At 62.0% G+C, this 57,671-nt stretch carries 46 protein-coding genes and 3 pseudogenes (1 of these 49 cut by a window edge); 30 read left to right on the top strand and 19 right to left on the bottom strand.

What is annotated here, in order from left to right; genetic code table 11:
• Nucleotides 1-218, top strand: partial view of a hypothetical protein gene (locus tag M2400_RS04355; RefSeq protein ID WP_177120433.1) — the 3' portion only. 172 nt of this gene lie to the left of the window's left edge; only the last 218 of its 390 coding nucleotides appear in the window; its start codon lies beyond the left edge, outside the window; it ends in the stop codon at nt 216-218.
• 94 nt (nt 219-312) lie between these two features.
• Here the strand turns inward: M2400_RS04355 and putP are convergent, their stop codons facing one another.
• Together putP and M2400_RS04365 are read right to left on the bottom strand one after the other, a co-directional pair.
• On the bottom strand, nt 313-1,797 hold the full coding sequence (putP, locus tag M2400_RS04360; RefSeq protein WP_010169263.1) for a sodium/proline symporter PutP: 1,485 nt from the start codon (nt 1,795-1,797) through the stop codon (nt 313-315).
• A gap of 122 nt (nt 1,798-1,919) precedes the next feature.
• Complete coding sequence (locus M2400_RS04365) at nt 1,920-2,225, bottom strand: hypothetical protein (protein ID WP_177120432.1); 306 nt, start codon at nt 2,223-2,225, stop codon at nt 1,920-1,922.
• 29 nt (nt 2,226-2,254) lie between these two features.
• Here M2400_RS04365 and putA point away from each other — a divergent pair, with 29 nt between their 5' ends.
• Together putA and M2400_RS04375 are read left to right on the top strand one after the other, a co-directional pair.
• Nucleotides 2,255-6,208: a trifunctional transcriptional regulator/proline dehydrogenase/L-glutamate gamma-semialdehyde dehydrogenase gene (gene putA, locus M2400_RS04370; RefSeq protein WP_259195261.1), complete on the top strand. Its 3,954-nt coding sequence runs from the start codon at nt 2,255-2,257 to the stop codon at nt 6,206-6,208.
• A 255-nt stretch (nt 6,209-6,463) separates the two neighbouring features.
• Nucleotides 6,464-8,266, top strand: a complete 1,803-nt coding sequence (locus tag M2400_RS04375; RefSeq protein WP_177128766.1) for an acyl-CoA dehydrogenase — start codon at nt 6,464-6,466, stop codon at nt 8,264-8,266.
• Here M2400_RS04375 and M2400_RS04380 read toward each other — a convergent pair.
• Nucleotides 8,263-8,556 (bottom strand): cell division protein ZapA, encoded by a 294-nt coding sequence (locus M2400_RS04380; RefSeq protein WP_003209415.1) that lies wholly within the window; start codon nt 8,554-8,556, stop codon nt 8,263-8,265. The two genes, M2400_RS04375 and M2400_RS04380, sit on opposite strands and share 4 nt — an antisense overlap.
• The gene (locus M2400_RS04385; protein WP_003209413.1) at nt 8,553-8,783 is read right to left on the bottom strand and encodes a hypothetical protein; all 231 of its coding nucleotides are present in this window, start codon (nt 8,781-8,783) and stop codon (nt 8,553-8,555) included. Before M2400_RS04385 ends, M2400_RS04380 begins: the two co-directional genes overlap by 4 nt.
• A 343-nt stretch (nt 8,784-9,126) precedes the next feature.
• Here M2400_RS04385 and M2400_RS33460 point away from each other — a divergent pair.
• From M2400_RS33460 to trxC, 6 genes and pseudogenes are all read left to right on the top strand, one after another.
• A pseudogene (locus tag M2400_RS33460) lies at nt 9,127-9,780 on the top strand (MCP four helix bundle domain-containing protein); the annotation flags it as partial.
• Nucleotides 9,781-10,086: 306 nt separating this feature from the next.
• Nucleotides 10,087-10,686 (top strand): annotated as a pseudogene (locus tag M2400_RS33465) (methyl-accepting chemotaxis protein); the annotation flags it as partial.
• A 232-nt stretch (nt 10,687-10,918) separates the two neighbouring features.
• Nucleotides 10,919-12,661: a potassium/proton antiporter gene (locus tag M2400_RS04395; protein ID WP_177041170.1), complete on the top strand. Its 1,743-nt coding sequence runs from the start codon at nt 10,919-10,921 to the stop codon at nt 12,659-12,661.
• Between the two features lie 70 nt (nt 12,662-12,731).
• Complete coding sequence (mscK, locus tag M2400_RS04400; protein WP_177041168.1) at nt 12,732-16,082, top strand: mechanosensitive channel MscK; 3,351 nt, start codon at nt 12,732-12,734, stop codon at nt 16,080-16,082.
• Nucleotides 16,083-16,132: 50 nt separating this feature from the next.
• Nucleotides 16,133-17,596: a protein adenylyltransferase SelO gene (selO, locus tag M2400_RS04405; protein WP_259195259.1), complete on the top strand. Its 1,464-nt coding sequence runs from the start codon at nt 16,133-16,135 to the stop codon at nt 17,594-17,596.
• A 200-nt stretch (nt 17,597-17,796) separates the two neighbouring features.
• Nucleotides 17,797-18,231: a thioredoxin TrxC gene (gene trxC / locus M2400_RS04410; RefSeq protein ID WP_259195258.1), complete on the top strand. Its 435-nt coding sequence runs from the start codon at nt 17,797-17,799 to the stop codon at nt 18,229-18,231.
• Here the strand turns inward: trxC and M2400_RS04415 are convergent.
• Complete coding sequence (locus M2400_RS04415; RefSeq protein ID WP_259195257.1) at nt 18,219-18,434, bottom strand: DUF6124 family protein; 216 nt, start codon at nt 18,432-18,434, stop codon at nt 18,219-18,221. The two genes, trxC and M2400_RS04415, sit on opposite strands and share 13 nt — an antisense overlap.
• Before the next feature lie 168 nt (nt 18,435-18,602).
• Nucleotides 18,603-19,373 carry a ParA family protein gene (locus M2400_RS04420; protein WP_003209397.1) on the bottom strand — a complete coding sequence of 257 codons (771 nt, stop codon included), beginning with the start codon at nt 19,371-19,373 and terminating at the stop codon, nt 18,603-18,605.
• A gap of 347 nt (nt 19,374-19,720) precedes the next feature.
• On the opposite strand from M2400_RS04420, the gene M2400_RS04425 reads away from it, so the two are divergent.
• The 19 genes from M2400_RS04425 to M2400_RS04515 all read left to right on the top strand — a co-directional run bounded on the left by M2400_RS04425 (nt 19,721) and on the right by M2400_RS04515 (nt 36,004).
• The gene (locus M2400_RS04425) at nt 19,721-20,443 is read left to right on the top strand and encodes a beta-ketoacyl synthase chain length factor (RefSeq protein ID WP_177041160.1); all 723 of its coding nucleotides are present in this window, start codon (nt 19,721-19,723) and stop codon (nt 20,441-20,443) included.
• A complete protein-coding gene (locus tag M2400_RS04430) occupies nt 20,419-21,231 on the top strand; it encodes a 1-acyl-sn-glycerol-3-phosphate acyltransferase (RefSeq protein ID WP_201125979.1) in 813 nt (270 codons plus the stop codon). Before M2400_RS04425 ends, M2400_RS04430 begins: the two co-directional genes overlap by 25 nt.
• Complete coding sequence (locus M2400_RS04435) at nt 21,209-21,478, top strand: phosphopantetheine-binding protein (protein WP_008439197.1); 270 nt, start codon at nt 21,209-21,211, stop codon at nt 21,476-21,478. The genes M2400_RS04430 and M2400_RS04435 overlap by 23 nt, the downstream gene beginning before the upstream one ends.
• A 9-nt stretch (nt 21,479-21,487) precedes the next feature.
• On the top strand, nt 21,488-21,742 hold the full coding sequence (locus M2400_RS04440) for an acyl carrier protein (RefSeq protein ID WP_003209389.1): 255 nt from the start codon (nt 21,488-21,490) through the stop codon (nt 21,740-21,742).
• The gene (locus tag M2400_RS04445; RefSeq protein ID WP_177114259.1) at nt 21,739-22,284 is read left to right on the top strand and encodes a hypothetical protein; all 546 of its coding nucleotides are present in this window, start codon (nt 21,739-21,741) and stop codon (nt 22,282-22,284) included. Before M2400_RS04440 ends, M2400_RS04445 begins: the two co-directional genes overlap by 4 nt.
• The gene (locus tag M2400_RS04450) at nt 22,281-23,951 is read left to right on the top strand and encodes an acyl-CoA synthetase family protein (protein WP_259195256.1); all 1,671 of its coding nucleotides are present in this window, start codon (nt 22,281-22,283) and stop codon (nt 23,949-23,951) included. Before M2400_RS04445 ends, M2400_RS04450 begins: the two co-directional genes overlap by 4 nt.
• Before the next feature lie 185 nt (nt 23,952-24,136).
• Nucleotides 24,137-24,871 (top strand): glycosyltransferase family 2 protein, encoded by a 735-nt coding sequence (locus M2400_RS04455; RefSeq protein WP_177041152.1) that lies wholly within the window; start codon nt 24,137-24,139, stop codon nt 24,869-24,871.
• Entirely contained in the window at nt 24,868-25,803 is a 936-nt protein-coding gene (locus M2400_RS04460) for a glycosyl transferase (protein WP_259195255.1), read from the top strand. The genes M2400_RS04455 and M2400_RS04460 overlap by 4 nt, the downstream gene beginning before the upstream one ends.
• Nucleotides 25,787-27,328 carry a histidine ammonia-lyase gene (gene hutH / locus M2400_RS04465; protein ID WP_177076064.1) on the top strand — a complete coding sequence of 514 codons (1,542 nt, stop codon included), beginning with the start codon at nt 25,787-25,789 and terminating at the stop codon, nt 27,326-27,328. Before M2400_RS04460 ends, hutH begins: the two co-directional genes overlap by 17 nt.
• On the top strand, nt 27,321-27,746 hold the full coding sequence (locus tag M2400_RS04470) for a thioesterase family protein (RefSeq protein ID WP_177041146.1): 426 nt from the start codon (nt 27,321-27,323) through the stop codon (nt 27,744-27,746). Before hutH ends, M2400_RS04470 begins: the two co-directional genes overlap by 8 nt.
• A 32-nt stretch (nt 27,747-27,778) precedes the next feature.
• Entirely contained in the window at nt 27,779-28,441 is a 663-nt protein-coding gene (locus tag M2400_RS04475) for an outer membrane lipoprotein carrier protein LolA (protein ID WP_177041522.1), read from the top strand.
• Nucleotides 28,431-30,749: an MMPL family transporter gene (locus M2400_RS04480; protein ID WP_177041144.1), complete on the top strand. Its 2,319-nt coding sequence runs from the start codon at nt 28,431-28,433 to the stop codon at nt 30,747-30,749. The genes M2400_RS04475 and M2400_RS04480 overlap by 11 nt, the downstream gene beginning before the upstream one ends.
• The gene (locus tag M2400_RS04485) at nt 30,746-31,480 is read left to right on the top strand and encodes a class I SAM-dependent methyltransferase (RefSeq protein ID WP_169386550.1); all 735 of its coding nucleotides are present in this window, start codon (nt 30,746-30,748) and stop codon (nt 31,478-31,480) included. Before M2400_RS04480 ends, M2400_RS04485 begins: the two co-directional genes overlap by 4 nt.
• A complete protein-coding gene (locus M2400_RS04490; RefSeq protein ID WP_259195254.1) occupies nt 31,477-31,962 on the top strand; it encodes a hypothetical protein in 486 nt (161 codons plus the stop codon). Before M2400_RS04485 ends, M2400_RS04490 begins: the two co-directional genes overlap by 4 nt.
• Complete coding sequence (locus tag M2400_RS04495; protein ID WP_259195253.1) at nt 31,959-33,125, top strand: beta-ketoacyl-[acyl-carrier-protein] synthase family protein; 1,167 nt, start codon at nt 31,959-31,961, stop codon at nt 33,123-33,125. The genes M2400_RS04490 and M2400_RS04495 overlap by 4 nt, the downstream gene beginning before the upstream one ends.
• Nucleotides 33,122-33,583, top strand: a complete 462-nt coding sequence (locus M2400_RS04500) for a hotdog family protein (protein ID WP_177041139.1) — start codon at nt 33,122-33,124, stop codon at nt 33,581-33,583. Before M2400_RS04495 ends, M2400_RS04500 begins: the two co-directional genes overlap by 4 nt.
• Nucleotides 33,580-34,308 (top strand): 3-oxoacyl-ACP reductase FabG, encoded by a 729-nt coding sequence (gene fabG, locus M2400_RS04505; protein ID WP_076015466.1) that lies wholly within the window; start codon nt 33,580-33,582, stop codon nt 34,306-34,308. The genes M2400_RS04500 and fabG overlap by 4 nt, the downstream gene beginning before the upstream one ends.
• Complete coding sequence (locus M2400_RS04510) at nt 34,308-35,534, top strand: beta-ketoacyl-ACP synthase (protein WP_177076054.1); 1,227 nt, start codon at nt 34,308-34,310, stop codon at nt 35,532-35,534. Before fabG ends, M2400_RS04510 begins: the two co-directional genes overlap by 1 nt.
• Before the next feature lie 26 nt (nt 35,535-35,560).
• A complete protein-coding gene (locus M2400_RS04515; protein ID WP_259195252.1) occupies nt 35,561-36,004 on the top strand; it encodes a hypothetical protein in 444 nt (147 codons plus the stop codon).
• 348 nt (nt 36,005-36,352) lie between these two features.
• Here M2400_RS04515 and M2400_RS04520 read toward each other — a convergent pair whose 3' ends face one another.
• Nucleotides 36,353-37,243: a LysR family transcriptional regulator gene (locus M2400_RS04520; protein ID WP_177041132.1), complete on the bottom strand. Its 891-nt coding sequence runs from the start codon at nt 37,241-37,243 to the stop codon at nt 36,353-36,355.
• Nucleotides 37,244-37,367: 124 nt separating this feature from the next.
• On the opposite strand from M2400_RS04520, the gene M2400_RS04525 reads away from it, so the two are divergent.
• Nucleotides 37,368-38,642: an MFS transporter gene (locus M2400_RS04525; RefSeq protein WP_259195251.1), complete on the top strand. Its 1,275-nt coding sequence runs from the start codon at nt 37,368-37,370 to the stop codon at nt 38,640-38,642.
• A gap of 28 nt (nt 38,643-38,670) precedes the next feature.
• Here the strand turns inward: M2400_RS04525 and M2400_RS04530 are convergent, their stop codons facing one another.
• The 12 genes and pseudogenes from M2400_RS04530 to pilM all read right to left on the bottom strand — a co-directional run bounded on the left by M2400_RS04530 (nt 38,671) and on the right by pilM (nt 54,848).
• A complete protein-coding gene (locus M2400_RS04530) occupies nt 38,671-39,942 on the bottom strand; it encodes a type II toxin-antitoxin system HipA family toxin (protein ID WP_177114273.1) in 1,272 nt (423 codons plus the stop codon).
• Nucleotides 39,935-40,186 carry a helix-turn-helix transcriptional regulator gene (locus M2400_RS04535; protein ID WP_177076046.1) on the bottom strand — a complete coding sequence of 84 codons (252 nt, stop codon included), beginning with the start codon at nt 40,184-40,186 and terminating at the stop codon, nt 39,935-39,937. The genes M2400_RS04530 and M2400_RS04535 overlap by 8 nt, the downstream gene beginning before the upstream one ends.
• A gap of 151 nt (nt 40,187-40,337) precedes the next feature.
• Nucleotides 40,338-41,405 carry a uroporphyrinogen decarboxylase gene (hemE, locus tag M2400_RS04540; RefSeq protein ID WP_259195249.1) on the bottom strand — a complete coding sequence of 356 codons (1,068 nt, stop codon included), beginning with the start codon at nt 41,403-41,405 and terminating at the stop codon, nt 40,338-40,340.
• 238 nt (nt 41,406-41,643) lie between these two features.
• Nucleotides 41,644-43,062, bottom strand: a complete 1,419-nt coding sequence (locus tag M2400_RS04545) for an FAD-dependent oxidoreductase (RefSeq protein WP_259195248.1) — start codon at nt 43,060-43,062, stop codon at nt 41,644-41,646.
• A gap of 32 nt (nt 43,063-43,094) precedes the next feature.
• On the bottom strand, nt 43,095-47,540 hold the full coding sequence (gltB, locus tag M2400_RS04550) for a glutamate synthase large subunit (RefSeq protein ID WP_177076042.1): 4,446 nt from the start codon (nt 47,538-47,540) through the stop codon (nt 43,095-43,097).
• Nucleotides 47,541-47,888: 348 nt separating this feature from the next.
• The gene (locus tag M2400_RS04555) at nt 47,889-49,442 is read right to left on the bottom strand and encodes an SPOR domain-containing protein (protein ID WP_177041119.1); all 1,554 of its coding nucleotides are present in this window, start codon (nt 49,440-49,442) and stop codon (nt 47,889-47,891) included.
• Nucleotides 49,443-49,452: 10 nt separating this feature from the next.
• On the bottom strand, nt 49,453-50,553 hold the full coding sequence (gene aroB / locus M2400_RS04560) for a 3-dehydroquinate synthase (RefSeq protein WP_003209346.1): 1,101 nt from the start codon (nt 50,551-50,553) through the stop codon (nt 49,453-49,455).
• Nucleotides 50,554-50,700: 147 nt separating this feature from the next.
• A complete protein-coding gene (gene aroK, locus M2400_RS04565) occupies nt 50,701-51,219 on the bottom strand; it encodes a shikimate kinase AroK (RefSeq protein WP_003209345.1) in 519 nt (172 codons plus the stop codon).
• A 4-nt stretch (nt 51,220-51,223) separates the two neighbouring features.
• Nucleotides 51,224-52,474, bottom strand: a pseudogene (locus M2400_RS04570) (type IV pilus secretin PilQ); the annotation flags it as partial.
• A 156-nt stretch (nt 52,475-52,630) separates the two neighbouring features.
• Nucleotides 52,631-53,647, bottom strand: a complete 1,017-nt coding sequence (locus M2400_RS04575) for a pilus assembly protein PilP (RefSeq protein ID WP_259195247.1) — start codon at nt 53,645-53,647, stop codon at nt 52,631-52,633.
• Complete coding sequence (locus tag M2400_RS04580; RefSeq protein ID WP_177041116.1) at nt 53,644-54,195, bottom strand: PilN domain-containing protein; 552 nt, start codon at nt 54,193-54,195, stop codon at nt 53,644-53,646. The genes M2400_RS04575 and M2400_RS04580 overlap by 4 nt, the downstream gene beginning before the upstream one ends.
• Nucleotides 54,195-54,848, bottom strand: coding sequence for a type IV pilus biogenesis protein PilM (gene pilM / locus M2400_RS04585; RefSeq protein WP_177041114.1), 654 nt, complete (start codon nt 54,846-54,848; stop codon nt 54,195-54,197). Before pilM ends, M2400_RS04580 begins: the two co-directional genes overlap by 1 nt.
• Nucleotides 54,849-55,068: 220 nt before the next feature.
• On the opposite strand from pilM, the gene M2400_RS04590 reads away from it, so the two are divergent.
• Nucleotides 55,069-57,525 carry a penicillin-binding protein 1A gene (locus M2400_RS04590; RefSeq protein ID WP_371317248.1) on the top strand — a complete coding sequence of 819 codons (2,457 nt, stop codon included), beginning with the start codon at nt 55,069-55,071 and terminating at the stop codon, nt 57,523-57,525.
• Nucleotides 57,526-57,671: the final 146 nt, after the last annotated feature.

The following is a 57,671-nucleotide window of genomic DNA, read 5'->3' on the forward strand; positions in this document are numbered from 1 at the left end:
GGGGAAGCTCGCCGCGAGGCAGAATGCTAAGACTAGGTGCAGTCTATGCGGCACTCGTGTTTACCAAACGAAATGCAAGACGCGGCATCATCGATTTACAGCAGGTACAAGACTTTCCGAAAGGCATGAAATACCTACTGCACTGCACTGCTATTTTCGGACTGATGTGGATAACAGCTGCGGCAATCTTCTACTTTTGCTATTACCTTACGCTGTAAAAAACTGCGGCCTTTAAGCCTTTCAAAAAAAACGGCCCGTCATCCAAAAGATGCGGGCCGTTTTCAGTTCAGCGGGCCTTCAAGCCCCCGCCGATTACTTGTTGAGGTTGTAATCCGCCTCGGCCGCATCAAACCGCTGAACCATGCCAGCCGTCGGCGCGCCCAGCTTGCTCACGAAGTAAATTGCCAGGCTCGCGAAGATAAAGCCCGGGATGATTTCGTACAGGCCCAACAGGCTGAAGTGCTTCCACACGATCACCGTGATCGCGCCCACCAGGATGCCGGCCAGCGCGCCATTGCGCGTCATGCCTTTCCACAGGACGGAGATCAGCACTACAGGACCGAACGCAGCACCAAAACCGGCCCAGGCGTAGCTCACCAGGCCCAACACGCGGTTTTCCGGGTTGGCGGCCATGGCGATGGCGATCAGCGCCACCAGCAGCACCATGGCACGACCGACCCATACCAGTTCAACCTGAGAGGCGTTTTTGCGCAGGAAGGTTTTGTAGAAGTCTTCGGTCAGGGCGCTGGAGCACACCAGCAACTGGCAGCTCAGAGTGCTCATTACCGCCGCCAGGATGGCCGACAGCAGCACACCGGCAATCCACGGGTTGAACAGCAGCTTGGCCAGTTCGATGAACACACGCTCGTGGTTCTCGGTCACGGGGCCGGCGACTTCCGGGTGCGCCGAGAAGTAGGCGATACCGAAGAAGCCCACCGCCACGGTGCCACCCAGGCACAGGATCATCCAGGTCATGGAGATACGACGCGCATTGGCAATCGACTTCACCGAATCCGCCGCCATGAAACGCGCGAGGATGTGCGGCTGGCCGAAGTAACCCAGGCCCCAGCCCATCAGCGAAATGATGCCGATGAAGGTGGTGTTTTTCAGCATGTTGAAGTTGTCAGGGTTCTGCGCTTCGATCGCCAGGAAGGTGGTATCGACGCCACCGGTGGCCAGCAGCACGATGATCGGAGTCAGCAGCAGGGCGAAGATCATCAGCGTGGCTTGTACGGTGTCTGTCCAGCTCACCGCCAGGAAACCACCGACAAAGGTGTAGGCAATCGTCGCGGCAGCACCGGCCCACAGCGCGGTCTCGTAGGACATGCCGAAGGTGCTTTCAAACAGGCGGGCGCCGGCCACGATGCCGGAAGCGCAGTAAATGGTGAAGAACACCAGGATCACCACTGCAGAGATGATCCGCAGCAGGCCGCTTTTATCTTCGAAACGGCTGGAGAAGTAATCCGGCAGCGTCAGGGCGTCGCCGTTGTGCTCGGTCTGCACCCGCAGGCGACCGGCTACAAACAGCCAGTTCAGGTAGGCACCAACGATCAGGCCGATGGCGATCCAGCTTTCCGACAGGCCAGACATGTAGATCGCGCCGGGCAAGCCCATCAGCAACCAGCCGCTCATGTCCGAGGCGCCGGCCGAGAGCGCGGTGACCACGCTGCCGAGGCTGCGACCGCCCAGAATGTAGTCGGAAAGGTTATTGGTGGAGCGATAGGCCATGAAGCCGATCAGCACCATGGCAGCGATATAGATCACAAATGTGATCAAGGTAGGATTACTTACGCTCATTGAGTTACGCCCTGGCTTTGTTTTTATGTAGCGGCGGTCTGTCAGGACGGCCACCCACTCGCAAGTGGATAGACGAAGCCTGGCGCCGCGCATTTATGACTGACGTTTCCCCAGGAAAGCCATCAGCCGATGAACCGTCCGTAAGAGGTTGCACCTTGGGCGCGAATGCTATTCAACAAAGTAAATAAGGTGCAACCAGTTTCTTGAGAATAAGTTGCACCTTGATGTTTTTTTAAGAAAACACCGTGTTTTTGCTCCTTTTCGGAGCAAGCACAGCCAAAGTCAGAACCAATTGCACCAAGGCGCAGCCGATTCGGCTGCGGCGATAAATTTTCCCGATCAGCATCAAAAAAATCATGGATAAAAAGGGTTGCACCCGGTTGCACCTCTCTCGGCGCAAAGCTAATCTTGCCGCCAGCTGATGCCACGCGGTAGTGGCACCCATGAGGATAAAAAGATGGCTACGACCACCCTTGGGGTCAAACTTGACGACCCGACCCGCGAGCGCCTGAAGGCGGCCGCGACCTCCATTGATCGCACGCCGCACTGGCTGATCAAGCAGGCGATTTTCAATTACCTGGAGAAACTCGAGGGTGGTGCAACCCTGGCCGAGCTCAACGGCTTGGCCAGCAAGGACGCAGAAGAAGCCGGTGAGGTCCAGACCGACCACGCCCACCAGTGCTTCCTGGAGTTCGCCGAGAGCATCCTGCCGCAATCCGTGCTGCGTGCCTCGATCACCGCCGCTTACCGTCGCCCGGAGCCGGAAGTGGTACCGATGCTGATCGAGCAGGCTCGCCTGCCAGCGGCAATGGCCGAAGCCACCAACAAGCTCGCCTCCTCGATCGCCGAAAAACTGCGCAATCAGAAAAGCGCCGGCGGCCGTGCAGGCATCGTCCAGGGCTTGCTGCAAGAATTCTCCCTGTCGTCCCAGGAAGGCGTCGCGCTGATGTGCCTCGCCGAAGCACTGCTGCGCATCCCGGACAAGGGTACCCGCGACGCGCTGATCCGCGACAAGATCAGCACCGGCAACTGGCACCCACACTTGGGCAACAGCCCGTCGCTGTTCGTCAACGCCGCCACCTGGGGCCTGCTGCTGACCGGCAAACTGGTCGCCACCCATAACGAAGCCGGCCTGACCTCGTCCCTGAGCCGCATCATCGGCAAGAGCGGCGAGCCGATGATCCGCAAGGGCGTCGACATGGCCATGCGCCTGATGGGCGAGCAGTTCGTCACCGGCGAAACCATCGCCGAAGCCCTGGCCAATGCGAGCAAGTTCGAAGCCAAGGGCTTCCGCTATTCCTACGACATGCTCGGTGAAGCCGCACTCACCGAACACGACGCGCAGAAATACCTGGCCTCGTACGAACAAGCCATCCACTCGATCGGCAAAGCGTCCCACGGCCGTGGGATTTATGAAGGCCCGGGCATCTCCATCAAGCTTTCGGCCCTGCACCCGCGTTACAGCCGTGCGCAGTACGAGCGCGTGATGGACGAGCTGTACCCGCGCCTGCTGTCCCTGACGCTGCTGGCCAAGCAATACGACATCGGTTTAAACATCGACGCCGAAGAAGCCGACCGCCTGGAGCTGTCCCTCGACCTGCTGGAACGCCTGTGCTTCGAGCCGCAACTGACCGGCTGGAACGGCATCGGCTTCGTGATCCAGGCTTACCAGAAGCGTTGCCCGTATGTGATCGACTACGTGATCGACCTGGCGCGCCGCAGCCGCCATCGCCTGATGATCCGCCTGGTGAAAGGCGCGTACTGGGACAGCGAAATCAAGCGCGCCCAGGTCGAAGGCCTGGAAGGCTACCCGGTGTACACCCGCAAGGTGTACACCGACGTTTCCTACATTGCCTGCGCACGCAAGCTGCTCTCGGTACCGGAAGTTATTTACCCGCAGTTCGCCACCCACAACGCCCATACGCTGTCGGCGATCTACCACATCGCCGGTCAGAACTATTACCCCGGCCAGTACGAGTTCCAATGCCTACACGGCATGGGTGAACCACTCTACGAGCAGGTTGTAGGCAAGGTCTCCGAAGGCAAGTTGAACCGTCCGTGCCGCGTGTACGCACCGGTCGGTACCCACGAAACATTGCTGGCCTACCTGGTGCGTCGCCTGCTGGAAAACGGCGCCAACACTTCGTTCGTCAACCGTATCGCCGACCAATCCATCTCGATCCAGGAGCTGGTGGCGGATCCAGTGGCCAGCATCGAGCAGATGGCGACGCTGGAAGGCGGCTTCGGCCTGCCGCACCCGCGTATCCCGCTGCCCCGCGACCTGTATGGTGCCGAGCGCGCCAACTCCGCCGGTATCGACCTGGCCAACGAACACCGTTTGGCGTCGCTGTCCTGCGCCCTGCTGGCTACCGCCCACAACAGCTGGAAAGCCGCGCCGATGCTCGGTTGCGCTTCCAGCAATGAAGCCGCAGTGCCGGTGCTGAACCCGTCCGACCTGCGTGACGTGGTCGGCCACGTACAGGAAGCCACCGTCGAAGACGTCGACAACGCTATCCAGTGCGCCTTGAACGCAGGGCCAATCTGGCAGGCCACCCCGCCCGCCGAACGCGCCGCGATCCTGGAACGTGCCGCTGATTTGATGGAAGGCGAGATCCAGCCACTGATGGGCCTGCTGGCCCGCGAAGCCGGCAAGACCTTCGCCAACGCCATCGCCGAAGTGCGTGAAGCCGTGGACTTCCTGCGTTACTACGCAGTGCAGGCCCGCAACGACTTCACCAACGACGCCCACCGCCCATTGGGCCCGGTGGTGTGCATCAGTCCGTGGAACTTCCCGCTGGCGATCTTCAGTGGCCAGGTTGCCGCTGCACTGGCCGCCGGTAACCCGGTACTGGCCAAGCCGGCTGAGCAAACCCCATTGGTGGCCGCACAAGCCGTGCGCCTGCTGCTGGAAGCCGGGATTCCGGAAGGCGTGCTGCAACTGCTGCCGGGCCAGGGCGAAACCGTCGGTGCCCGCCTGGTGGGTGACGATCGCGTCAAGGGCGTGATGTTCACCGGTTCCACCGAAGTGGCGCGCCTGCTGCAACGCAACGTCGCCGGTCGCCTGGATGCACAAGGTCGTCCGATCCCGCTGATCGCCGAAACCGGTGGCCAGAACGCGATGATCGTCGACTCCTCGGCGCTGACCGAACAAGTGGTCATCGACGTGGTGTCGTCGGCCTTCGACAGCGCCGGCCAACGCTGCTCGGCCCTGCGCGTACTGTGCTTGCAGGAAGATTCCGCTGATCGCGTGATCGAAATGCTGAAAGGGGCAATGGCTGAGTGCCGCCTCGGTAACCCGGAACGCCTGTCGGTGGATATCGGCCCGGTGATCGACGCCGAAGCCAAGGCTGGCATCGAGAAACACATCCAGGCCATGCGCGACAAAGGCCGCAACGTTTACCAGGTGGCCATTGCCGACAGCGAAGAGGTCAAGCGCGGCACATTCGTGATGCCAACCCTGATCGAACTGGAAAGCTTCGACGAGTTGCAGCGGGAGATCTTCGGCCCGGTGCTGCACGTGGTGCGCTACAAGCGTAAAGAGATCGACCAGCTTATCGGCCAGATCAATGCCTCCGGCTATGGCCTGACCCTGGGCGTGCACACCCGTATCGACGAGACCATCGCCAAGGTGATCGACAACGTCCATGCCGGTAACGTCTACGTGAACCGCAACATCGTGGGTGCCGTGGTCGGCGTGCAGCCGTTCGGCGGCGAAGGCCTGTCGGGTACCGGCCCTAAAGCTGGCGGCCCGCTGTACCTGTACCGCCTGCTGTCGACACGTCCTACGGATGCCATCGAGCAATCCTTCGTTCGCGGTGATGCTCTGGCCGCACCGGATGTACGCCTGCGGGATGCCATGAGCAAGCCGCTGACCGCCCTGCAAACCTGGGCCGACAGCAACAAGCTCAGCGACTTGAGCGCCCTGTGCGTACAGTTCGCCGCGCAATCCCAAAGCGGTATCACCCGCCAACTGGCCGGCCCGACCGGCGAGCGCAACAGCTACGCCATCCTGCCCCGCGAGCACGTGTTGTGCCTGGCGGAAGTGGAAGGCGACCTGCTGACGCAACTGGCCGCCGTGCTGGCAGTCGGCAGCTCGGCGGTATGGCCGGAAACTGAATTGACCAAGGCCGTGTTCGCACGCCTGCCGAAGGATATTCAGGCGAAGATCACGCGAGTGGCTGACTGGACCAAGGATGAAACCGTGTTTGATGCCGTACTGCATCACGGCGATTCCGACCAACTGCGTGGGGTTTGCCAGCAAGTGGCCAAGCGTGGCGGGGCGATTGTCGGGGTTCACGGCTTGTCTTCGGGCGAAACCGGGATTGCCCTGGAGCGCCTGGTGATCGAGCGCGCGCTGAGCGTCAACACTGCGGCGGCGGGCGGTAACGCCAGCCTGATGACCATCGGCTAACTGACAAAACGCGGTCGAAATGTGGGAGCTGGCTTATGTGGGAGCTGGCTTGCCTGCGATGGCATCACCTCGGTGTATCTGACACATCGAGGTGCCTGCATCGCGGGCAAGCCCGGCTCCCACAAAAGCTCCCACACTGACCGTGTTTGCAACTCACCGCTGTTGTTTTGCCCCTCCATCACCCAGATCAATCTTGCTATCCAGCCTCTATTTGCGCACTTAGACTCAGGCCTATTCCCACACAGGTAAGCCGCCATGTCCGAGACGCTGCTCAGTTCCCGCAATCTGGCTTTCGAGCTGTACGAAGTCCTCGATGCCGAGGGCCTGACCCAGCGCGAGCGGTTTGCCGAACACAACCGCGAAACCTTCGACGCCGCCATCGGCACCGCCCGCAGCATTGCCGAGAAATTCTTCGCGCCGCACAACCGCAAGGGTGACGAGAACGAACCGCGCTACGAGAACGGTCAGGCGATTCTGATTCCTGAGGTGAAACCGGCCGTGGATGCCTTCCTCGAAGCCGGCTTTCTCAATGCCGCCCGCAGCTTCGAAGCCGGTGGCATGCAGCTGCCGACCCTGCTCTCCCAGGCCTGTTTCGCACACTTCCAGTCGGCCAACGCCGCCTCCACGTCCTATCCGTTCCTGACCATGGGCGCCGCCAACCTGATCGAGAGCTTCGGCACCGAGGAGCAGAAGCAACGCTTCCTGCAACCGATGATCGAAGGCCGCTTCTTCGGCACCATGGCCCTGACCGAGCCCCATGCCGGTTCATCACTGTCGGATATTCGCACCCGCGCAGAGCCGGCAGCTGACGGCAGCTATCGCCTCAAGGGCAACAAGATCTTCATCTCCGGCGGCGATCACCCGCTGTCGGAAAATATCGTGCACATGGTGCTGGCCAAGCTGCCGGACGCGCCCGCCGGAGTGAAGGGCATTTCGCTGTTTATCGTGCCCAAATTCCTGGTCAACGACGACGGCAGCCTGGGCAAACGCAACGATGTGCTGCTGGCCGGGCTGTTTCACAAGATGGGCTGGCGCGGTACCACGTCGACTGCGCTGAACTTCGGCGATAACGGCGAGTGTGTCGGCTATCTGGTGGGCAAGCCGCACCAGGGCCTGAGCTGTATGTTCCAGATGATGAACGAGGCGCGGATCGGCGTCGGCATGGGCGCCGTGATGCTCGGTTACGCTGGCTACCTGTATTCCCTGGAGTACGCCCGCGAACGCCCCCAAGGCCGCCTGCCCGACAGCAAGGATCCCAACACCGCGCCGGTGTCGATCATCCAGCACGCCGATATCAAGCGCATGCTGTTGACGCAAAAAGCCTACGTGGAAGGCGCCTTCGACCTCGGTCTGTATGCCGCGCGACTGTTCGATGACACCACGACGCTCACCACCGAAACCGAGCGCAAACAGGCCCACGAACTGCTGGATCTGCTGACGCCGATCGTCAAATCCTGGCCGTCGGAGTTTTGCCTGAAGGCCAACGAGCTGGCGATCCAGATACTCGGCGGCCACGGCTACACCCGCGAATACCCGGTGGAACAGTACTACCGCGACAACCGCCTGAACCCGATCCATGAGGGCACCCACGGCATTCAGTCGCTGGATCTATTGGGACGCAAGCTGGCGCAGAACGGCGGCGCGGGCTTGAAGCAACTGATTCGCCTGATCGCCGAGACCGGCGCGCGGGCACAGGAATACCCGTCGCTGACCGCCTTGCGGGAACCGCTGGAACAGTTGGTGGCACGCCTGCAAAGTGTCACCCTCGGCCTGCTGACGGATCTCGCCCAGGGCAAGGTCAACAGCAGCCTGGCGAATTCGGCGCTGTACCTGAAAGTGTTCGGGCATACGGTGATTGGCTGGCGCTGGCTGGAACAGGCGATTCGCGCCGAGGAAGGGCTGGCCAAAGGCAATGCTGCCGATGTCGCCTTCTATAAGGGCAAGCTCCAGGCCGCCCGGTACTTCCTGACGTGGGAAATACCGGGCTGCCATCATGAACTGGCGATTCTCGAGGCACGTGATGACACGTGCCTGGGGATGCAGGATGAGTGGTTCTAAGGCGTTCCGATCGCCTTGGAAATCACCTCGACCGTGGCGCTGACTTGCTCTTGGTAACGGTCGAGTTCCTGCTGGTGGTGCTTTTGCATTTCGATCTGCTCGGCGCACAGGTTCAGCGCCGCCAGCACCAATAGCTTGTCACCGATCAGCGTCGGGTACTTTTTCTTGGTGGTGGCCAGGGATGCCTTGAGCATCGTCACGGCGCTCATCAGGGTGTTGTCTTCCCCCTCCGGCGCCTTGATCGAGTAATCCTCACCGAGAATCGAAACGACCTTTATCCCTTCATTCATGCGCTGACAGGACCTGCGCTCACACGCTCAACCAACGCCTGGATACGGGCAGCGGTGGCGCCCTGCTTTTCTTCCTGTTCCATCAGGTTCAGCTGCAAGCTGTCGTTTTCATCCTTGGCGCGAGCCAGTTCGGCCTTGAGGGATTCGTTGGTGCCCAGCAGATCCTGGTTCTGCTGTACCAGGTCGCTGACCAGTTGTTCCAGTTGGCTGAGGGATGCTTCTAACATTTTGATTTCTCGGGCTTTTTCAAAGGGCGGTGACGATAAAGAAAATTCACCTCGGATGCCAGGGTTATCCCCGGCGCGGGGCCTTGATTTTACAGGGCAGGCCACGCTTTCGAGCCTTAGTGACTGCATTTATGGCATCTGGTTCCTGAATCCCGTCGGCCCGTCCAAATCTGCGACAAAAGCGCGCACCCCCTCAAGACTTTAGTCGTATGACCGATAGGTCATGGACACCCCGCCCAAACCCCGCATGGATCGCGCTTCTCCCCAGGATCACAGCATGTCTCTTCGTAATATGAATATCGCGCCGCGAGCCTTCCTCGGCTTCGCGTTGATTGGCGCGCTGATGTTGTTTCTCGGCGTGTTCGCGTTGAACCAGATGAGCAAGATTCGCGCGGCGACGCAAGACATCACCCTGAGCAGCGTGCCGAGCATTCGTGCCCTGGATGAGTTCACCCAGCTGACCCTGCGTCTGCGGGTGCTGTCCTATCGCTTGCTGACCAACCGCGAGCCCGACGTCCAGCAAAAGACCCTTGAGTCGTTTGACGTGCGCAACCAGCAGATCCGCACCGCGCAGGGCATCTACGAAAAACTCATCGATAGCAGCGAAGAACGTGCTGCCTACGATGAATACGTGCGCCTGCTGGCCCAGTACCATCAGATCGAAGAGCGCATGAAGAGCCTGTCCCGGGCCAATCAGGTGGAAGAACTGCGCACGCTGCTGAACACCGAGCTGCTGAGCAACTCGGATCAGGTCAACGCCGTATTGAACCGCCTGCTGGACATCAACAACAAGATGGCCCTGGCCACCAACCAGCAAGCCGCCGACCAGTACGACATGGCCTTTGAGCTGGTGGTGATCCTGCTGATCCTGGCCACTGCGCTGACCATGCTGTTCGCCTGGCTGCTGACCCGCAGCATCACCCAGCCGATCGCCCAGGCCCTGGACGCCGCCGAGGAAATCGCCGAAGGCAACCTCACCCGCCCGATCAAGGTGGAAGGCAACGACGAAGCCGGCCGGCTGCTGCTGGCGATGGCCAAGATGCAGGACAAGCTGAAGGACACCTTGCAGCGCATTTCCGGCTCGGCCACCCAACTGGCCTCCGCCGCGGAAGAGCTGAACGCCGTGACCGACGAAAGCGCCCGCGGCCTGACCCAGCAAAACAACGAAATCGAACAGGCCGCCACGGCGGTGAACGAGATGACCAGCGCGGTTGAAGAAGTGGCCCGCAACGCGGTCAGCACCTCCGAAGCCTCGAAAAACGCCACTTCGTCTGCGGGCGATGGCCGTGATCTGGTGCAGGAAACCGTCAGCGCCATCGAGCGCATGAGCAGCGATGTGCAAGCCACTGCCACCCTGATCGGCAACCTGGCGGAAGAGTCCCGGGACATCGGCAAGGTGCTGGACGTGATTCGCGGCCTGGCCGACCAGACCAACCTGCTGGCCCTGAACGCGGCGATTGAAGCGGCGCGCGCCGGTGAAGCCGGGCGTGGTTTTGCGGTGGTGGCGGATGAAGTGCGGGCCCTGGCCCATCGCACCCAGCAGTCCACCAGCGAAATCGAGCGGATGATCGGCAGCATTCAGGCCGGTACCGAGCATGCGGTGGATTCGATGCGCAACAGCACCGAGCGTGCGGAATCGACGTTGAACATCGCCAAGGGCGCGGGGATGTCGCTGGATACCATCAATACCGCCATCGTTGAAATCAACGAGCGCAACCTGGTGATCGCCAGCGCTGCTGAAGAACAGGCGCAGGTGGCGCGGGAAGTGGATCGCAACCTGGTGAATATCCGCGATTTGTCGGTGCAATCGGCGACCGGGGCCAGCCAGACGAGTGCGGCGAGCAGTGAGCTGTCGCGGTTGGCGGTGGATTTGAACGGGATGGTGGGGCGGTTCCGGCTTTAACTGACACCGGTGATCCCTTGTGGGAGCTGGCTTGCCTGCGATAGCAATCTGACAGTCACGATCTCCAGTGACTGACACACCGCGATCGCAGGCAAGCCAGCTCCCACATTTGACCTGCGTACATCCCCAACACCTTTTTTGACAGCACAGCAATTCAACAGGTTAGAATCGCTGGCACGCAGACTGCATGGTCAGTTTGCGCCTCGTCTTTCCTGCTCATGGAGTACTGCCTTTGAATGCGACGACCATCAACAGCCTGTTCTTGATCGGCGCGTTGCTGGTAGGTGCGAGCATTCTGGTGAGTTCTCTTTCGTCCCGCCTGGGGATCCCGATCCTGGTGATCATCCTGGCCGTGGGCATGATCGCCGGCGTCGACGGCGGCGGCATCATCTTCGATAACTACCCTACCGCCTACCTCGTGGGCAACCTCGCCCTGGCCGTGATCCTGCTCGATGGCGGCCTGCGAACACGGGTAGCCAGTTTCCGCGTGGCGCTCTGGCCCGCGTTGTCCCTGGCGACGGTCGGGGTGCTGATCACCACCGGTCTCACCGGCATGGCAGCCGCCTGGCTGTTCAACCTCAACATCATTCAAGGCCTGCTGATCGGCGCCATCGTCGGCTCCACGGACGCCGCCGCCGTGTTCTCGCTGCTGGGCGGCAAAGGCCTGAACGAACGGGTCACCGCCAGCCTGGAAATCGAATCCGGCAGTAACGACCCGATGGCGGTGTTCCTCACCGTCACCCTGATCGACATGCTCGCCAGCGGCCAGACCGGCCTGCACTGGAGCCTGCTGACGCACCTGATCCGCGAATTCGGGATCGGCGGCATCATCGGCCTGGGCGGTGGCTGGTTGATGCTGCAGATGGTCAACCGGATCAACCTGGCCAACGGCCTGTACCCGATCCTGGTGATTTCCGGCGGCCTGTTCGTGTTTGCCCTGACCAACGCCTTGCACGGCAGCGGCTTCCTCGCCGTGTACCTGTGCGGCCTGGTGATCGGCAACCGCCCGGTGCGCAGCCGTCATGGCATCTTGCATATGCTCGACGGCATGGCCTGGCTGGCACAGATCGGCATGTTCCTGGTGCTGGGCCTGCTGGTCACGCCCCATGACCTGCTGCCCATTGCGCTGCCGGCCCTGGGCCTGGCGCTGTGGATGATTCTCTTCGCACGGCCGCTGTCGGTGATCGTCGGCCTGCTGCCGTTCAAGGCCTTCCATGGTCGAGAGAAAGCCTTTATCGCCTGGGTCGGCCTGCGCGGCGCGGTACCGATCATCCTGGCGGTGTTCCCGCTGATGGCCGGCCTGCCCCACGCCCAGCTGTACTTCAACCTGGCGTTCTTTATCGTGCTGGTGTCGTTGCTGGTACAAGGCACGAGCCTGCCGTGGGTCGCCAAATTGTTGAAAGTGACGGTACCGCCCGAGCCTGCGCCGATTTCCCGGGCGGCCCTGGAAGTGCACGTCACCAGCGAGTGGGAGCTGTTCGTCTATCGCCTGGGTGCCGAAAAATGGTGCATCGGTGCGGCCCTTCGCGAACTGAAAATGCCCGAAGGCACGCGGATCGCTGCGCTGTTTCGCGGCCAACAACTGCTCCATCCGTCGGGTAGTACGGTGCTGGAAGTCGACGATCTGCTCTGCGTGATCGGCCATGAACACAACCTGCCGGCCCTCGGCAAACTGTTCAGCCAGGCACCGCAACGGGGCCTCGACCTGCGCTTCTTCGGCGACTTCGTACTGGAAGGCGACGCCCAGCTGGGCGCGGTGTCGGCGCTGTACGGGCTCAAGCTCGAGGGCATCGACCCCGACATGCCGCTGAGCCGCTTCATCACCCAGAAAGTCGGCGGTGCGCCCGTGGTCGGCGACCAGGTGGAATGGAACAACACCATCTGGACCGTCGCGGTCATGGACGGGAACAAGATCGGCAAAGTCGGCGTCAGATTCCCCGAAGGAAGTCGCCCGGGTCCCGGACTCTTCCTCTAAACTGCGGGGCGACGGCGCGCCAGTCGATGTCAGGACGCCCCCTATTTATCACCTTGCTTGACCGGTCTCTATGACAATCCTGCGCACCTTTTTAGCCACTGCCCTGCTAGGCCTGACCCTCTGCGTCGGCACCGTACACGCGGCCGACCCGCCCAGCATCGACTCCGTCCAGCAAACCCTGGACAAGCTGCCGGACCGCAAGCTGCCCGACGCCGACATGAAGGCGCTGCAATCCATCCTGCAGCAGACCCTCACCTTCCTCGGCAACCAGCAGGACTACCAGCAGCGCCTGGTGGACCTCAAGCGCCAGCTCGAAGACGCGCCGCGCCAGACCGTCGACAACCAGCGCGAACTGGTCCGGCTCAAGGCCACCAAGGTAATTCCGGTCGCCCAGCGCTACGCCACCTTGCCGGTGCCGCAACTTGAGCAACTGCTGGTGCAGCGCACCACCCAGCAAGGCGACCTGCAAAAGGAACTGGCCGACGCCAACAGCCTGACCATCGCGGCGCAGACCCGCCCCGAGCGCGCCCAAACCGAAATCAGCAGCAGCCAGACGCGCATCCAGCAGATCAGCGCGACCCTCAAGGCCGGCAAAGACAATGGCAAGACCCTCAGCGGTGACCAGCGCAACCAGCTGAACGCCGAGTTGGCCGCCCTCAACGCGCTGATTCCCTTGCGTCGCCAGGAACTGGCCGGCAACAGCCAGCTGCAAGACCTGGGCAACAGCCAGCACGACCTGGTACTGGAAAAAACCGCCCGCCTGGAGCAGGAAATCCAGGACCTGCAAACCCTGATCAACCAGAAGCGCCTGGCCCAATCCCAGGAAACCGTGACCCAGCAATCCATCGAAGCCCAAAAGGCCGGTGGCAGCAGCCTGCTGGCCACGGAAAGCGCGGCCAACCTGAAACTGTCCGACTACCTGCTCAAAAGCACCGACCGGCTCAACGAACTGACCCAGAAAAACCTGCAGACCAAGCAGCAACTGGACAGCGTGACCCAAAGCGACTCGGCCCTGGACGAGCAGATCAACGTACTCAAGGGCAGCCTGTTGCTGTCCAAGATCCTCTACAAACAGAAGCAGGCCTTGCCGCGCCTGACCGTAGACCGCGACCTGGCGGACGACATCGCCAACATTCGCCTGTACCAGTTCGAGGTCAACCAACAGCGCGAACTGATCAGCACCCCGAGTACCTACGTCGACAGCCTGCTGGCCAACCAGCCGGCCGACCAGGTGACGCCACAACTGCGGCGCACCCTGCTGGAACTGGCGATCACCCGCAGCGACCTGCTGGAGCGCCTGAGCCGGGAACTGAGCGCACTGCTCAACGAATCCATCACCCTGCAACTGAACCAGAAGCAACTGCTGAGCACCGCCACCACCCTGCGGGCGACCCTCGACGAGCAGATGTTCTGGATTCCCAGTAACAAGCCGCTGGACACCGAATGGCTGGAAACCGTACCGGCGCACCTGAGCAAACAGGTGACCACCCTGCCGTGGGCTTCAAGCGTCAGCGAACTGTATGACGGCCTGACCCAACGCCCTCTGCTGTTCCTGCCCCTGCTGCTGTTGATCGGTGCCCTGCTGTGGCGCCGCAGCGCCCTGTATGCCCGGCTGAAAAAAATCCACATGGACATCGGCCACTTCAAGCGCGACAGCCAGTGGCATACGCCGGTGGCTATCCTGGTGAATATCGCGCTGGCGATGCCGGTGGCGCTGGGCCTGGCGCTGTGCGGCTATGCGCTGCAGATCGATGCCCGCGGGCAAAACGCCAACCTCGGCGCGGCCCTGCTACAGATCGCCCAAGCGTGGCTGGTGTTCTACACCGCCTACCGAATCCTTGCGCCCGGCGGTGTGGCAGAGCTGCATTTCCGTTGGGAAAAACCCCAGGTCGAATTCCTCCAGGGCTGGGTGCGCAAGCTCGGGCTGGTGGTACTGGCATTGGTGGCCGTAGTTGCCATCGCCGAGCACCAGCCGGCAGCACTGGCAGACGACGTGCTGGGTATTGGCGTGGTACTGACCTGCTACGCCTTGATGGCCTGGTTGCTCGGGCGCCTGCTGCTCAATAGCCCGACCCACGAAAAAGCCTCGCTGTTCCGCAAAGCCGTCGGCCTGGTGTTTACCGCGCTGCCGGTCGCGCTGTTTATTGCCGTGTGTTTTGGCTACTACTACACCGCCCTGAAACTCAGCGACCGGCTGATCAACACCCTGTACCTGCTGATGTTCTGGCTGGTGATCGAAGCCACCTTCGTGCGAGGCCTGGGGGTTGCCGCACGGCGCCTGGCCTACGCGCGGGCCTTGGCCAAACGCCAGGCGGCCAAGGAAGCGGGCGATGGCGAAGCGGTGATCGAAGAGCCGACCCTGGACATCGAACAGGTCAATGAACAGTCGATGCGCCTGATTCGCCTGGCCTTGCTCGGCGGCTTTATCGCTGCGCTGTACTGGGTGTGGTCTGACTTGATCTCGGTATTTTCCTACCTGGACAACGTCACCCTCTACGAATACACCAGCGGCACCGGCGCCAATATCAGCATGGTGCCCATCAGCATCGGCGACTTGCTCGGCGCCTTGATCATCGTCGGCATCACCTTCGCCCTGGCACGCAACCTGCCCGGCCTGCTGGAAGTGTTGGTGCTGTCCAAGCTCGACCTGGCCCAGGGCAGCGCCTACGCCACCACCACGTTGCTGTCCTACGTAATTGCCGGCGTGGGCTTTGTCTCCACCCTGTCGACCCTCGGCGTGAGCTGGGACAAATTGCAATGGCTGGTGGCCGCGCTGTCGGTGGGGTTGGGCTTTGGTATGCAGGAGATCTTCGCCAACTTCATCTCCGGCATCATGATCCTGTTCGAGCGCCCGGTGCGGATCGGCGACACCATCACCATCGGCAACCTGTCGGGCACGGTGAGCAAGATCCGCATCCGCGCCACCACCATCACCGACTTCGACCGCAAAGACATCATTGTCCCGAACAAAACGTTCATCACTGGGCAACTGATCAACTGGTCGCTGACCGACACAATCACCCGGGTCACCCTGAAACTGGGCGTGGACTACGGCTCGGACCTGGACCTGGTGAAGGAATTACTGCTCAAGGCCGCCGCCGAAAACCCGCGCGTGTTGAAGGACCCGGCGCCCCACGTGTACTTCCTCAACTTCGGTGAAAGCACCCTCGACCACGAGCTGCGCATGCATGTGCGGGATCTTGGCGACCGCAACCCGGTGATCGATGAGGTCAACCGCTTCATCAACCGCGAGTTCAAGAACCACCACATCAACATCTCGTTCCGGCAGATGGAGGTTTACCTGAAAAACCTGCATGGCCAGGAATACAAGCTGGTGCCGGTAGAGGAAGAAAACCGGACCATCCTGCCGCCCGCCCAGGACCAGGACCTGCCCGAGCCGCCGCCCGCCAAACTCGACTAAACGCGTTATCCCCAGCAGAATGGTCGGACATTCTGCTCAGGAGATGGCCGTTGAAAGCCCTCGACGAACTGACCTTCGACAACCGCTTCGCCCGCCTGGGCGACGGTTTCTCAACCCACGTACTGCCCGAGCCCATCGACGCACCGCGTCTGGTGGTGGCGAGCAACGCGGCCATGACGCTGCTGGACCTCGACCCTGCCGTGGCCGAAACGCCGGTATTCGCCGAGCTGTTTGGCGGGCACAAGCTGTGGGCCGAGGCCGAGCCGCGGGCGATGATCTATTCCGGGCATCAGTTTGGTTCCTACAACCCGCAACTGGGCGACGGCCGCGGGCTGTTGCTGGGCGAGGTATATAACCAGGCAGGCGAGCATTGGGACCTGCACCTCAAGGGTGCCGGGCAAACCCCGTACTCGCGCATGGGCGATGGGCGCGCGGTGCTGCGCTCGTCGATTCGGGAGTTTCTGGCGTCGGAAGCGTTGCATGCGCTGGGTATTCCCAGCAGTCGGGCGCTGTGCGTGATCGGCTCTGACACCCCGGTGTGGCGCGAGAAACAGGAGCGGGCCGCCATGGTGCTGCGCCTGGCCCACAGCCATGTGCGCTTTGGGCATTTCGAATATTTCTACTACACCAAGAAACCCGAGCTGCAGAAGGAGCTGGCGGAGCACGTGTTGTCGTTGCACTTCCCGGAGTGCATGGAACAGCCCGAGCCGTACCTGGCGATGTTCCGCGAAATCGTCGAGCGCAATGCCGAGCTGATCGCCAAATGGCAGGCCTATGGGTTCTGCCACGGCGTGATGAACACCGACAACATGTCGATCCTCGGCATCACCTTCGACTTTGGGCCGTTTGCATTCCTCGATGATTTTGACGCGCAGTTCATCTGCAACCATTCGGATCATGAAGGGCGTTATTCCTTCAGTAATCAGGTGCCGATCGGGCAGTGGAATTTGAGCGCGTTGGCGCAGGCGTTGACGCCGTTTATCAGCGTTGAGGCGTTGCGGGAAACGCTGGGGTTGTATCTGCCGTTGTTCCAGGCGCACTACCTGGACCTGATGCGCCGCCGATTGGGCCTTACCACCGCCGAAGATGACGACCAGAAGCTGGTGGAGCGCCTGCTGCAACTGATGCAGAACAGCGGCGTCGACTACACCCTGTTCTTCCGCCGCCTGGGAGATGAATCTGCGGTACTGGCCGTGGCGCGGTTGCGCGACGATTTTGTCGACCTCAAGGGGTTTGATGAGTGGGCCGAGCTGTACAAGGCCCGTGTGGAGCGCGAAGCCAGCGGCACAGAAGAGCAGCGGCGTGAGCGGATGCACGGGGTGAACCCGCTTTATATCCTGCGCAATTACCTGGCGCAGAACGCTATCCAGGCGGCTGAGCTTGGGGATTACAGCGAAGTGCGCCGGCTGCATGAAGTGCTGACCAAGCCGTTTGAAGAGCAGCCGGGGATGGAACAATACGCCCAGCGGCCGCCGGACTGGGGGAAGCATTTGGAGATTAGTTGTTCGTCGTAGGAGTGAGCCAATGTGGCGAGGGAGCTTGCTCCCGTTGGACCGGGCTGGCGCTCCAGTGCGCAGCGCTCCCGATTTTTTGGGGCCGCTTCGCAGCCCAGCGGGAGCAAGCTCCCTCGCCACAATAGGTGCCTTAGCGCTCCTTGATAAACCTCTGCACTGGCTCCAAATAGAACCCATTGGCCACTTTCACGGAGCCCACCATGTCCGACTCTCTCGTCATCCCCTGCCCCCACTGCAGCGGTCTTAACCGCATCCCCAATGAACGCCTGGGCGATGCGCCTAAATGCGGGCGCTGCAAACAACCGGTGCTATTAAGCAAATCCTTTGAGTTGAAACAGGGCGACTACGCCAGCCAGATCAAGGGCGACCTGCCGTTGCTGGTGGATGTGTGGGCCGAATGGTGCGGGCCATGCAAGTCGTTTGCGCCGGTGTTTGAACAGGCTGCCGGCCAGTTGGCCGGGAAATGCCGATTGGCCAAGCTCGATAGCGAGGCCAATCAGCAGTTATCCGCTCAGTTGGGTATTCGCTCGATTCCCAGCCTGATCCTGTTCAAGAATGGCCGGGAAGTGGCGCGTCAGAGCGGGGCGTTTCCGTTGCCGCAGTTGATGAGCTGGCTGCGCAGTCAGGGCGTTTGAGGTAGCGGGACGCCCCGGCCCATCACTTGCCCCATCAGCAATACACCCAATTCGCTCAGTTGATGAATGGCCAACGCGACATCGCGCTGCTTGCCGGTGAGGTCGTCGGAAAGGTCGAGCAAGAGGGTGGTGACTGAGGAGAAGGTTTCGTAGGTGTTGAGGATCAGGGTTTCGGTGGTTTGGCCGGGCGTAACTGTAGGCAACGGCGCAAGACGACGATTTCCCTGTAGGAACAAAGACCCAATGTGGGAGCTGGCTTGCCTGCGATAGCATCACCTCGGTGTAACTGACAAACCGAGTTGACTGCATCGCGGGCAAGCCCGGCTCCCACACAAGCAGGCTCCCACATGGGTTTTGTGTCGCCTGCTGGATCACGCGTTTTCCAGCAGGTTATGCAACTCCACAAACTGCTGTGTCAGCTTGTGCCGTGGGTCCAGGTGGATCAGCGGCATGTTGGCCTGGTGCGATTCACGCATGCGCACCGAGCTGGTCAGGTACACCGGCAGCACCGGCAAGCCTTCGGCAATCAGTTCATCCAGCATCTGCTGCGGCAGGCTCGCCCGGGCCTGGAACTGGTTGACCACAATCCCTTCCACTTCCAGCCCTTCGTTGTGGTCTTCCTTCAATTCTTCAATCTCTGCCAGCAGGCCATACAGCGCCTGACGGGAGAAGCTGTCGCAATCGAACGGGATCAACACGCGATCAGCGGCAATCAGCGCCGAAACCGCATAAAAATTCAACGCCGGTGGCGTATCCAGGTAAATCCGGTCGTAGTCCTCGCTCAATTCATCCAGCAGCTTTCGCAGCTTGTTGATCTTGTGCTTGGCCTCAAGCTTGGGCTGCAAGTCCGCCAGTTCCGCCGTGGCGGTGATGACGTGCAGGTTGTCGAACGGGGTCTCGTAGATATCTACCTGGTTTTTCTTCGAAAACGGCCCGGAAGACAGGGTTTGCTTGAAGAAATCGGCGATACCCATAGGAATATCATCGCCGGTCAGGCCGGTGAGGTACTGGGTTGAGTTGGCCTGGGCATCGAGGTCCACCAACAGGGTTCGATAGCCTTCGCTGGCGCTGACCGCCGCCAGGTTGCAGGCGATGCTGGACTTGCCAACTCCGCCTTTTTGGTTGAACACCACGCGCCGCATGGAAAAACCTCCGTGTATCAATGAATGACCGAGTGTAGAGGGCAAAAGCGCTGGTTAGCTACCTCGTTTGTTCCTGTACTACAGCATCAGAGGCTCTATCTCGCACAACAATTTCCCGTCCGTCCGACAAAGCAGGAATTGCCTGACACCTGCTGCCCCACCTGCATGACCGACAATCTGTAATTCTTTACAACCAATTTGTAATCACTCGTGAACAATTCTTTACCAAAGTTTGCTAGAACCCCACGGCACCGGGATAATGCGCCCCACTCGGCCATTGCTCCCTGTCCCCGTATCCGGGGCCAACAGCCGCACAAGGATGCCCGCAGGGGCGGGATAACTTCTCAGTGATCAATTTCAACATCGCCCAATGGCGCGCCTGGGCCCCAGGGCTCGAAAGCGCGGACGACTGGCGCGCCTGGTGCCGGCAGCCGACGTTGCTCGCCAGCAGCGACGCTGCCCCCGATGTGTCGTTCCTGCCGGCCATGCAGCGCCGGCGCCTGAGCCGCCTGGCGCGCATGGCCTTCAGCGTGGGCTGGCCACTGGCCGAAGGCCTGCAACAGCTGCCATTGGTGTTCGTTTCCCGTCACGGCGAAACCCCGCGCACCCTCGATATTCTCAGCGACCTGGCCAACGACGAGCCGCTGTCGCCGACCCAGTTCAGCCTGTCGGTGCACAACGCGGTGATTGGCCTGTGGTCGATCCTGCGCAATGAAACCAGCGAAATGACCGCCCTCGCCGCCGCCGGTGACGGCCTGGAGCACGGCATGCTCGAAGCTGCTGCCCTGCTCAATGAAGGCGCACCGGCTGTGTTGCTGATCATTACCGAGGAGCAGCCGCCCGAAACCTACGCCCGCTGGATCGACGACGTGCCCTTCCCCTACGCCCTCGGCCTGTTGCTGACGCCGGGCGACGAGTGGCAGCTGGAACTGAATACGGCCGCTGTCCAACCCACCACCAAAGCCCAGTGGCCCCACGCCCTGAACCTGCTGCGCACCCTGCTGAACGAACAGGGCGCCTGCCAACATGCCTGGAAGAACCGAGTATGGAACTGGCAACGCAAGCCCTGACCGAAAAGCCTCGGCAGGCCTACTACTGGCGCCTGTTCGCCACCGCTGCCGCCTTCGCCCTGTTTGGCATCGGCGGCCTGTGCTTGCGCGTGCTGGTGTTTCCGCTGCTCAGTTGCCTGCCGGGAGACGCCAAACGGCATCAGCGGCGCGCCCGCCACACCATCAGCTGCCTGTTCTGGCTGTTTATCCGCATGATGACGCGCCTGGGCATTCTGACCTACAGCGTCGAAGGCGCCGAAAAGCTCGGCCGTCCCGGCCAGATGATCATCGCCAACCACCCGTCGCTGGTGGACGTGGTGTTCCTGATCGCCCTGATGCGCCAGACCAACTGCGTGGTCAAACAGAGCCTGTGGCAGAACCCGTTCACCCGTGGGCCGGTGCGCGACGCCGGCTACATCAGCAACGACGGCAGCGCCGACATGCTCGACGCGGCCGCCGACGCCCTGCGGGACGGCCAGACCCTGATCATTTTCCCCGAGGGCACCCGCACTTCGCCGGGCCAGGCACCGACCTTTCATCGCGGCGCCGCCGCCATTGCCTTGCGAGGTGCGAGCATCATTACTCCGGTGGTGATCAAGGTCAGCCCCACCACCCTGACCAAGGCCGAACCCTGGTATCGCATCCCCAATCGCCGTTTTCACTTCAGTTTGCGCGTGGGTGCCGATATAGAACCACAGGCGTTTGCCGCACAAGGGCCCGCGCCCCAGGCTTCACGCAAGCTTAACGATTACCTGCACCAGTATTTTATTAAGGAGCTCGCCGAAGATGAGCGACCAACACCGCCTTGAGCACGACATAAAAACGCTGATCATCGAGGCCCTGGGCCTGGAAGACATCAGCGAGAGCGACATCGGCAACGAGCAAACCCTGTTCGGCGAAGGCCTTGGCCTGGATTCAGTCGACGCCCTGGAATTGGGCCTGGCAATCCAGAAAAAGTACGGCATCAAAATCGATGCCGACGCCAAGGACACCCGCAATCACTTCACCAACGTGGCCAGCCTCGCGGCGTTCGTCACGGCCCGACAGGCAGCTTGAGACCGTACCATGCAAACTCGTGACGATATTTTCAACACCTTGCGCGACGCCCTGGTGGAACTGTTTGAACTGGAACCTGAACGCGTCACGCTCGACGCCAACCTGTACCAGGACCTGGAAATCGACAGCATTGACGCAGTGGACCTGATCGACCACATCAAGCGCCAGACCGGCAAGAAAATCGCCGCCGAAGAGTTCAAGGCCGTGCGCACGGTCAACGACGTGGTCGAGGCGGTCTACCGTCTGGTTCAACCGGCCGCATGAGCCGGCTGATCGGCCTTGGCCTGTTGCTGGCGGGGCTGCTGTACCCTTTTGCGGTGTATTACGGCACGGAGCATTTTGCACCGTGGCAATTCGGCCTGCTGCTGGGCAGCCTGTGGCTGTTGCGCGCCCTGACCGGCGCCAGGCGCCCGGGCAGTCGCTGGATGGCCGCAGCGATCATCGTCTTTTGCCTGATGCTCGCCTGGTTCGACAACCCGCAGATGCTGCGCTGGTACCCGAGCCTGGTCAGCGCGTTCATGTTGGCGCTGTTCGGCCTGAGCCTGAAATACGGGCCGCCGATGGTCGAGCGCCTGGCCCGCATGACCGAGCCGCAATTGCCCGAGAAAGCGATTGTGTACACGCGCCAGGTCACCGTGGTGTGGAGTGTGTTTTTTCTGTGTAACGGCCTGCTCGCCGCCGCCCTCACCTTGTGGGCGCCGCTGAGCTGGTGGACGTTGTACAACGGCATGATCGCCTACGGGCTGATGGGGCTGTTGTTTGCCGTGGAATGGCTGGTACGACAAAGGGTTCGAGGCCGCGTATGAATTGGTTGAATCTTGAGCACTTGCTGCTTGAGCCTGTAGGTCAGCGTTGGGTCACCACCGAACCTGCCCTGGATCACCCACAACTGTGGGAGAAGTGCCTGAGCCTGGCCGCCGGCTTGCAAGCCCGGGGCATCCAGCGCCTGGCCGTGCACCTGGAAGATGCCGGCTTGCTGGCGATCGCCCTGCTGGGTGCGTGGCGCGCCGGAGTCAGCGTGTTGTTGCCCGCCGACCTGCAACCCCAGACCCGCCAGCGCTGGGACGACGCCGTCGACGCCTGGCTGACCGAGGCCGGCGACCTGGACGCGCTCTATCAAGCGCCATTGAGCGCCGCTGCCCTGGACCTGGACGCCACCTGCCTGAGCCTGTGCACCTCCGGCTCCAGCGGCGAGCCCAAGCGCATCGACAAAACCCTGCGCCAGATCGCCAATGAGGTCCAGGCCCTGGAAACCCTGTGGGGCGCCGACCTGGGCGAGGCCTGCATCATCGGCAGCGTCGCCACCCAACATATCTATGGCTTGCTGTTCCGGGTGCTGTGGCCGTTGTGTGCCGGGCGCACCTTTGTGCGCCGCCAACTGGCATTCCCCGAGGACCTGCAGCGCGCCAGCCGCGAGCATGCGCAGTTCGCCTGGGTTGCCAGCCCGGCGCTGCTCAAGCGCATGGGCGACAACCTCGACTGGCCGGCGCTTATACCGGTCAAGCGGGTGTTCTCCTCCGGCGGCGCGTTGCCCCTTGAAGCCGCCAGCAGCCTGCATCAACGCTTGCAGCAATGGCCGACGGAAATCCTCGGCAGCTCGGAAACCGGCGGCATCGCCTGGCGCCAGGGCGAACAACCGTGGCAGCCGTTTGCCGATGTGCACCTGAGTCAGGACGCCGACGGCGCCTTGCGCATTGCCTCGCCGTACCTCCCCGCCGGGCATATCGAACACACCGCCGACGCCGCGAACATCCACGCCGACGGCCGCTTCGAATTGCTGGGCCGGCTGGACCGCATCGTCAAGCTGGAAGAAAAACGCATCTCCCTGCCAATGCTCGAACAGGCGCTGGCAGACCACGCCTGGGTCGCCGAAACCCGCCTTGGCGTGGTGCAGGAAAACCGCGCGTCCCTCGGTGCCCTCGTGGTGCTCAGCAGCGACGGTTTGCATGCCCTGCGCAACCAGGGCCGGCGCACCGTCACCCAAGCCCTGCGCCAGCACTTGAGCCAACACTGCGAAGCCCTGGCCCTGCCCCGCCGCTGGCGCCTGTTGCGCCAATTGCCGTTGAACAGCCAAGGCAAGCTGCCCCAGGCCGAGGTCGAAGCCCTGCTGCTGGCACCCCGCCCGAAAGCGCCGGAAGTGCTGGAGCAAGTCGAAGCCAACGGTGAATGGACCCTGCAACTGGCGATCCCGCCGGACCTCGCCTACTTCAGCGGCCACTTCCCGCAAACCCCGGTGCTGCCGGGTGTGGTGCAAGTGGATTGGGCGCTGAGCCTGGGCCAGCAACTGCTCAAGCTGCCGGGCCAATTCGCCGGGATGGAAGTGCTCAAGTTCCAGCAACTGGTGCGTCCGGATGACCGGATCGAACTGCACCTGCGCTTTGATCAGGAGCGCGGCAAGCTGTACTTCGCCTACCGCAATGAGACGGCGGCCTGCTCCAGTGGGCGCATTCTTTTGGAGCTGGCGAGTGAATAACCCTCTGTGGCAAATCCGCTCCCTGTGGCGAGGGAGCTTGCTCCCGCTGGAGTGCGTAGCACTCCCAACCCAGGCACTGTGGTTTATCAGACAGGTCTCGGTCGCCTGTATTGGGGCCGCTTCGCAGCCCAGCGGGAGCAAGCTCCCTCGCCACAAAAAGCGTTTCTGCCAACAGGGTATCTGTTATGCATAACCCCTGCGCCCTGATCCCGGTCTACAACCACGAGGCCGCCGTGCCCGCCGTGGTGCGCACCGTGCTCGACGGCGGCCTGCCGTGCCTGCTGGTGGACGACGGCAGCAGCCCCGCCTGCGCCGCCGTGCTGGCACAACTGGCAACCCTCGACAACGTCTCGCTGCTGACCCTGCCCGCCAATCAGGGCAAGGGCGCCGCCGTGATGGCCGGCTTTCGCGAAGCCGCGCGCCTGGGCTTCACCCACGCCCTGCAAGTGGACGCCGACGGCCAGCACGACCTGCGGGAAGTCGGGACCTTCCTCGACGCCTCGCGCACTCACCCCAATGCGGTGATCTGCGGCTACCCGGAATACGACGACAGCGTGCCCAAGGGCCGCCTTTACGCGCGCTACCTGACCCACGTGTGGGTGTGGATCAACACCTTGTCGCTGCAAATCCGCGATTCCATGTGTGGCTTTCGCGTGTATCCCTTGCCGCCGGTATTGGCACTGATGGACTCGGCCAACATCGGCAAGCGCATGGATTTCGACTCCGACATTCTGGTGCGCCTGTCGTGGCGCAACCAGCCAATGCGCTGGCTGCCGACCCAGGTGCATTACCCCGCCGATGGCCTGTCGCACTTTCGCCTGGTGCACGACAACGCGCTGATTTCCTCGATGCACACCCGGCTGTTCTTCGGCATGTTGGTGCGCGCGCCAATGATCCTCTGGCGCCGGTGGCAGGCATGACCCAGGACACCCGGCACTGGGCAGACCGCGAAGAGCGCGGCAGCTTCTGGCTGATGAAATTCACCGCCTTCGCCGCCAAAGTCCTCGGGCGCCGGTTGCTGAGCCCGCTGCTGTACGGCATCGTTTTGTACTTCTTCCTGTTCGGCCGCACGGCCCGCCAAAGCGCCTGGCAGTACCAGCAACGCCTGGCCGACTGGGGCCAGCGCGATGACCTGCGCCCCACCCACCGGCGGGTCTTCGGCCAGTTCATGGCGTTCGCCGACGCCTTGCTGGACAAGCTCGACGTATGGAACGGCAAGCTGCGCCTGGAACAGATCGAAATCATCGACCCGGCCCAACTGCGCGGCCAACTGCGTAGCGAGCGCGGGCAGATGCTGGTGGGCGCGCACCTGGGCAATCTTGAAGTGTGCCGCGCCCTCGCCGAGCTGGGGGAAAAGGTCACGATGAACGTGCTGGTGCACACCAAGCACGCCGAACGTTTCAACCGCATCCTGGGCGAAGCCGGGGCGACCAATCTGCGCCTGATCCAGGTCAGCGAACTCGACCCTGCGGTATTGATGATGCTCAGCCAGCGCCTGGACGACGGCGAGTGGCTGGCGATTGCCGGCGACCGCGTGCCGCTGCATGGAGGGCGCACGGTGCGGGTGGACTTCCTCGGCCATGACGCCGCCTTTCCCCAAGGCCCGTGGCTGCTGGCCGGCCTGCTGAAATGCCCGGTCAACCTGCTGATGTGCTTGAAGCATCAAGGCCGCTACCGCCTGATCATCGAGCCGTTCGCCCAACTGATCGAATGGAAACGCAGCGACCGCCAGCAGGTGATCGCCCAATGGACCGCCCGCTACGCCGAGCGCCTGGGCCAGTTCTGCCTGGAAGCGCCCCGACAATGGTTCAACTTTTACCCTTTCTGGAAGACCGATGACGACGCATCTTGAGCCGGTAACCTTCGGCGAACTCCCTTTGCGCATCGAAGACGTGCTGGCCCTGGCCAACCGTCAGGCGCCGACTCAATTGCAAGCCGATGCCCCGTATCGCCAGCGTATCGCCAAGGGCGCGCAGTTCCTCGATTCGTTGCTGGACAAGGAAGGCGTGATCTACGGCGTGACCACCGGCTACGGCGACTCATGCGTGGTGGCGGTGCCGCTGGAGCACGTCGAAGCGCTGCCTCGCCATCTCTACACCTTCCACGGCTGTGGCCTGGGCAAGTTGCTGGACGAGCAAGCCACCCGCGCCGTGCTGGCGGCGCGGTTGCAGTCGCTGTGCCACGGCGTTTCCGGGGTGCGCGTGGAGTTGCTGGAACGCCTGCATGCATTCCTTGAATTCGACGTGCTGCCGCTGATTCCTGAAGAAGGCTCGGTGGGCGCCAGCGGTGATTTGACGCCGCTGTCCTACGTGGCTGCGACCTTGTCCGGTGAACGCGAAGTGATGTTCCGAGGCGAACGGCGCCAGGCCGCCGACGTGCACCGCGAACTGGGCTGGGACCCGCTGGTGCTGCGCCCGAAAGAAGCCCTGGCGCTGATGAACGGCACCGCCGTGATGACCGGCCTCGCCTGCCTGGCCTTCGCCCGCGCCGACTACCTGCTGCAACTGGCCACACGCATCACCGCGCTGAACGTGGTGGCGCTGCAAGGCAACCCGGAGCACTTCGACGAGCGCCTGTTCGCCGCCAAGCCACACCCGGGGCAGATGCAAGTCGCCGCCTGGCTGCGCAAGGACCTCGCGATTGATGCCCCGACCGCGCCGCTGCATCGCCTGCAAGACCGTTACTCGCTACGTTGCGCGCCCCATGTTTTGGGCGTGTTGGCCGACAGCCTGAACTGGCTGCGCTCGTTCATCGAGATCGAACTCAACAGCGCCAACGACAACCCGATCATCGACGCCGAAGAAGAGCGTGTGCTGCACGGCGGCCACTTCTACGGCGGCCACATCGCGTTCGCCATGGACAGCCTCAAGACCCTGGTGGCCAACGTCGCCGACCTGCTGGACCGCCAACTCGCCCTGCTGGTGGACGTGCGCTACAACCACGGCCTGCCGAGCAATCTGTCCGGTGCGCCGGCCGAGCGGGCGATGATCAACCACGGCTTCAAGGCCGTGCAGATCGGCACCAGCGCCTGGACCGCCGAAGCGCTGAAAAACACCATGCCGGCCAGCGTGTTCTCGCGCTCCACCGAGTGCCACAACCAGGACAAGGTGAGCATGGGCACCATCGCCGCCCGCGACGCGATTCGCGTGCTGGAGCTGACCGAACAAGTCGCCGCCGCCACCTTGCTGGCCGCCAACCAGGGCGTGTGGCTGCGGGCCCAGGCGCAAGACGCCCGCCCGCTGCCGCCGGCGCTGGCCGCCATGCACATTGAGCTCGCAAAGGACTTCCCGCCGGTGATCGAAGACCGCGCACTGGAAGGCGAACTGCGCCTGTGCCTCAAGCGCATCGCCGAGCAACACTGGAGGCTGCATGCGTAGCCAGGGCGTGTTGCATTGCGACACTGAAATCCTCGTGCCGTTTTTCGATATCGACACCATGAACGTGGTGTGGCACGGGCACTACGTGAAGTACCTGGAAGTCGCCCGCTGCGCCTTGCTGGACAAGCTCGGCCACAACTACACCACGATGCTGGAGTCGGGCTACGCCTGGCCGGTGATCGATATGCAACTGCGGTATGTGCGCGGCGCGACCTTCGGCCAGACCATCAACGTGCGCGCCAGCCTGGTGGAGTGGGAGAACCGCTTGAAGGTCAATTACCTGATCAGCGACAAGGCCACCGGCGAGCGCCTGACCCGCGCCAGCACCGTGCAAGTGGCGGTAGAAATTGCCAGCCGCGAGATGCAGTTGGCCTCGCCGAAAGTATTTGTCGACGCAGTCGAGAGGGCACTGTCATGACACACCACCCTGTGGGAGCGGGCTTGCCCGCGATGGTCGTCAACGATAACGCGAGACGCCTGACACTTCTCGGCGCCCTCAGGTTCTTCGCGAGCAAGCTCGCTCCTACAAGGACCGCGTTAATGCTGTTGTTGAGTATTCCAAGTCTGGCCCACGCCTTCGACCTGCAACAACTCAGCGATCAGCTGGCAAAACCGTCAGTAATTCACGGCAACTTCATCCAGGAAAAACACCTGCGCGCCCTGCCGCAACCGCTGGTCAGCAAAGGCACTTTCGTCCTGGCCAAGGACCACGGCCTGCTGTGGCTGCTGAAAACCCCGCTGCAACAGGACTACCGCATCAGCGCCACCGGCATCGCCCGGCGTGACGCCAGCGGCTGGCAACTGCTGCCGAACAAGAGCGCCGGTGCCGAGCAGAACCGTTTGTTCCTCGCGGTTTTGCAGGGCGACAGCAGTGGCTTGCAGCGTGACTTCGAACTGCAGCTGCAAGGCGAAGCCAGCCAGTGGAAACTCACGTTGATCCCGCGTTCGCTGCTGCTCAAACAGGTCTTCACCCAGATCAATATCGACGGCGGCGAACTGGTGCAGAAGATCGAGCTGCTGGAAACCCAGGGCGACAGCACTGTATTGCGGATGCAGGACAGCACCAGCAACCAGCCATTGAGCGACGCGGAGCAACACGACTTTGCCGAGTGAACGCTGGTTGCCGCGCCTGTTTCTTATCCTGCTGGTGGCCGTGTTGGCCCTGGCGGGTTGGCAATGGCGCCATGGCGCGCCGCTGTCGGCGAACCTGATGGAACTGGTGCCCGGCACCGCGCCGGACGCCTTGGAGCTGCGCGCCGAACAACGCATGCAGGAACCGCTGAACCGCGAAATGCTGGTGCTGGTGGGGCATGCCGACCGGCAAAAAGCCGTGGCCATGGCCCAGCAATTGGGCGAGCGCTGGCAAGCCAGCGGCCTGTTTGAAAAGGTCCAGTGGAACCTCCAAGCCGACCTCCCGGCCCTGCGTCAGCAGTTGCTGCAAGGCCGGCTGGCGATGCTCTCGGCCAAGGACCGCGAGCAGTTGATCGACGAGCCCCAGGCGTTTATCCAGCAGCGGGTCCAGGCGCTGTTCGACCCGTTCACCGGCTTTAGCCTGGTGCCAAGCCAGGACGATTGGCTGGGCCTCACCGGGCGCATCCAGAACAGCCAACCGCAACACGGCTCGGTGCAACTGGATATCGGCAGCGGCGCATTGATTGCCGATGCCGACGGCAAAAGCTGGGTGCTGCTGCGGGCGCGCACCACCGGCAATGCGTTCGACATGAAACTGCCGCTGCAAGTGGCCGAATTACTCAAGGCCAGCCGCGAGCAGGCCGATCAGCAAGGCGCGCAATTGCTCGCTGCCAGCGGCCTGTTGTACGCGGCCAATGGGCAGCAGCAGGCCACGCGGGAGATCACCTGGGTTGGCGGCGGTGCGACGGTCGGGATTCTGTTGCTGTTGCTGCTGGCGTTCCGGCGCTGGCGGGTGTTGCTGGCGTTCGTGCCGGTGCTGGTGGGCATGCTGTTTGGCGCGGTGGCGTGTGTGGCGCTGTTCGGGCATATGCATGTGATCACCCTGGTGCTGGGTTCGAGCCTGATCGGCGTGGCGGTGGATTACCCGCTGCATTACCTGTCCAAGAGCTGGAGCATGAGCCCGTGGCGCAGCTGGCCGGCCTTGCGCCTGACCTTGCCGGGCCTGAGCCTGAGCCTGGCCACCAGTTGCATCGGTTACCTGGCCCTGGCGTGGACGCCCTTCCCGGCGCTGACGCAAATCGCGGTGTTCTCGGCGGCGGGCCTGGTGGGTGCTTACCTGTCGGCCGTGTGCCTGTTGCCGGCCTTGCTCAAGGGCGTCGACCTGCGTCCGGCGCAATGGCCGCTGCGCATTGCCGAGGTCCTGCTGAGCGTGCGTGAGTCGCTGCTCAAGCGCCTGCCGAGTCCGGTGCTGTTGGTACTGGTACTGGTGTTTTGCGCCGGCGGCCTGTGGCACCTGAACAGCAAGAACGATATCCGCCAATGGATCGGTGCACCGCCGCAGTTGCTGCAGGAAGCCCAGGCGGTTGCGCGGATTACCGGGTTTCAGCCCACCAGCCAGTTCTTCCTGGTGCGGGCAGACAATCAACAACAGTTGCTGGAACGCCAGGCCGCGCTGGGCCAGCGCCTGGATCAGTTGGTGAACATGGATAAGCTCCAGGGTTACCTGGCGCTCAACCAGTTGGTCAATGCGCCCGCCGAGCAACAGCAACTGCGCGAAGCCCTGAACCAGCTGCCGCAGTACTGGCAGCCATTGTTCGACCTCGGCGTGCCCGCCACCGCACTGCAAGCCGAGCTGGCCCAGTTGCAGGCCCTCCCCACCGAAGACATCGATGCAGCACTGGTCGGCCCGCTGGCCGAGCCGTGGCGCACGCTGTGGCTGGGGAATGTCGACGGCGGCGTGGCCGCAATGGTGAGCCTGCAAGGCTTGAACAACCCGGCCTTGCTACGGGTACAGGCCCTGGATCTGCCCGGCGTGCAGTTGGTGGACCGCCTCGGCGACTTGAACCAGGTGTTTGCCGCCACGCAGATCAGCGCGGCCGAATTGAAATTGATGTCGTGCGTGTTGATCGTGCTGTTGCTGATCCTGCCGTTCGGCTTCGGCGGTGCCTTGCGCATCGTCGCCCTGCCGCTGCTGGCAGCGCTGTGCAGCCTGGCCAGCCTCGGTTGGCTGGGGCAGCCACTGACGTTGTTCAGCCTGTTCGGCCTGCTGCTGGTGACCGCCATCAGCGTCGACTACGCGATCCTGATGCGTGAACAAATTGGCGGCGCCGCCGTGAGCCTGTTGGGCACACTGCTGGCCGCCGTGACTACTTGGCTATCGTTCGGCCTGCTGGCCATTTCCAGCACGCCGGCGGTGAGTAATTTTGGGCTATCGGTGAGTTTGGGGCTGGCATTCAGCTTCATGCTGGCACCGTGGGCCGCCCCGTCAGGGACAAGGAAGAAAATATGAGCAGCCAGTATTTAAGTAAGAACTACGTCGAAGAAACCAAATTCGGCTTCTGGTTCCTGCGCAGCCACACCTGGCAGCACCATGTGCTGCGCGTGGCAATCAACGACCTGCGCAGCCTGTTCAGCGACCCGCTGCCGGTCGCCCCGGTGCTGCTGGACGCCGGCTGCGGCCAGGGCAAATCGTTCCAGTACCTGCAGCAGGTGTTCGCCCCCGAGCGCCTGATCGGCCTGGACGCTGACCCCCACAGCCTCGACCTGAGCCGAGCAGAAGCCGCGCGCCAGGGATTATCCATCGAGTTGATCGGCAGCGATTGCGCGACCCTCGATGTGCCCGACGCCAGTGTCGATGTGCTGTTCTGTCACCAGACCTTCCATCACCTGGTGGAACAACATCGCGCCTTGAAAGAGTTCTACCGGGTGCTCAAGCCGGGCGGCTATTTGCTGTTCGCCGAATCCACCGAAGCCTATATCGACACCTGGGTAATCCGCTGGCTGTTCCGTCACCCGATGCATGTGCAGAAAAGCGCAGAAGAGTACCTTGAGATGATCCGCGAGCAGGGCTTTGAGTTCGGCCCGCAGAACGTCTCGTACCCGTACCTGTGGTGGAGCCGCGCCACCGATTTCGGCCTGCTTGAACGCTGGGGCCTGCGCCAGCCACCACCGGCTGGCCAGCGCGAAGAAACCCTGGTCAACGTGGTCGCCCGCAAACCTTTAGCGAGCCCTGAAACATGATCCGAATGCTGTTGATCGGCTGCCTGTTGCTGCTGAGCGCCTGCGCCAGCCAGCCGCCGTTGCCGTCGAAAAACCCGGTGCTGAGCCTGCCGCTGCAACTGCACGTGCAGCGTGAACAGGACGGCCAGCGCCAGGACTGGTTGCTGGTGATGCAGCGCGAAGGCGGCGGGATTCGCTGGTCAATGATGGACCCGCTGGGCATTCCCCAGGCCCGCCAGAAGCTGGTCAACGGCGCCTGGCAGGCCGACGGCCTGCTACCGCCCAATCCCCAGGCCCGGGAGCTGTTTGCCGCGCTGCTGTTTGCCCTGACTTCGGCGGATGAAGTGTCGGCGCTGTACCCCGGCACCCAGGAAATGGACCTGACCCGTACCCTGCCGTCCCACTGGAAGATCACCTATCACTCCTCCCTGGTGTTTCGCGTGGACGTGATGGGGCAGCAACACCTGAGCTACCGCATCTCGCCCCTTGAGGCCGCCCGATGACCGCCTACCTCAATGCCCTCGGCGTGATCTGCGCCCTGGGCCGCGACAAGCGCGAAGTCAGCCGCAGCCTGTTTGCCGGCGACTGCTCCGGCATGCGCGCCGAAAGCGGCTGGGTGCCGGAGCGGGTGCTGCCGGTGGCGGGCGTAAAGGGTGAACTGGCGGCCCTCCCGGCCGGGCTGGAATCCCATCACAGCCGCAATAACCAGCTGTTGCTGGAAGCAGCGTTGCAGATTGACGACGAGATCCGCCAAGCGATCCAGACCTTCGGTGCATCGCGCATCGGCATCGTGCTCGGCACCAGCACCTCGGGCATCGATGAAGCCAGCCGCGGTATCGCCCATTACCTGCGGGAGAAGCAGTTCCCCGGCGACTACGACTACCAGCAACAGGAGCTCGGCGCCCCGGCCAATTTCCTCGCCGACTGGCTGCAACTGAGCGGCCCGGCCTATGTGATTTCCACCGCCTGCACCTCCAGCGCCCGGGCGCTGATGAGTGCCCAGCGCCTGCTGGACCTTGGGGTGTGCGATGCGGTGATCTGCGGTGGCGTCGACACGCTGTGCAAGCTGACCCTCAATGGATTTTCGTCGCTGGAAGCCGTCTCGGCAGAGCGCTGCAACCCGTTTTCGGTGAACCGCAACGGCATCAATATCGGTGAAGCCGCCGTGCTGTTCCTGATGAGCAAAACCCCGGCGCCGGTCGCACTGCTGGGCAGTGGCGCCAGTTGCGACGCCCACCATATTTCGGCCCCCGAACCCACCGGCAAGGGCGCGCTGCAGGCGATGCGCAAGGCCCTGGCCAGCGCAAAACTGGCGCCTGCCCAGATCGGCTACCTGAACCTGCACGGCACCGCCACACAGCACAACGACGCCATGGAAGCCCTGGCGGTCGCGGCCCTGTTCCCGGACGGCGTAGCCTGCTCGTCGACCAAACCCATGACCGGCCACACCCTCGGCGCCGCCGGTGCGCTGGAAGCGGCGTTCTGCTGGCTGAGCCTCGCCGAAGGTGGAGTGCCGCCCCATGTCTGGGATGGCCAGGCCGACCCGGCACTGCCCGTATTGAAGTGGGCGTCGTCCGGCGATGCTCTGGAAAAACGCTGCCTGATGAGCAACTCGTTTGCCTTCGGCGGCAACAACGTCAGCCTGATTATCGGAGACGCCCCATGATTGACTGGCCGCTCGCCGAACTGCTGCCTCACGCCGGTGACATGATCCTGATCGATCAGGTCCTGAGCTTTGATGAAGAACAGATTCACACCCGTCTGACGGTCAAGCCCGACGGTCTTTTCAACCGCACCGACGGCAGCCTGCCCGCGTGGGTCGGGATTGAGCTGATGGCGCAAAGCGTCGCCGCCTACGCCGGTTGCCGCGCACGCCAGAAAGGCGAAGCCGTGGAATTGGGCTTCCTGCTGGGCACGCGCAAATTCGAGTGCAACGTCGAGCACTTTCCCGCCGGCAGCGAGCTGACCATCCACGGCCTGCGCTCCCTGGAAGACGACAACGGCATGGGTGTGTTCGAATGCCACCTCACCGGCGACGGTATCCAGGCGAGTGCACGCCTGAACGTATTTCGACCGCCCCAGGCGGCCAACTATTTAGATGAATCGAAGGACACCACGCCATGACTGAATCCGTATTGGTGACCGGCTCCAGCCGTGGCATCGGCCGCGCTATCGCGTTGCGCCTGGCCCAGGCCGGGCACGACATCGTGCTGCATTGCCGCAGCGGGCGTGCCGAGGCGGATGCAGTACAGGTCGAAATCGAAGCGCTGGGTCGCAAGGCCCGAGTGTTGCAATTCGATGTGGCCGACCGCGCCAGCTGCAAGGAAATTCTTGAAGCGGATGTGGAAGCACACGGCGCGTATTACGGCGTGGTGCTCAACGCCGGGTTGACCCGCGACGGGGCGTTCCCGGCACTGTCGGAAGACGACTGGGACGTGGTGATGCGCACCAACCTCGACGGGTTCTACAACGTGCTGCACCCGGTGATGATGCCGATGATTCGTCGTCGCGCCGCCGGACGCATCGTGTGCATCACGTCGGTGTCCGGGCTGATCGGCAACCGTGGCCAGGTCAACTACAGCGCGTCCAAGGCCGGTTTGATCGGCGCCGCCAAGGCCCTGGCCATCGAGCTGGGCAAGCGCAAGATCACCGTCAACTGCGTGGCTCCCGGGCTGATCGACACCGCGATGCTGGATGAAAACGTGCCCGTGGAAGAACTGATGAAAATGATCCCGGCCCAGCGCATGGGCACCCCCGAAGAAGTCGCCGGGGCGGTGAATTTCCTGATGTCGGCGGAAGCCGGCTACATCACCCGCCAGGTACTGGCCGTGAATGGAGGCCTGTGCTGATGAAGCGCGTGGTGGTCACCGGCATGGCCGGCGTTACGTCCCTGGGCAGCGATTGGGCAACCATCGCCGCCAACTTCCGCGCCAACCGCAGCGGTATCCGGCGCATGGACGAGTGGGATCGCTTCACCGAACTGAATACGCGGCTGGCCGGGCCGATCGATGATTTCGTGGTGCCCGCCCACTGGACCCGCAAGCAACTGCGCAGCATGGGCCGGGTTTCCCGCCTGGCGGTGTGGGCGGCAGAACAGGCGCTGAAAGACGCCGGTCTACTGGGCGACGAGTCGATCAAGGACGGACGCATGGGCGTGGCCTGTGGCTCGTCCACCGGCAGCACCGACGAGATCAAGGCCTTCGGCAATATGCTGCTGAACTCGGTGGCCGAGGGGCTGAACGCCAACTCCTACGTGCGGATGATGCCCCACACCACGGCGGCGAATATCAGCATCTTCTTTGGCCTCACCGGCCGGCTGATCCCCACGTCCAGCGCCTGCACCAGCGGCAGCCAGGGCATCGGCTACGCCTATGAAGCCATCAAGTTCGGCCGCCTGCCGCTGATGCTGGCAGGTGGCGCCGAGGAGCTGTGCCCCACCGAAGCCATGGTCTTCGATGCCTTGTACGCCACCAGCCTGAAAAACGACGCCCCGCAAACCAGCCCGCGCCCCTACGACAGTGGCCGTGACGGCCTGGTGATTGGCGAAGGCGGCGGCATGCTGGTACTCGAGGAACTGGAACACGCACTGGCCCGTGGCGCGCATATCCATGCCGAAATCGTCGGCTTCGGCAGCAACGCCGACGGCCAGCACACCACCCGCCCCGAACAGAAAACCATGCGCCGCGCCATGGAGCTGGCCCTGGAAGACGCAGGGCTGCAACCCGACGCCATCGGCTATGTGAACGGGCATGGCACTGCCACCGACCAGGGCGACATCGCCGAAACCCTGGCCACCAGCAGCCTGTTCGGCAGCCGCATGCCCATCAGCTCCCAGAAGAGTTTCCTCGGGCATACACTGGGCGCGTGCGGCGCGCTGGAGTCATGGTTCAGCATCGAAATGATGAACCGCGACCAATACGTGCACACCTTCAACCTCGACCACATCGACCCGCGCTGCGGCGAGCTGGACTACCTGCAAGGCGAATTCCGCGAGCTGCACAGCGACTACGTGATGAACAACAATTTTGCCTTTGGCGGCGTCAACACTTCGCTGATTTTCCGCCGCTGGGCGTAAGTTTTTTTACTGACTGGAGAAATGGAATGTCTTCCCTGCTACGCGCAACACTGGTTGCTTTGGCCCTGTTCACCACCGCTGGCTGCACCAACAAACCGGTGCTCAACACCCAGCACGACTTGCCGGCGAACCCGCAGGTCAACGAAGAAAAAATGAAGCAGACCATCGTGGCTGCCCTGAACAAACGCGAATGGGTGGTGCAGCGCCTGAGCCCGCAACTGGTGCAGGCCGAGATCAACGTGCGTAACCAGTACCACGCTGAAATCGACATCCGCTACACGGCCACCAGCTACGCCATCACCTACCGCGACAGCCGCGACCTGGGCTACAAGGACGGCAAGATTCACCGCAACTACAACCGTTGGGTGAGCATGCTGGACCGGGACATTCTGGCGGCATTGCGCACCAATGGTGTGAGTGACAACGGGTCGGCGGCGCAGTTGTTCCAGCAGACAGGGACTTCGAAGTAGAACTGAAATACCAGAAACGACAAAGGGCGCCTTTCGGCGCCCTCTTCACAAACAGGTTGGCTTGTCATCGCCGGTTCCTGCCTGGCTCTGCGATGGCTGGTTGCCCAGGATCCTCAGAGTCTCACAAGCCCCTTTCGGGAACTCGGCCAGTATGCCTGAAAACCTGCACCCGGCAATCGGTGGCAAAGCGCCTTGCCTTGCGAAGATCAAAGGTGGGAGCTGTCGAGCTTTAGCGAGGCTGCGATGGCGTCGGCACTATCAACATTGATGTTGCCTGACCTACCGCTATCGCAGCCTCGCTAAAGCTCGACAGCTCCCACACTGGATTTACATCGTCCATGGCTTGACCTACTGCCCACTCGCCACAAGCAGCTCAACAAACGCTTTCGCCATCGGCGTCTGCTGGCCCTTGCGCTGCACCAGCCACACCGCCGTCACCGCTTCCTGGTCCAGCAAGGTTCGGTAAACCACGCCATCGATGCGGATCCGCTGATACGACGCCGGCAGCACCGAAACACCCAACCCCGCCGCCACCAGGCCGATGATGGTCATCGCCTCCCCGGCCTCTTGGGCAAAGTGCGGGCTGAAGCCGGCATCCCGTGCCAGGTTCAGCAACTGGGCATACAAGCCGCTGCCATAAGTGCGCGGGAAAAATACAAACGGCTCTTCGGCCAATTGCGCCAGGTGCAGCCCGCGCTCGCTGCCTTCCACCAACGGATGCCCGGCATTCAGCACCGCCACCAAGGGTTCGCGCATCAGTTCCACGACGCTCAGGGAATCCGGCAACGGCAACGGCCGCATCAATCCCACCTGTATCGACTCATCCACCAGCGACTCGGCGACTTCCGTACTGCTCATCTCCTGCAGATTCAGATGCACCGCCGCAAATGCCTGGCGAAACGCGAAGATCGCCTGTGGGATGCTGGAGTTGAACGGCGCGGAAGACGTGAAGCCAATCTTCAGCTCACCCAATTCCCCCAACTGCGCCCGACGCGCCACGTCCGCCGCTTTGTCCACCTGCGCCAGCACCAGACGCGCCTCTTGCAGGAACAGCCTGCCCGCTTCGCTCAGCTCGACCCGACGATTGGTACGCTCAAACAGCCGTGCGCCAATCTCCTGCTCCAGCGCCTGGATCTGCTGGCTCAGGGGCGGCTGGGAGATCCCCAGCACCTGCGCGGCGCGGCCAAAGTGCAGCTCTTCAGCCACGGCGATGAAGTAACGCAGGTGGCGCAATTCCATGAAAACCTCATTAGGTCGTAAAAGCTCTTAAACAGGTCGAACAATATATTGGAAAGAATCATTAGCGAGCTATATTCTTTTTTGCATTGCCGCCCTGGCAGCCTTTTCCTCTCCGAGGTCCCGCGTGAAATCTGCTGTCGCTCCGCTCGCTCAAGAAGTACCGCCCACCGCCCTCGATGAGGTGGTGGCACAGCTCAACGAGCAGTTCATCGAAAAAGGCACCCCGATGTTCATGCGCACGGTGCTGGCGCTGTTTTCCGGTGGTTTCGCCACCTTCGCCCTGCTCTACTGCGTGCAGCCGATGATGCCGGCGCTGTCCCACGAATTTTCCATCAATGCCGCGCAAAGCAGCCTGATTCTCTCGGTGGCTACCGGCATGCTCGCCATTGGCCTGCTGATCACCGGGCCGATTTCCGACACCCTGGGGCGAAAGCCGGTGATGGTGGCCGCGCTGTTCTGTGCCGCGCTGTGCACCATTGCCAGCGGCCTGATGCCGAGCTGGGAAGGCATCCTGCTGATGCGCGCACTGGTGGGCCTGTCCCTCAGCGGCCTGGCGGCGGTGGCCATGACCTACCTGAGCGAAGAGATCCACCCGCAACACATCGGCCTGGCCATGGGCCTGTACATCGGCGGCAACGCCATTGGCGGGATGAGCGGACGCTTGATCATCGGTGTCTTGATCGACTTCGTCAGCTGGCACACCGCAATGCTGATCATCGGCGCCCTGGCGCTGATCGCCGCCACGGTGTTCTGGAAAATCCTCCCCGAATCGCGCAACTTCCGCGCCAGCACCCTGCGCCCGCGCAGCCTGATCGACGGCTTCACCATGCACTTCAAGGATGCCGGCCTGCCGTGGCTGTTCCTCGAAGCCTTCGTGCTGATGGGCGCCTTTGTGACGATGTTCAACTACATCGGCTATCGCCTGCTGGCCGCCCCATACGATTTGAGCCAGGCCGTGGTGGGTTTGCTGTCGCTGGTGTACCTCTCGGGCATCTACAGCTCGGCGAAAATCGGCTCCCTGGCCGACCGCCTGGGCCGCCGTCGCGTGCTGTGGGGCACCATCGTGCTGATGCTCGGCGGCATCGCCCTGACCCTGTTCACCCCGCTGTGGCTGGTGGTGCCCGGCATGCTGATCTTCACCTTCGGCTTCTTCGGCGCCCACTCCGTGGCCAGCAGCTGGATCGGCCGCCGCGCACTGAAAGCCAAGGGGCAGGCGTCGTCGCTGTACCTGTTCAGCTATTACGTGGGATCGAGCATTGCAGGCACCGCGGGTGGTTTCTTCTGGCACTACGCCGGCTGGAACGGGATTGGCGGGTTTATCGTCGCGCTGTTGATCGTCGCGTTGCTGGTGGCGTTGAAACTGGCGAAGTTGCCGCCGTTGCAGGAAGCCAGGGCTTAGTTAAGCCGTGCCCCATAAAAGAGCCGCATCACTGCGGCTTTTTCACAACAGGCTTTCGTTTCATCCCAGGCCTCACCGAATCATGAAGCGCCATGGCACGCCCTGCATCCCATTCCGCCTGCATCGCTGAAAAAAGCTGCGCATCGATTCGTGATTGATGCGTGACCAACGCCTGCGACATCGCCTGCGCAACTTGCTCAATGATCAACGCCGGTTTTTCTACAGCACAGTGCTTACGCCCGAATTCAATCAGTTGCTGGCGATCGGGATAGGTCTTCACCTTGTTCATCTTGATTGCCAATGTTCGGTCAACCAGTGAGCGGCCTGACTTCGGGTTGTAATTCTCATACACCGTAGTCGTGGTGACATCGAACACCGGCGCCAGTTGCACCGTTTCGCGAGCCTCTGGATGGGTGTAAGTCACCCCGAAATTTTTCAGGTGAGCATCACCGTTACGCACCATGACCGACAGGCAGACGGAAGAGAAAAACCGTTCAAGCTCGCGCAACGGGTCCCCATATCGGCAGACTTCATTGATCACCGCCGCAAGGGTTTCATAACTCTGGGAGTACTTGTAATTGTCATGCGGGTCTTTGTTGAGGCTCAGCAGAACGGCCATGTCTTCGAAGCCCAACCTGCCGCTGGGGGTCAGGTCGAAACGCTCCATGACAAATAGATCACCCCTTTCGGAAAGCCAGAAAGGAGGCGTCTCCAGACCTGCCATCCGGGCCGCCTCCAGGCAAAGGAACTCATTCTGTGCCAAGTGGGCATACTCGTCAGCACCGGACTTTACGATAAGGTCGGAGCTGAGCATGGTTTTGCGGCTGCCGGTCAGCTTGTCCAGATCCGGCACCAGCACCTTGGGCTGCACGCCCGAAATTCCTGATTCGAAATAGGTATCGACCAGAAATTCAAAAACACCTCGGGAAGTATCTGCCGAGAGAATTTCATGGAGTCCGACCTGTGCACGAACGGCTACCGATGGCTCAGTGGGATTCTGGTAGGTGAGCCGCCCAATCTGATTACCACCGATGACCGATAACAGGCGCATTTCATCCACCTGCATATGCTTGGCCATCCGTCGTTTTATCTGATCGGCCAGAAACCCTTCCGGCACGTTCATATCGAAAATCGGATGCAGCACGTTACTGACCGACGGCGTCGGGTCATAGGGCATGACCAATGACACTTCCCGCGCGGCCTCGGCAGAATCGTAAGAAAAAGCGAACTGCGAGCCTTTCGACAATTCGCCGCAATGCCCTTGTGGGGTCATCACGTTGAGCAACTTGACCCTACTCATCATGTTCTACCAGGTCGGCAAGGGATTTGAGGTCGATGCGTTTATCCACCACTTCCAAAGCCATTCCCAATGCCGCGGTAACCCGGAATACCGAATACATTGCTACGTTTTCGCCCGCCTCAAGGCCAATGATGGTCTTGCGGTTGCACTTGGCCTTGGTCGCAAGCTGTTCCTGGCTATAGCCTTTGGCGCGACGCAACTGGCGTATTCTCTCGCCTAGAGCGGTTGGATTCGCGATGAGCATAATGTTACCTATAACGGACATTTTTAACTGCTACGTCGATTATGTCCTTCATTACGGACATTTCAACCACCATACGACTGCCGGTGCTCTCGCAAAAAATATCACCCACAAAAAAGCCCGGCATCTGCCGGGCTTTTTCATTGCCGCGTTATCACTCGTGATACTGCGCCGACAATTCATGTACCGCCCGCAGGAACGCGCCTGCGTGCTCCGGATCAACTTCCGGGGTGATGCCGTGGCCAAGGTTGAACACGTGACCGCTGCCTTTGCCGTAGCTGGCGAGGATACGCCCGACTTCAGCGCGGATGGCTTCCGGCTTGGCGTACAGCACGGTCGGGTCCATGTTGCCTTGCAGCGCTACCTTGTTGCCTGCGCGGCGACGGGCTTCGCCGAGGTCGCAGGTCCAGTCCAGGCCCAGCGCGTCAGCGCCGGCGTCGGCGATGCTTTCCAGCCACAGGCCACCGCCCTTGGTGAACATGATGACCGGCACTTTGCGGCCCTCGTGCTCGCGGATCAGGCCGCTGACGATTTTGCGCATGTAGGCCAGGGAGAATTCCTGGTACGCCGCCGCCGACAGGTTGCCGCCCCAGGTGTCGAAGATCTGCACCGCTTGCGCGCCGGCCATGATCTGGCCGTTGAGGTAGGAAGTGACCGACTGCGCCAGCTTGTCCAGCAGCAGGTGCATGGCTTGCGGGTTGTCGTAGAGCATGGCCTTGGTCTTGCGGAAGTCTTTCGACGAACCGCCTTCGACCATGTAGGTGGCCAGGGTCCACGGGCTGCCGGAGAAGCCGATCAGCGGCACGCGGCCGTTCAGCTCGCGGCGGATGGTGCTGACGGCGTCCATCACATAGCCCAGGTCCTTGTGAGGATCGGGGATCGGCAGGGCTTCGATGTCGGCCAGGGTGCTGACGACTTTCTTGAAGCGCGGGCCTTCGCCGGTTTCGAAGTACAGGCCTTGGCCCATGGCGTCGGGGATGGTCAGGATATCGGAGAAGAGGATGGCCGCATCCAGCTGTGGATAGCGGTCCAGCGGTTGCATGGTGACTTCGCAGGCGAACTCCGGGTTCATGCACAGGCTCATGAAGTCGCCGGCGTGGGCGCGACTGGCGCGGTATTCCGGCAGGTAGCGACCGGCCTGGCGCATCATCCACACAGGGGTGACGTCCACGGGTTGCTTGAGCAGGGCACGAAGGAAACGGTCGTTCTTGAGGGCAGTCATGTCGGCATCCGCAAAAAAAGTGCGGGCATTTTCTCAGAGCGCGACGCAAAAGGCACGGCAAGAGCCGTGCCTTTTGTCTATCGGGTCAATTTGTCGCAATGACTGGCATCACAAACCCCAATGTGGAATGGGGTTTGTGTGGGAGCTGGCTTGCCTGCGATGGCGGTGGTGAATTCAACATCGCTATCGCAGGCAAGCCAGCTCCCACATTTTGATCCCATTTCAACCAGGGATCAGGTCAGACTTGCAGGTAATCCAGGATGCCTTCAGCGGCATTGCGCCCTTCGAAAATCGCGGTTACCACCAAATCAGAACCGCGAACCATGTCGCCACCGGCGAAGATTTTCGGGTTGCTGGTCTGGTGCTTGTACTGGCCTTGTTCCGGGGCTACCACGCGGCCCTGGCTGTCGGTCTGGATTTCGAACTGCTCGAACCACGATGCCGGGCTTGGGCGGAAGCCGAAGGCGATGACCACGGCGTCTGCCGGGATGATCTCTTCGGAACCCGGGATCGGCTCAGGGCTGCGACGGCCACGGGCGTCCGGTTCGCCGAGACGGGTCTCGACCACTTTCACGCCTTCGACACGGTCCTCGCCCACAATGGCAATCGGCTGGCGGTTGTAGAGGAACTTCACGCCTTCTTCCTTGGCGTTCTTCACCTCTTTGCGCGAGCCCGGCATGTTGGCTTCGTCACGACGGTAAGCACAGGTCACCGATTTGGCACCCTGGCGGATCGACGTGCGGTTGCAGTCCATCGCGGTGTCACCACCGCCCAGCACCACGACCTTCTTGCCTTTCATGTCGACGAAGTCTTCCGGCGACTTTTCAAAGCCCAGGTTGCGGTTGACGTTGGCGATCAGGAAGTCGAGCGCGTCATACACGCCCGGCAGGTCCTCACCGGCAAAGCCGCCCTTCATGTAGGTGTAGGCGCCCATGCCCATGAACACGGCATCGTATTCTTCGAGCAGTTGCTCCATGGTCACGTCCTTGCCGATTTCGGTATTGAGGCGGAACTCGATACCCATGCCGGTGAAGACTTCGCGACGATGGCTCAGTACGGTTTTTTCCAGCTTGAACTCGGGGATGCCGAAGGTCAGCAGGCCACCGATTTCCGGGTTCTTGTCGAACACCACCGGGGTCACGCCGCCACGCACCAGCACGTCGGCGCAGCCCAGGCCCGCCGGGCCCGCGCCGATGATCGCGACGCGCTTGCCGGTCGGCTTGACCTTGGACATATCCGGGCGCCAGCCCATGGCGAACGCAGTGTCGGTGATGTACTTCTCCACCGAACCGATGGTCACCGCGCCGAATCCGTCGTTGAGGGTGCACGCACCCTCGCACAGACGGTCCTGCGGGCACACCCGGCCGCACACTTCCGGCAAGGTGTTGGTCTGGTGCGACAGCTCGGCGGCGGCGAGGATATTGCCCTCGGCCACCAATTTGAGCCAGTTGGGAATGAAGTTGTGCACCGGGCACTTCCATTCGCAATACGGGTTACCGCAACCCAGGCAGCGGTGGGCCTGATCGGCCGAGTGCTGGGGTTTGAAGGGTTCGTAGATTTCCACGAACTCTTTCTTGCGTTGACGCAACAGTTTCTTCTTCGGATCTTTGCGCCCGACATCGATGAACTGGAAGTCGTTATTCAGACGTTCAGCCATGTTAAAACCTCATCAAACTCTTCAGGCGCATATCACTGCGGGTTGGCACGGATGCTGGAAAGCAGCGATTTCAGGTTGGCAGCCTTGGGCTTGACCAGCCAGAAACGACGCAGGTAGTCATCGAGGTTTTCAGCGAGGTTACGACCCCATTCGCTGTTGGTTTCCTCGACATATTCGTCCAGCACATGCTGCAAGTGGTTGCGATAGGATTCCATCGCTTCGCCGCTGATCCGCTGGATCTCCACCAACTCGTGGTTCACCTTGTCGACGAAGGTGTTGTCCTGGTCGAGCACGTAGGCGAAACCGCCGGTCATGCCCGAACCGAAGTTGTAGCCGGTCTTGCCCAGCACCGCGACAAAACCACCGGTCATGTACTCGCAGCAGTGATCGCCGGTGCCTTCCACCACGGTGTGGGCACCGGAGTTACGCACTGCGAAACGCTCACCCGCCGTGCCCGCTGCAAACAGCTTGCCGCCGGTTGCGCCGTACAGGCAGGTGTTGCCGATGATGGCACTGTCTTGAGTCTTGTAGACGCTGCCTACCGGCGGAACGATCACCAGCTTGCCGCCGGTCATGCCCTTGCCCACGTAGTCGTTGGCGTCGCCTTCGAGGTACATGTTCAGGCCACCGGCGTTCCATACGCCGAAGCTCTGGCCAGCGGTGCCCTTGAAGCGGAAGGTGATCGGCGCCTTGGCCATGCCCTGGTTGCCGTGCTTGCGCGCGATTTCGCCGGAGATGCGTGCGCCGATGGAACGGTCGCAGTTGCAGATATCCAGGGCGAATTCGCCGCCACTTGCGTCGTTGATCGAAGAGCTGGCCATGTCGACCATCTTCTCGGCCAGCAGGCCCTTGTCGAACGGCGGGTTGCGGTCAACCTGGCAGAACTGTGGCTTGTCGGCCGGGATGTGATCGCTGCCCAACAGCGGCGTCAGGTCCAGGTGCTGTTGCTTGGCGGTCTGGCCTTCGAGGATGTCCAGCAGGTCGGTACGACCGATCAGCTCTTCCAGGGAGCGCACGCCCAGCTTGGCCAGCCACTCACGGGTTTCTTCGGCGACGTAGGTGAAGAAATTCACCACCATGTCGACGGTACCGATGTAGTGGTCCTTGCGCAGCTTCTCGTTCTGAGTCGCCACGCCGGTGGCGCAGTTGTTCAGGTGGCAGATGCGCAGGTATTTGCAGCCCAGGGCGATCATTGGCGCGGTGCCGAAGCCGAAGCTTTCAGCGCCGAGGATTGCAGCCTTGATCACGTCGAGGCCGGTTTTCAGGCCGCCGTCGGTCTGTACCCGGACCTTGCCGCGCAGGTCGTTGCCGCGCAGGGTCTGGTGAGTTTCAGCCAGGCCCAGTTCCCACGGTGCGCCGGCATACTTGATGGAGGTCAGCGGCGAAGCGCCGGTGCCGCCGTCGTAGCCGGAGATGGTGATCAGGTCGGCATAGGCCTTGGCCACACCGGCGGCGATGGTGCCCACGCCGGCTTCTGCCACCAGTTTCACCGAGACCAGGGCCTGCGGGTTGACTTGTTTGAGGTCGAAAATCAGCTGCGACAAATCCTCGATGGAGTAGATGTCGTGGTGCGGCGGTGGCGAAATCAGGGTCACACCCGGCACTGCGTAACGCAGCTTGGCGATCAGGCCGTTGACCTTGCCGCCTGGCAGTTGCCCGCCTTCACCCGGCTTGGCGCCCTGGGCCACCTTGATCTGCAGCACTTCGGCGTTGACCAGGTATTCCGGGGTCACACCAAAGCGGCCAGTGGCGACCTGCTTGATTTTCGAGCTCTTGATGGTGCCGTAGCGCGCCGGGTCTTCACCGCCTTCGCCGGAGTTGGAACGCGCACCCAGGCGGTTCATGGCTTCGGCCAGGGCTTCGTGAGCCTCAGGCGACAAGGCGCCCAGGGAAATACCGGCGGAGTCGAAGCGCTTGAGGATCGATTCCAGTGGTTCGATCTCGCTGATGGCCAGCGGCGTGTCCAGGGTTTTCACCTTGAACAAATCGCGGATCATCGACACCGGGCGGTTATCCACCAGCGCGGTGTATTCCTTGAACTTGGCGTAGTCGCCCTGCTGCACAGCGGCTTGCAGGGTGCTGACCACGTCCGGGTTGTAGGCGTGGTATTCGCCGCCGTGGACGAACTTCAGCAGGCCACCTTGCTGGATCGGCTTGCGCGCGCTCCAGGCTTCGGCTGCCAGGGCTTTCTGTTCGGCTTCGATGTCGACGAAACGCGCGCCCTTGATGCGGCTCGGCACACCACGGAAGCTCATCTCGCAGACTTCTTCCGACAGGCCGATGGCTTCGAACAGCTGCGCACCACGGTAGGACGTGACGGTGGAGATGCCCATCTTCGACAGGATCTTCAGCAGGCCCTTGGTGATGCCTTTACGGTAGTTCTTGAACACCTCGTAGAGGTCGCCCAGGACTTCACCGGTACGGATCAGGTCGCCGAGCACTTCGTACGCCAGGAACGGGTACACCGCCGAAGCGCCGAAGCCGATCAACACCGCAAAGTGATGCGGGTCGCGGGCGGTGGCGGTTTCAACCAGGATGTTGGAGTCGCAACGCAGGCCCTTTTCGGTCAGGCGGTGGTGCACCGCGCCGGTGGCCAGGGACGCGTGGATCGGCAGCTTGCCCGGAGCGATATGGCGGTCGGTCAGGACGATCTGGGTACGACCGGCGCGCACGGCTTCTTCAGCCTGATCGGCAACGTTACGCACAGCGGCTTCCAGGCCGAGGCTCTCGTCGTAGTTCAGGTCGATGATCTGCCGGTCGAAGCCCGGGCGATCCAGGGTCATCAACGAACGCCACTTGGCCGGGGAAATGACCGGCGAGCTGAGGATCACGCGGGAAGCGTGCTCAGGCGATTCCTGGAAGATGTTGCGCTCGGCTCCGAGGCACACTTCCAGGGACATCACGATGGCTTCGCGCAGCGGGTCGATCGGCGGGTTGGTCACCTGGGCGAACTGCTGGCGGAAATAGTCGTATGGCGTACGCACGCGCTGGGACAGCACGGCCATTGGCGTGTCATCGCCCATGGAGCCGACGGCCTCGTAGCCTTGCTCGCCCAGTGGACGCAGCACCTGGTCACGCTCTTCGAAGGTGACCTGGTACATCTTCATGTACTGCTTGAGCTGGTCGACGTCGTAGAAAGCCGAACCATGGTCGTTGTCTTCCATGGTCGCCTGGATGCGCAGGGCGTTCTTGCGCAGCCATTGCTTGTACGGGTGACGGGACTTCAAGCGGTTGTCGATGGCATCGGTGTCGAGGATCTGGCCGGTTTCGGTGTCCACGGCAAGGATCTGGCCCGGGCCAACGCGGCCCTTGGCGATCACGTCTTCCGGCTTGTAGTTCCACACGCCGATTTCCGACGCCAGGGTGATGAAGCCATTGGTGGTGGTCACCCAACGCGCCGGGCGCAGGCCGTTACGGTCGAGCAGGCACACGGCGTAGCGACCGTCGGTCATTACCACGCCGGCCGGGCCGTCCCACGGTTCCATGTGCATCGAGTTGTACTCGTAGAATGCACGCAGATCCGGGTCCATGGTTTCGACGTTCTGCCACGCTGGCGGAATGATCATGCGCACGCCACGGAACAGGTCGATGCCGCCGGTGACCATCAGCTCGAGCATGTTGTCCATGCTGGAGGAGTCGGAACCCACGCGGTTGACCAGCGGGCCGAGCTCTTCCAGGTCCATCAGGTCGTTGGCGAACTTGGTGCGACGGGCCACGGCCCAGTTGCGGTTGCCGGTGATGGTGTTGATCTCGCCGTTGTGGGCGAGGAAGCGGAATGGCTGGGCCAGCGGCCATTTCGGCAGGGTGTTGGTGGAGAAGCGCTGGTGGAACACGCAGATTGCGGTTTGCAGGCGCTCATCGCTCAGGTCTGGATAGAAGGCGGTCAAGTCCGCCGGCATCATCAGGCCTTTATAAATGATGGTCTTGTGGGAAAAGCTGCAGATGTAGTGGTCGGTGTCGGCGGCGTTGGCCACGGACGAGCGACGACGGGACGTAAACAGCTTGATCGCCATGTCCTGGTCGCTCAGTCCGTCGCCTGCGATGAACACTTGTTCGATCTGCGGCAGGCGCTCCAGGGCCAGGCGGCCGAGTACGCTGGTGTCGATCGGCACTTTGCGCCAGCCGACGAGCTGCAGGCCGGCGGCCAGGATCTCGCGGTTCATGTTCTCGCGAGCGGCTTCGGCTTTTACCGGGTCCTGGTTGAAGAACACCATGCCCACGGCGTACTGCTTGGGCAACTCGGCGCCGAAATGCTCCTTGGCGACAGCGCGCAGGAACTGGTCGGGCTTTTGAATCAGCAAGCCGCAACCGTCACCGGTCTTGCCGTCGGCGTTGATCCCACCGCGGTGGGTCATGCAGGTCAGGGCCTCGATGGCCGTTTGCAAAAGGGTATGACTGGGCTCGCCCTGCATATGGGCTATCAGGCCGAAACCGCAGTTATCCTTGAATTCATCGGGTTGGTACAGACCTGCTTTCATAGACACTTTCTCACCAGGCTGCCTCTTATTTCGAGGCAAATTTCTTTTCAATTCAACCGGTTACCTTCCACGCCGAACGTACGCCGGCTTAGCGGGGGCAAAAGGGAGGTCATTGTACACACCGACACAGACGCTCACAAATTTAGCGACGAAATGTCGCAAATCTATGTCGCATTTATGAAAGGTTTAAAGCGATATGCTGTGCTAGTCAAAACTTTTTTAATTCTGACCGCTACGACTCAAAAGCTACGTGACGCAGACACCACAAAGCGCGCGGCCTTCCGGGCTGCACGCTGTGTTGTTTTTTTGAGGTGCCGAGAGGGCGGCCTGGGTAAGGCCGCCGAATCTTCAGCGAGTTGTTGCCAGTTCTTGTTGAACGCTGGCGACAGTGCGAGGCCAAGGTTTACCAGCCTGAACCTTCGCTGGCAAGGCCTTGATAGCGGATTCCGCTGCGGTACGGCTGGAGAAGTTGCCGTACGTGATCACGTAGAGAGGCTTGCCGTTGAGTACTTTCTTGAAATAACGGTACTCGCCGCCCTGCTCTTTCACGAACGCCTGGGCGTTGGCTTCGGAGCTGGTGCCGAGGATCTGTACCACGAAGTTACCGGTAGGCTGGCTGCTGTACCAACTGCTGCCGGTAGCGCCGGCCTTGGCTACGGTCACCGGTTTTTCAGCAGGCTTGGCCGCTGGAGCCGGTTTGGCCGCAGGTGCCGGGGCTGCCGGCTTGGCAGCAGGGGCTGGCTTGGCGGTTGCAACCTGGGCCGGCGCAGGTGCCGGCTTGGCAGCAGGCTGGCCCGCAGGCACGCCAGCCGGTGGTGCAGTAGTAGTGACGGTCGGTGGCGTGGCGCTGGAGCCTTCAACCGGCACGCCGTCGTCGCCTTCGCTGATACCGCCAGCGGCTTCGGCCAACGGACCACGCATCACAGGCTGGCCAACCATCGGCAAGTTGGTGGGCTGGCCGGAGTTGGCAAATTCAACGTTCGGTGTTGGCTTGCCCAGTGGCAACTGCGCCTGTTCGGTTGGCGCGCCAGCGGTGGTCGGGGCCTTGCTGCGACCTGGAATCAACCAGGCGGCGGCGACAGCGACCACGACAACGGCAGAAATTGCCAATACGTGCTTCTTAGGCATAGTAAACCCCATCTTTGGACGCTTTACCGCTGAGCGGCTGGCAATCATGGCTTCGATCATTGCATCCCGGGCAACCTGGTTGATGGTGCCAGGCCAGCCGTCGGAGCTTTCGTGAATATCAGAGATCTGCGAAGCAGAGAAAAGTTCGATGCCCTGCCCTGCGCCTTCCAGCCGTTGGGCCAGGTATTCGCGGGTTTCTTCTTCTTCGTATGGCTGCAGTTCGATGACGTGGAACAGCTCCTGCTCGCCGCTGATCTGCTCAAGTTCGGCAATCAGCGAAGACTCACCAAACAGGAACACATGCGGGCGGCCTTCAGGCGTACCGGCCGCCAGGGCCAGCAAGGCCTCCAGGGCGGATTCGTCGAGCTGCTCGGCGTCGTCCACCAGCAGGTAGACTTCCTGGCCGGTGAGGCCCAGTTGCACCACTTGCTTGAGGATTGCGTTTGGCTCGGCGGTGGACACGTCCAGGGCCTGGGCTACCTGACGCAACACACCTGCCGCATCACCGGCGCCACGGGCGGAAACCACCACGCTCTGTACCGATTGCTTGTTGGTGCTGGCAACCAGCGCCTGGCGCAGCAAGGTCTTGCCGCTGCCCAAGGGGCCGGTGACCACCAGCAACAGCTGGCTGTAGCGCGCCAGGTGGTGCAATTGCCCCAGCACCGGCTTGCGTTGCGCAGGGAAAAATTTGAAACCAGGCACCCGTGGAGCAAAAGGGTCGTGGCTTAACTGGTAATGGCCGAGGAACGCCTCGTCGGCATGCAAACTAGTCATCGGGATCTTATTAACCTTTAAGCTGGGCCAGGGCGCGGTAATCCGCTCCCAGCGTGGCCTGTAAAATCTCTTTCGGATAATCGTCGGTCACTACCGCTTCGCCCATTCGGCGCAACAGCACCAGTCGCAGTCGACCGTCGATCACTTTCTTGTCTATTGCCATGTGTTCGAGAAAATCTGCCTCGGTCATCTCCTCGGGAGGAATGACCGGCAACCCGGCGCGCTGGAACAGGCGGATCCCGCGATCACGCTCCTGGGCGCTGATCCAGCCCAGGCGTTGCGACATCTCAAGTGCCATCACCGTGCCAGCCGCTACGGCCTCTCCATGCAACCACACACCATAGCCCATGTGGGTCTCGATCGCATGGCCGAAGGTGTGGCCGAGGTTCAAGGTGGCACGTACACCAGACTCACGCTCGTCGGCATTCACCACCAGCGCCTTGGCGGCGCAGGAGCGGGAAATCGCTTCGGTCAGCGCCACTTGGTCCAGGGCGCGCAGGGCGTCAACGTGTTCTTCAAGCCAGGTCAGGAACGGCTCGTCGCAGATCAGCCCGTATTTGATGACTTCCGCCAGGCCTGCGGACAACTCGCGAGGTGGCAGGGTATTGAGGGTCGCGGTATCGATCAGCACCACATTCGGCTGATAGAACGCGCCAACCATGTTCTTGCCCAGCGGATGGTTGATGCCGGTCTTGCCGCCCACCGACGAATCGACCTGGGACAGCAACGTGGTCGGCACCTGGATAAAGTCGACGCCGCGCTGGTAACAGGCGGCCGCAAAACCGGCCATGTCGCCGATCACACCGCCACCCAGCGCCACCACAGTGGTACGCCGGTCATGACGGGCAGTCAGCAGGCCATCAAAGATCAGTTGCAGGGTTTCCCAGGTCTTGAAGGCCTCGCCGTCGGGCAACACCACCGAGATCACCGAGTACGCCGCCAGGCTGCGGCTCAGACGCTCAAGATACAGCGGCGCGACCGTTTCGTTGGAGATGATCGCCACTTGCCGCCCGGCAATATGCGGTGCGAGCAACTCGGGCTGGTCCAACAAACCTTCGCCAATGTGGATCGGGTAGCTGCGCTCGCCAAGATCGACCTTAAGTGTCTGCATGTGTCCCCGCGTTGAAGATGAAAGCAGGCGTATCGCCCTACATTAACGTTGTCGGCAACGTCGGGATCTGACGCCGCATGATGGCTCTACGCCACAACTCGGACGGTCATGACGCGCCGCCGAGAATAGCGCATTTCGGCTCTGGCTTTAACGGGGTGGCAACTGCGCCAGGCGCTCAAGAATGTCGAGAACGACCATTCGTGGCGGCCGCTCATCGGTTTCCACCACCAGATCGGCGATTTCCCGATAAAGCGGGTCGCGCAGCGTCAGCAGGTCCCGCAGGGTTTTGGCCGGGTCGGCGGTGCGCAGCAACGGGCGATTGCGATCGCGAGCGGTGCGGCCCACCTGCTGCTCGACAGAGGCATGCAGATAAACCACACGGCCGCCGGCATGCAGCGCCCGGCGGTTCTCATCGCGCATCACCGCGCCGCCGCCGGTGGCCAATACCACGCCATCGCAGCCGCACAGCTCGGCAATCATCGCCTGCTCGCGGTCGCGAAAGCCCAGTTCGCCTTCCTTATCGAAGATCCACGGGATATTGGCGCCCGTGCGCAATTCAATTTCCTTGTCGGAATCTTTGAATGGCAGGCGCAGCTCTTTGGCCAGCAAACGGCCGATGGTGCTTTTTCCAGCCCCCATCGGTCCAACAAGAATCAAATTTCGCACAGAATCAACGACTCACAGCAATCGCCTGGTTATTCATAATACGCGGAGTCAGGAATACCAGCAGCTCGGATTTTTTCTCCGAAACCACATCCCGCCGGAAAAGGCGGCCAAGATACGGCACATCGCCCAAAAATGGCACTTTATCTACCACTTTGCTTTGGGTATTGGAGAAAACCCCGCCAATCACGATGGTCTCGCCGTCCTTGACCAGCACCTTGGCGTTGACCTCGTTTTTCTTGATCGGCGGCACGTCGTTGAGCTTGTTGAGGTAGTCGGGCTCATCCTTGGTGACCTTGACCTCCATGATCACCCAGCCATCCGGGGTGATTTGCGGGGTCACCTCCAGGGATAGCGAGGCCTCCTTGAATGACACCGAGGTAGCGCCAGTAGAACTGGACTCCTGGTAGGGAATCTCGGTGCCCTTGAGGATTCGCGCAGTTTCCTTGTCGGAGGTGACCACCTTGGGCTGCGAGACAATTTCCCCGTTGCCGGTTTTTTCCATGGCGGTGAGTTCCAGGTCCAGCAGCAGGTTATCGGTGATAAAGGCGACACCCAGGCCGGCACTGCCGTTGATCGAACCCAGATCGACAAACGGCGAGCTGGGCGCAGTCTCGGGCGGCTCGGCACCTTCTGCCAACGGCGGCCTGATCCCGCCAGCGCTCCAGTTGCCCCGGCTGGCCTGCCCGCCCCAGCGCACGCCAAGGCTTTTGTCGTAATCCACATTGGCCTCGACAATCCGCGCCTCGATCATCACCTGGCGCACCGGAATATCCAGTTGCGCCACGATCCTGCGCAGTTCCTCCAGGCGCTCCTGGGTCTGGTAGGCGATGATGTTGTTGGTGCGGTCATCCACCGCCACTGAGCCGCGCCCCTCGGTTGCGCCCTCCAGGCCCACGGCAGACTGGAACAGCTTGGCCAGGTCCGCCGCCTTGGCGTAGTTGACTTGCAGCAGCTCGCGACGCAGCGGCGCCAACTCCGTCATTTGCTTGCGCGACTCCAGCACCAGCAACTCGCGAGCGGCCAACTCTTCGGCCGGCGCGACCAGCAACACGTTGGCCGTTATACGCTTGTCCAGCCCCTTGGTTTGCAACACCAGGTCCAGGGCTTGGTCCCACGGCACATCCTTGAGCCGCAGGGTGATCGAACCCTGCACCTCATCGCTGGCCACCAGATTGAGGCCGGCGACGTCGGCAATCTGCTGCAGCACCGCACGCAGTTCGATGTTCTGGAAGTTGAGGGATAGCTTTTCGCCGCTAAACACCAAGCGTTCAGTGCTCAGGGGCACATTGCCAGGTGGCGGCAGGTGGATCAGGTCAATTCGATTGGGCACAGCCATGACCATCGGTGCCGTGAACGCTATCCATAGCGCCACACCGAAGGACGAAAAAGTCCTTTTCATTGTTTGTTTCCGTTATGAGTTTACGTTCAGGGCAAGGGTTTGCGAGCGTTCCAGCCAGGCGCCCTGGCCATCCGGGAAAAGCTCGGCGAGTTCGACATGGGAGTCATGAATCGCCGTGATGCGCCCGTGGTCCGGGCCGAGGTAATCGCCGACTGCCAGGCGATGGATAGACGACGCCCCGCGCAACAGGGCATAGGTCTGGGTACCAAGGGACAAGGTCCCAACCATCTCGAATTGCTCTACGGCGAAGCCTTCGAGAACGCCTCGGGGCCTGGCGAAATCCGGTCCGGCAGCCGGTCGCCCGACGGGCCTCACGAACTGGCCAGAGGGCGGCTGAAACGGATCACGCAGGGAGGCAAAATCGTAGGCCACTGGCTGTTGCGACATGGTTTCGGTGGGCGCCTGCGATGACTCCCGCAGATCATCACCCGCCTGGGGGTTGTAGCGATAAGTCTTGGCCACCAGGTTGAGGCGCAACACGGAAGGGTCGACATGATTGAGCGCCAAGTCATGCACCGTGACTATCCGGGGCAGGCCGGCCAAGCCATTGATCAACGCCGCCAGATCGTGAAAGGTCCCGGTAACGCCTATTTGCATGGGCGATTCGATAAACAGGTGTTGAGGTTGGTCATCCAGAAGTTCGATGGCCTCCAGCACCAGGCCATTGGCGGCACTCAGGTGGCTGATGTCCTCAAGCAGGCCAGGCACTTCGGCCTCTGCAGACAGTTGCCGCAACAGGTTGGCGAAGTTGCCTCGCATGGTTTCGAGTTCGCGAGCCTGAGACTCCAGACCAGACGCCTGGGTGGTTTTCAGCGCAACCTGCTGTTCAAGCGCCACTGCCTGCGCTTCCAGCCGGCGCAATTGTTCCCGCGCTCCGCTCAGGTGGAAGGTGTTTCCCACAACCCACAGCACGCAGACAAGCGCGCCACCCAGCAATGCCTTGCCAGGCAGTGGCCAGTTGGCGGCGTTTCGGTAGAGTTGGGCAATGTCGAGTTCCGTCAGCCTGGCCAGGCCTGACGCCCCTCTCATTGGCGCACCTCAGGCGAATCACCATGGCGAACCGTCAGCTGAAAGCCATTATCGTCGCCATCCTGCGCGCCTCGAACCCGCTGAAGCCGGGGCGCCTGCAAGTCGTCGGCAGCCTCGAGATCCCGCATGAACCGAGCAATGTCCTGATTCGATTCGGCGGTGCCGCTGATCGAAACAGAACCACCGTCAACGCTCACTTCACGCAACTGCACACCGTCCGGCACCGCTCGGGCCAACTGGTCCAGCAACTGGGCGCTCGCCGAACGGTCGTCCTGCAAACCCTGCACAACCTTCATCCGCTCCATCAACTGCTGGCGCTGCTCATGCAACCCGTCAATGGCCTTGATCCTGGAGTCCAGCCCGGTAACAGCCTGGCTCATCTGGCTGTTGCGGGCCAATTGCCGATCAATCGCGCGGTCGATCACCTGGTCAGCCAGCCATACGGCGGCCAGCGCCACCGCCGCAGCCGCCAGCAAGAACACCAGGAAATACTTGCGCCGCCGCTCATTCCGTTCTGCGCGCCACGGCAGCAGGTTGATTCGTGTCATCAGTCGAAACTCCTCAGGGCCAACCCGCAGGCCACTCCCATCCCCTGGGCATCCACGGCCCATTGCGCGCCATCGACACGACGGCCCGGCGTGATGCTGCCCGAAGCCTGCCTGCCCGCGCGGTCCAATGCAAATGCTTCGACATCCACGATCCGCGTCGCCAGCCCGGCGAGGGCCAAAACCGCCTCACGGGCCTCCACCTGCTCCTTCAGGCAGGCGACAAGCAGCACGTCGATTCGTTTGGGGTCTCGGGCGGACGGGGCCTGTACCTGAAAGTCGATAGCCACATCCTGCAACGGATACGGAATGTACTGGTCCGCCTCCTCATGGATTCGACGCACCATTTCAGCCTCAGCGAGCCCGGCCTCCATCTCAAGTACACGTGTGATCACCGAAGGCCCGGCCACCGCCACCGCCGCATGCCTGAGTGATGTACGCGCCTGTGCCAGCGCCCGGGAAAGCGCCTGCGCGACAACATCAAAGTCCACCACGCTGCTGTCGACCACCGCATGGGCCGGCAGCTGTTGCATGCCATAGGCCCGGACGCTGTAGCCGCTGACTGAAGCCTCCAGCTGCACTACCCTGACGCTGGCATCATTGATATCCACGCCCAGGACAGCATCGGCTTTTCGCCTGAAAAATCCCTTTCTCATAAAACTCCCCAAAACTTTCCCTGTCTTACGGACTGATTGTTGCCAGGCTTCATGCATTCGGTCGGCTTGTATGAGCGGTGCGAATGACGCCCGAAGCCGAAAAATGCTTTAATGCCCAGCGTTTTTTCCCGCGTTTATCTGCTGGCCGGGTCGATCCACCGCTTGCCGTGCATGCCCCGACGCCTAACCCATTCTTTTCCTTGGAAATCCAAAAGCCTTGATTCGTCTGCTGAAGTTTTTCGGGTACTCCATTGTCGCGATCGTCTGCGGGCTGATGCTCGTGCTCAGCGGGGCTTATCTCTACCTTAGTCCGGGTTTGCCCTCCGTAGAGGCCCTGAGAAGTATCCAGTTGCAGATTCCTTTGCGGGTCTACAGCAGCGATGAAAAACTGATCGCGGAGTTCGGCGAAATGCGCCGCACCCCGATCCGTTTCGCCGACATTCCACCCAACTTCATCAACGCCCTGCTGTCGGCTGAAGACGATAATTTCGCCAATCACTACGGCGTAGACCCAAGCAGCCTGGTGCGGGCAGCCACGCAGTTGGTAAAAAGCGGACACATTCAGTCCGGTGGCAGCACCATCACCATGCAGGTGGCGAAGAACTTCTTCCTCACCAGCGAACGCAGCTTTTCCCGCAAGGCCACGGAAATCCTCCTGGCGCTGCAGATCGAACGTCAGCTGACCAAGGACGAAATCCTTGAGCTGTACGTCAACAAGATCTACCTCGGCAACCGTGCCTACGGCATCGAGGCGGCCTCCCAGGTCTACTATGGCAAGTCGATTCGTGACGCCAGCCTGGCGCAGATGGCGATGATTGCCGGCCTGCCGAAAGCCCCTTCGCGCTTCAACCCGCTGGCCAACCCGGCGCGCAGTAAAGAGCGTCGCGACTGGATCCTGGGCCGCATGTACAAGCTGGGCAAGATCGACCAGGCGGCGTACGAAAGTGCCGTGGCCGAGCCGTTGAACGCCAGCTATCACGTGCCGACGCCGGAAGTGAATGCCCCGTACATCGCCGAAATGGCCCGGGCCGAGATGGTCGGCCGTTATGGCAGTGAGGCGTACACCGAAGGTTTCCGCGTAACCACGACGATTCCGAGCAACCTGCAGGAAATCGCCAACAAGTCGGTGCACGACGGCCTTGTCGCCTATGACCAGCGCCACGGCTACCGCGGCCCTGAATCGCGCCTGCCGGGCAAGACTCTCAGCGCCTGGACCGTCGAGCTGGGCAAACAGCGCCCGATCAGCGGCCTTGAGCCCGCCATCGTCACCCAGGTGAAGAAAGATGGCGTGCAGGTGCTGACCCGCACCGGCGAAGAACATGTGTCGTGGGACAGCATGAAATGGGCTCGCCCATTCCTGAACACCAACAGCATGGGCCCGATGCCCAAGCAGCCGTCGGACGTGGCGCAGGTCGGTGACCTGATCCGCGTACAACGCCAGAAAGACGACAGCCTGAAATTCAGCCAGGTGCCCGTGGCCCAAGGCGCACTGGTGTCGCTTGACCCGCAGAACGGCGCAATCCGCGCCCTGGTCGGCGGCTTCGCCTTCGAGCAGAGCAACTACAACCGCGCCACCCAGGCCAAGCGCCAGCCGGGCTCCAGCTTCAAGCCGTTCATCTACAGCGCCGCCCTGGATAACGGCTACACCGCCGCCAGCCTGGTCAACGATGCACCGATCGTGTTTGTCGACGAGTACCTGGACAAGGTCTGGCGTCCGAAGAACGACACCAACACCTTTCTCGGCCCGATCCGCGTGCGTGAGGCGCTGTACAAGTCGCGCAACCTGGTGTCGATCCGCCTGCTGCAGGCCATGGGCGTAGGCAAGACCATCGACTACATCACCCGCTTCGGCTTCAATAAATCGGACCTGCCGCCCAACCTGTCCCTGGCCCTGGGTACCGCCACGCTGACGCCGATGGAAATCGCCACCGGTTGGAGCACCTTTGCCAACGGCGGCTACAAGATCACGCCGTACCTGATCGACAAGATCGAAAGCCGCAGCGGCGAAACCCTGTTCACCGCCAACCCGCCGCGGGTACCGGGCGATGTGGTCAATGGCGTTGCAGCCACTGACGGTCAGGCAGCACCGACCAACGGCGGCATTACCATCGAGCCGACACCAGGCGAAGCCCCGGCAGCCGGCGCACCTGCCGCGCCACAAGCACCGGCCGTGGCCGAACGAGTGGTGGATGGCCGTACCACCTACATCCTCAACAGCATCCTGGAAGACGTGATCAAGAAGGGTACCGGCCGCCGCGCGCTGGCCCTGGGCCGCGCTGACATCGCCGGTAAAACCGGTACCACCAACGAATCCAAGGATGCGTGGTTCTCGGGCTACAACGCCGACTACGTGACCACCGTATGGACCGGTTACGACCAGCCGGAAAGCCTTGGGCGCCGGGAGTTCGGCGGCACCGTCGCGCTGCCGATCTGGATGAGCTACATGGGTGCCGCGCTCAAGGATATGCCGCTGCATACCCAGCCTGAGCCGGAAGGCATCCTCAGCCTGCGGATAGACCCGGTCAGCGGTCGTGCGGCAGCGCCGAGCACGCCGAATGCGTACTTCGAACTGTTCAAGAGCGAAGACACGCCGCCATCGGTCAACGAGCTGGGCAACGGTGTTGCACCGGGCAGCCCGCTGCCAGCGGATGAGGCGGCACCGATCGACTTGTTCTAACGCAAATCCCCTGTGGGAGCGGGCTTGCTCGCGATAGCGGCGGGTCAATGACAGGTGTATTGACTGTCCTGCCCCCATCGCGGGCAAGCCCGGCTCCCACAGGGACGATGCAACACTCGGAACAATGTTTTAACCAGCCACAAAAA

The sequence above is a fragment of the Pseudomonas sp. BIGb0558 genome (assembly GCF_024807515.1).
GTDB classification, from domain to species: Bacteria; Pseudomonadota; Gammaproteobacteria; order Pseudomonadales; family Pseudomonadaceae; genus Aquipseudomonas; species Aquipseudomonas yamanorum_A.

Coding starts and splice junctions, on each gene's coding strand:
- putP (WP_010169263.1), bottom strand. CDS start 1,797: ATGAGCGTAAGTAATCCTACCTTGATCACATTTGTGATCTATATCGCT.
- putA (WP_259195261.1), top strand. CDS start 2,255: ATGGCTACGACCACCCTTGGGGTCAAACTTGACGACCCGACCCGCGAG.
- M2400_RS04375 (WP_177128766.1), top strand. CDS start 6,464: ATGTCCGAGACGCTGCTCAGTTCCCGCAATCTGGCTTTCGAGCTGTAC.
- M2400_RS04380 (WP_003209415.1), bottom strand. CDS start 8,556: ATGAATGAAGGGATAAAGGTCGTTTCGATTCTCGGTGAGGATTACTCG.
- M2400_RS04385 (WP_003209413.1), bottom strand. CDS start 8,783: ATGTTAGAAGCATCCCTCAGCCAACTGGAACAACTGGTCAGCGACCTG.
- mscK (WP_177041168.1), top strand. CDS start 12,732: ATGACAATCCTGCGCACCTTTTTAGCCACTGCCCTGCTAGGCCTGACC.
- trxC (WP_259195258.1), top strand. CDS start 17,797: ATGTCCGACTCTCTCGTCATCCCCTGCCCCCACTGCAGCGGTCTTAAC.
- M2400_RS04420 (WP_003209397.1), bottom strand. CDS start 19,373: ATGCGGCGCGTGGTGTTCAACCAAAAAGGCGGAGTTGGCAAGTCCAGC.
- M2400_RS04430 (WP_201125979.1), top strand. CDS start 20,419: ATGGAACTGGCAACGCAAGCCCTGACCGAAAAGCCTCGGCAGGCCTAC.
- M2400_RS04435 (WP_008439197.1), top strand. CDS start 21,209: ATGAGCGACCAACACCGCCTTGAGCACGACATAAAAACGCTGATCATC.
- M2400_RS04440 (WP_003209389.1), top strand. CDS start 21,488: ATGCAAACTCGTGACGATATTTTCAACACCTTGCGCGACGCCCTGGTG.
- M2400_RS04445 (WP_177114259.1), top strand. CDS start 21,739: ATGAGCCGGCTGATCGGCCTTGGCCTGTTGCTGGCGGGGCTGCTGTAC.
- M2400_RS04450 (WP_259195256.1), top strand. CDS start 22,281: ATGAATTGGTTGAATCTTGAGCACTTGCTGCTTGAGCCTGTAGGTCAG.
- M2400_RS04455 (WP_177041152.1), top strand. CDS start 24,137: ATGCATAACCCCTGCGCCCTGATCCCGGTCTACAACCACGAGGCCGCC.
- M2400_RS04460 (WP_259195255.1), top strand. CDS start 24,868: ATGACCCAGGACACCCGGCACTGGGCAGACCGCGAAGAGCGCGGCAGC.
- hutH (WP_177076064.1), top strand. CDS start 25,787: ATGACGACGCATCTTGAGCCGGTAACCTTCGGCGAACTCCCTTTGCGC.
- M2400_RS04470 (WP_177041146.1), top strand. CDS start 27,321: ATGCGTAGCCAGGGCGTGTTGCATTGCGACACTGAAATCCTCGTGCCG.
- M2400_RS04475 (WP_177041522.1), top strand. CDS start 27,779: ATGGTCGTCAACGATAACGCGAGACGCCTGACACTTCTCGGCGCCCTC.
- M2400_RS04485 (WP_169386550.1), top strand. CDS start 30,746: ATGAGCAGCCAGTATTTAAGTAAGAACTACGTCGAAGAAACCAAATTC.
- M2400_RS04490 (WP_259195254.1), top strand. CDS start 31,477: ATGATCCGAATGCTGTTGATCGGCTGCCTGTTGCTGCTGAGCGCCTGC.
- M2400_RS04495 (WP_259195253.1), top strand. CDS start 31,959: ATGACCGCCTACCTCAATGCCCTCGGCGTGATCTGCGCCCTGGGCCGC.
- M2400_RS04500 (WP_177041139.1), top strand. CDS start 33,122: ATGATTGACTGGCCGCTCGCCGAACTGCTGCCTCACGCCGGTGACATG.
- fabG (WP_076015466.1), top strand. CDS start 33,580: ATGACTGAATCCGTATTGGTGACCGGCTCCAGCCGTGGCATCGGCCGC.
- M2400_RS04510 (WP_177076054.1), top strand. CDS start 34,308: ATGAAGCGCGTGGTGGTCACCGGCATGGCCGGCGTTACGTCCCTGGGC.
- M2400_RS04515 (WP_259195252.1), top strand. CDS start 35,561: ATGTCTTCCCTGCTACGCGCAACACTGGTTGCTTTGGCCCTGTTCACC.
- M2400_RS04520 (WP_177041132.1), bottom strand. CDS start 37,243: ATGGAATTGCGCCACCTGCGTTACTTCATCGCCGTGGCTGAAGAGCTG.
- M2400_RS04530 (WP_177114273.1), bottom strand. CDS start 39,942: ATGAGTAGGGTCAAGTTGCTCAACGTGATGACCCCACAAGGGCATTGC.
- M2400_RS04535 (WP_177076046.1), bottom strand. CDS start 40,186: ATGCTCATCGCGAATCCAACCGCTCTAGGCGAGAGAATACGCCAGTTG.
- hemE (WP_259195249.1), bottom strand. CDS start 41,405: ATGACTGCCCTCAAGAACGACCGTTTCCTTCGTGCCCTGCTCAAGCAA.
- M2400_RS04545 (WP_259195248.1), bottom strand. CDS start 43,062: ATGGCTGAACGTCTGAATAACGACTTCCAGTTCATCGATGTCGGGCGC.
- gltB (WP_177076042.1), bottom strand. CDS start 47,540: ATGAAAGCAGGTCTGTACCAACCCGATGAATTCAAGGATAACTGCGGT.
- M2400_RS04555 (WP_177041119.1), bottom strand. CDS start 49,442: ATGACTAGTTTGCATGCCGACGAGGCGTTCCTCGGCCATTACCAGTTA.
- aroB (WP_003209346.1), bottom strand. CDS start 50,553: ATGCAGACACTTAAGGTCGATCTTGGCGAGCGCAGCTACCCGATCCAC.
- M2400_RS04575 (WP_259195247.1), bottom strand. CDS start 53,647: ATGAGAGGGGCGTCAGGCCTGGCCAGGCTGACGGAACTCGACATTGCC.
- M2400_RS04580 (WP_177041116.1), bottom strand. CDS start 54,195: ATGACACGAATCAACCTGCTGCCGTGGCGCGCAGAACGGAATGAGCGG.
- pilM (WP_177041114.1), bottom strand. CDS start 54,848: ATGAGAAAGGGATTTTTCAGGCGAAAAGCCGATGCTGTCCTGGGCGTG.